General features: G+C 58.4%; 43 protein-coding genes (1 of these 43 cut by a window edge). 13 read left to right on the forward strand and 30 right to left on the reverse strand.

The features are described from left to right. Positions 1 to 261: 261 nt before the first annotated feature. Positions 262 to 1,287, reverse strand: coding sequence for an OmpA family protein (locus B5495_RS04290; RefSeq protein WP_079551610.1), 1,026 nt, complete (start codon positions 1,285 to 1,287; stop codon positions 262 to 264). A 145-nt stretch (positions 1,288 to 1,432) separates the two neighbouring features. On the opposite strand from B5495_RS04290, the gene B5495_RS04295 reads away from it, so the two are divergent. Both B5495_RS04295 and B5495_RS04300 read left to right on the forward strand, forming a co-directional pair. Then, positions 1,433 to 2,167, forward strand: a complete 735-nt coding sequence (locus B5495_RS04295) for a hypothetical protein (RefSeq protein ID WP_231897225.1) — start codon at positions 1,433 to 1,435, stop codon at positions 2,165 to 2,167. Between the two features lie 4 nt (positions 2,168 to 2,171). Then, positions 2,172 to 2,753, forward strand: coding sequence for a FlgO family outer membrane protein (locus B5495_RS04300; RefSeq protein ID WP_172824524.1), 582 nt, complete (start codon positions 2,172 to 2,174; stop codon positions 2,751 to 2,753). Between the two features lie 30 nt (positions 2,754 to 2,783). Here B5495_RS04300 and B5495_RS04305 read toward each other — a convergent pair whose 3' ends face one another. The 3 genes from B5495_RS04305 to B5495_RS04315 form a co-directional block, all read right to left on the reverse strand. After that, the gene (locus tag B5495_RS04305; RefSeq protein ID WP_154045215.1) at positions 2,784 to 3,128 is read right to left on the reverse strand and encodes a hypothetical protein; all 345 of its coding nucleotides are present in this window, start codon (positions 3,126 to 3,128) and stop codon (positions 2,784 to 2,786) included. A gap of 219 nt (positions 3,129 to 3,347) precedes the next feature. Further along, positions 3,348 to 4,766, reverse strand: coding sequence for an IS1380 family transposase (locus B5495_RS04310; RefSeq protein WP_079551614.1), 1,419 nt, complete (start codon positions 4,764 to 4,766; stop codon positions 3,348 to 3,350). A 382-nt stretch (positions 4,767 to 5,148) separates the two neighbouring features. After that, positions 5,149 to 6,504, reverse strand: coding sequence for an IS1182 family transposase (locus tag B5495_RS04315; protein WP_079551616.1), 1,356 nt, complete (start codon positions 6,502 to 6,504; stop codon positions 5,149 to 5,151). Positions 6,505 to 6,638: 134 nt separating this feature from the next. Between B5495_RS04315 and B5495_RS04320 the strand changes: the two genes are divergently transcribed. Next, positions 6,639 to 7,649 carry a hypothetical protein gene (locus B5495_RS04320; RefSeq protein WP_154045216.1) on the forward strand — a complete coding sequence of 337 codons (1,011 nt, stop codon included), beginning with the start codon at positions 6,639 to 6,641 and terminating at the stop codon, positions 7,647 to 7,649. A gap of 142 nt (positions 7,650 to 7,791) precedes the next feature. On the opposite strand, the gene B5495_RS04325 is transcribed toward B5495_RS04320, so the two are convergent. After that, positions 7,792 to 9,210 (reverse strand): IS1380 family transposase, encoded by a 1,419-nt coding sequence (locus B5495_RS04325; RefSeq protein ID WP_079550256.1) that lies wholly within the window; start codon positions 9,208 to 9,210, stop codon positions 7,792 to 7,794. Positions 9,211 to 9,737: 527 nt separating this feature from the next. Between B5495_RS04325 and B5495_RS04330 the strand changes: the two genes are divergently transcribed. From B5495_RS04330 to B5495_RS04370, 9 genes are all read left to right on the forward strand, one after another. Next, a complete protein-coding gene (locus B5495_RS04330) occupies positions 9,738 to 11,156 on the forward strand; it encodes an IS1380 family transposase (protein WP_079550466.1) in 1,419 nt (472 codons plus the stop codon). Positions 11,157 to 11,644: 488 nt separating this feature from the next. Then, on the forward strand, positions 11,645 to 13,657 hold the full coding sequence (locus tag B5495_RS04335) for a capsular polysaccharide biosynthesis protein (protein ID WP_079551620.1): 2,013 nt from the start codon (positions 11,645 to 11,647) through the stop codon (positions 13,655 to 13,657). Position 13,658: 1 nt separating this feature from the next. Beyond that, the gene (locus B5495_RS04340) at positions 13,659 to 14,897 is read left to right on the forward strand and encodes a capsule biosynthesis protein (protein WP_079551622.1); all 1,239 of its coding nucleotides are present in this window, start codon (positions 13,659 to 13,661) and stop codon (positions 14,895 to 14,897) included. Between the two features lie 2 nt (positions 14,898 to 14,899). Beyond that, complete coding sequence (locus tag B5495_RS04345; protein WP_079551624.1) at positions 14,900 to 15,703, forward strand: SDR family NAD(P)-dependent oxidoreductase; 804 nt, start codon at positions 14,900 to 14,902, stop codon at positions 15,701 to 15,703. After that, positions 15,696 to 17,282: an LTA synthase family protein gene (locus B5495_RS04350; protein ID WP_079551626.1), complete on the forward strand. Its 1,587-nt coding sequence runs from the start codon at positions 15,696 to 15,698 to the stop codon at positions 17,280 to 17,282. Before B5495_RS04345 ends, B5495_RS04350 begins: the two co-directional genes overlap by 8 nt. Beyond that, a complete protein-coding gene (locus B5495_RS04355) occupies positions 17,279 to 24,679 on the forward strand; it encodes a type I polyketide synthase (protein WP_079551627.1) in 7,401 nt (2,466 codons plus the stop codon). Before B5495_RS04350 ends, B5495_RS04355 begins: the two co-directional genes overlap by 4 nt. A 54-nt stretch (positions 24,680 to 24,733) precedes the next feature. Continuing rightward, a complete protein-coding gene (locus B5495_RS04360; RefSeq protein WP_422822020.1) occupies positions 24,734 to 26,032 on the forward strand; it encodes an aminotransferase class I/II-fold pyridoxal phosphate-dependent enzyme in 1,299 nt (432 codons plus the stop codon). Continuing rightward, a complete protein-coding gene (rfaH, locus tag B5495_RS04365) occupies positions 26,032 to 26,568 on the forward strand; it encodes a transcription/translation regulatory transformer protein RfaH (RefSeq protein WP_231897226.1) in 537 nt (178 codons plus the stop codon). Before B5495_RS04360 ends, rfaH begins: the two co-directional genes overlap by 1 nt. Positions 26,569 to 26,752: 184 nt before the next feature. Beyond that, on the forward strand, positions 26,753 to 27,727 hold the full coding sequence (locus B5495_RS04370) for an Rpn family recombination-promoting nuclease/putative transposase (RefSeq protein ID WP_079551632.1): 975 nt from the start codon (positions 26,753 to 26,755) through the stop codon (positions 27,725 to 27,727). A gap of 61 nt (positions 27,728 to 27,788) precedes the next feature. On the opposite strand, the gene cysQ is transcribed toward B5495_RS04370, so the two are convergent. From cysQ to B5495_RS04390, 4 genes are all read right to left on the reverse strand, one after another. Then, positions 27,789 to 28,562: a 3'(2'),5'-bisphosphate nucleotidase CysQ gene (cysQ, locus tag B5495_RS04375; RefSeq protein WP_079551634.1), complete on the reverse strand. Its 774-nt coding sequence runs from the start codon at positions 28,560 to 28,562 to the stop codon at positions 27,789 to 27,791. Between the two features lie 106 nt (positions 28,563 to 28,668). Then, on the reverse strand, positions 28,669 to 30,573 hold the full coding sequence (cysN, locus tag B5495_RS04380) for a sulfate adenylyltransferase subunit CysN (RefSeq protein WP_079551636.1): 1,905 nt from the start codon (positions 30,571 to 30,573) through the stop codon (positions 28,669 to 28,671). Beyond that, positions 30,573 to 31,472, reverse strand: a complete 900-nt coding sequence (cysD, locus tag B5495_RS04385) for a sulfate adenylyltransferase subunit CysD (protein WP_079551638.1) — start codon at positions 31,470 to 31,472, stop codon at positions 30,573 to 30,575. Before cysD ends, cysN begins: the two co-directional genes overlap by 1 nt. Positions 31,473 to 31,528: 56 nt before the next feature. Then, a complete protein-coding gene (locus B5495_RS04390) occupies positions 31,529 to 32,296 on the reverse strand; it encodes a helix-turn-helix domain-containing protein (protein WP_079551639.1) in 768 nt (255 codons plus the stop codon). Positions 32,297 to 32,428: 132 nt separating this feature from the next. On the opposite strand from B5495_RS04390, the gene B5495_RS04395 reads away from it, so the two are divergent. Beyond that, positions 32,429 to 34,156 (forward strand): SLC13 family permease, encoded by a 1,728-nt coding sequence (locus B5495_RS04395; protein WP_079551641.1) that lies wholly within the window; start codon positions 32,429 to 32,431, stop codon positions 34,154 to 34,156. A gap of 137 nt (positions 34,157 to 34,293) precedes the next feature. Here B5495_RS04395 and B5495_RS04400 read toward each other — a convergent pair whose 3' ends face one another. The 21 genes from B5495_RS04400 to B5495_RS04500 form a co-directional block, all read right to left on the reverse strand. Further along, entirely contained in the window at positions 34,294 to 34,590 is a 297-nt protein-coding gene (locus tag B5495_RS04400; protein WP_079551643.1) for an addiction module antidote protein, read from the reverse strand. Next, positions 34,587 to 34,886 (reverse strand): type II toxin-antitoxin system RelE/ParE family toxin, encoded by a 300-nt coding sequence (locus B5495_RS04405; RefSeq protein ID WP_079551644.1) that lies wholly within the window; start codon positions 34,884 to 34,886, stop codon positions 34,587 to 34,589. The genes B5495_RS04400 and B5495_RS04405 overlap by 4 nt, the downstream gene beginning before the upstream one ends. 80 nt (positions 34,887 to 34,966) lie before the next feature. After that, the gene (locus B5495_RS04410; protein WP_231897227.1) at positions 34,967 to 35,935 is read right to left on the reverse strand and encodes a glycosyltransferase family protein; all 969 of its coding nucleotides are present in this window, start codon (positions 35,933 to 35,935) and stop codon (positions 34,967 to 34,969) included. Between the two features lie 148 nt (positions 35,936 to 36,083). Further along, the gene (locus tag B5495_RS04415) at positions 36,084 to 38,396 is read right to left on the reverse strand and encodes a glycosyltransferase family 2 protein (RefSeq protein WP_079551648.1); all 2,313 of its coding nucleotides are present in this window, start codon (positions 38,394 to 38,396) and stop codon (positions 36,084 to 36,086) included. Further along, positions 38,393 to 39,787 (reverse strand): hypothetical protein, encoded by a 1,395-nt coding sequence (locus B5495_RS04420; protein WP_079551650.1) that lies wholly within the window; start codon positions 39,785 to 39,787, stop codon positions 38,393 to 38,395. The genes B5495_RS04415 and B5495_RS04420 overlap by 4 nt, the downstream gene beginning before the upstream one ends. An 81-nt stretch (positions 39,788 to 39,868) precedes the next feature. Next, positions 39,869 to 40,858: a UDP-glucose 4-epimerase GalE gene (galE, locus tag B5495_RS04425; RefSeq protein ID WP_079551652.1), complete on the reverse strand. Its 990-nt coding sequence runs from the start codon at positions 40,856 to 40,858 to the stop codon at positions 39,869 to 39,871. Between the two features lie 47 nt (positions 40,859 to 40,905). Beyond that, positions 40,906 to 41,601, reverse strand: a complete 696-nt coding sequence (locus B5495_RS04430) for a hypothetical protein (RefSeq protein ID WP_079551654.1) — start codon at positions 41,599 to 41,601, stop codon at positions 40,906 to 40,908. A 233-nt stretch (positions 41,602 to 41,834) separates the two neighbouring features. Continuing rightward, positions 41,835 to 43,253 carry an IS1380 family transposase gene (locus B5495_RS04435; RefSeq protein WP_079550256.1) on the reverse strand — a complete coding sequence of 473 codons (1,419 nt, stop codon included), beginning with the start codon at positions 43,251 to 43,253 and terminating at the stop codon, positions 41,835 to 41,837. 43 nt (positions 43,254 to 43,296) lie between these two features. Beyond that, positions 43,297 to 43,653 (reverse strand): hypothetical protein, encoded by a 357-nt coding sequence (locus B5495_RS04440; RefSeq protein ID WP_079551656.1) that lies wholly within the window; start codon positions 43,651 to 43,653, stop codon positions 43,297 to 43,299. A 1-nt stretch (position 43,654) separates the two neighbouring features. Beyond that, positions 43,655 to 44,797 carry a polysaccharide pyruvyl transferase family protein gene (locus tag B5495_RS04445; RefSeq protein ID WP_079551658.1) on the reverse strand — a complete coding sequence of 381 codons (1,143 nt, stop codon included), beginning with the start codon at positions 44,795 to 44,797 and terminating at the stop codon, positions 43,655 to 43,657. A gap of 3 nt (positions 44,798 to 44,800) precedes the next feature. Continuing rightward, the gene (locus tag B5495_RS04450; RefSeq protein ID WP_079551659.1) at positions 44,801 to 46,174 is read right to left on the reverse strand and encodes a glycosyltransferase family 4 protein; all 1,374 of its coding nucleotides are present in this window, start codon (positions 46,172 to 46,174) and stop codon (positions 44,801 to 44,803) included. Positions 46,175 to 46,187: 13 nt separating this feature from the next. Then, positions 46,188 to 48,056 (reverse strand): glycosyltransferase family 2 protein, encoded by a 1,869-nt coding sequence (locus tag B5495_RS04455; RefSeq protein ID WP_172824525.1) that lies wholly within the window; start codon positions 48,054 to 48,056, stop codon positions 46,188 to 46,190. A gap of 46 nt (positions 48,057 to 48,102) precedes the next feature. Continuing rightward, entirely contained in the window at positions 48,103 to 48,651 is a 549-nt protein-coding gene (gene rfbC / locus B5495_RS04460) for a dTDP-4-dehydrorhamnose 3,5-epimerase (RefSeq protein WP_079551663.1), read from the reverse strand. Positions 48,652 to 48,772: 121 nt separating this feature from the next. After that, complete coding sequence (gene pgm, locus B5495_RS04465; protein ID WP_079551664.1) at positions 48,773 to 50,356, reverse strand: phosphoglucomutase (alpha-D-glucose-1,6-bisphosphate-dependent); 1,584 nt, start codon at positions 50,354 to 50,356, stop codon at positions 48,773 to 48,775. Positions 50,357 to 50,378: 22 nt separating this feature from the next. Next, positions 50,379 to 51,245, reverse strand: a complete 867-nt coding sequence (locus B5495_RS04470) for a UTP--glucose-1-phosphate uridylyltransferase (protein WP_079551666.1) — start codon at positions 51,243 to 51,245, stop codon at positions 50,379 to 50,381. 25 nt (positions 51,246 to 51,270) lie between these two features. Continuing rightward, on the reverse strand, positions 51,271 to 52,965 hold the full coding sequence (gene pgi, locus B5495_RS04475; RefSeq protein WP_079551668.1) for a glucose-6-phosphate isomerase: 1,695 nt from the start codon (positions 52,963 to 52,965) through the stop codon (positions 51,271 to 51,273). A gap of 116 nt (positions 52,966 to 53,081) precedes the next feature. Next, positions 53,082 to 53,969 (reverse strand): glucose-1-phosphate thymidylyltransferase RfbA, encoded by an 888-nt coding sequence (gene rfbA / locus B5495_RS04480; RefSeq protein WP_079551670.1) that lies wholly within the window; start codon positions 53,967 to 53,969, stop codon positions 53,082 to 53,084. A gap of 72 nt (positions 53,970 to 54,041) precedes the next feature. Next, positions 54,042 to 54,911, reverse strand: a complete 870-nt coding sequence (rfbD, locus tag B5495_RS04485; RefSeq protein WP_079551671.1) for a dTDP-4-dehydrorhamnose reductase — start codon at positions 54,909 to 54,911, stop codon at positions 54,042 to 54,044. Next, positions 54,908 to 56,002: a dTDP-glucose 4,6-dehydratase gene (rfbB, locus tag B5495_RS04490; RefSeq protein ID WP_079551676.1), complete on the reverse strand. Its 1,095-nt coding sequence runs from the start codon at positions 56,000 to 56,002 to the stop codon at positions 54,908 to 54,910. Before rfbB ends, rfbD begins: the two co-directional genes overlap by 4 nt. A gap of 89 nt (positions 56,003 to 56,091) precedes the next feature. Continuing rightward, the gene (locus tag B5495_RS04495) at positions 56,092 to 57,174 is read right to left on the reverse strand and encodes a KpsE/RkpR family capsule polysaccharide export protein (RefSeq protein ID WP_079551678.1); all 1,083 of its coding nucleotides are present in this window, start codon (positions 57,172 to 57,174) and stop codon (positions 56,092 to 56,094) included. A gap of 69 nt (positions 57,175 to 57,243) precedes the next feature. Next, positions 57,244 to 57,671 carry the 3' portion of an ABC transporter ATP-binding protein gene (locus tag B5495_RS04500; protein ID WP_079551680.1) on the reverse strand. It continues 469 nt past the right edge of the window, so 428 of the gene's 897 nt are visible here — the last part of the coding sequence; its start codon lies beyond the right edge, outside the window; its stop codon occupies positions 57,244 to 57,246.

Here is a 57,671-nt window from a genome sequence, read left to right on the forward strand (position 1 = left end):
GCAGCTTGCTGCGCGACCGATGGAGACACATCACCCAGAACGGGCCACGGGCCTGCATCGCCCGGCACTTGTGCCCGAGATGTGGGTAAAGCCGGCCTCCTACGAAAACCTGGCCAGTGTCTCCCGCCTTTGTAGGAGGGCAGCTTGCTGCGCGACCGATGGAGACACATCACCCAGAACGGGCCACGGGCCTGCCTAGCCCTGATGCTTTAAATGAAATCGGGGCCTCCTACGAAAACCTGTGTGGTGCCGGCTTTCGCACTACTCCACGTGGATAACGACTTCGACCCGGCGGTTGCGCGCGCGGCCTTCCAGGGTGTCGTTGTCGGCCAGCGGACGCGTGGCGGCCAGCCCCACGGCGCGCAGACGGCCGGTCGTGACGCCGGCATCTTCCAGCACCTGCACAATGGCGATGGCGCGCGCGCTGGAAAGCGCCCAGTTGGAGGGATATTCCTCGGTATCGATCGAGCGGCTGTCCGAGTGCCCCTCTACCGAGACATCGCCGTCGTAGCGCTCGATGGTCTCCACCAGGCTTGCCACCAACGCCTCGCCGGCGTCGCTCAGCCCCGCCTCGGCGCTTTCAAACAGCAGCTGATTCTGTACGCGCAGGTTGATGCCTTCGCTCACGCGGGAGGCTTCCACCCCGTCCAGATCGGGCAGATACGGCGCGGACTCCTGACGCTCGGGCAGCGTTTCAGCCAGCGTGGGGCCGCCCTGCAGCGCTTCCGGCTCCACCGTTTGCACGTTAACCGGCGGTCTGTCGGTCAGCACGATCATATAGTCTGCAAGCATATAGTCTGCCAGCGGCGCAGTCAGATCAGCACTATCAGCCAGCAACAGCTTGGGTAGCGCCATGGCAGGCAGCTCGGCATCGGGCTCTTGCACCGAGGCTTTGGCACGCGCCAGCAGCGGCGGCGGTACGGGTGCGCGATCGGGCAGGCCGGCTACGCCAAGCGCTGCGCTGATGGCCCAGGCGGCGAGCTCTCCCGGCTCAGTGGCACCAGCCACATATACCGGCCCGGCCTGCTCAGCAAAGGCATCGGGCAGCGGTACGCCAAGCGTTGCCGAGGCATCTTCCACCAGTACGGGCGGCGCCTCAGACATCGCTTCGTGGGTCAGCCAGCCGGGGTTGGCCGCCTCTGCCGCGACGATAATGATCACAAAAAGCGCCACCAACAGCGTCATGATGTCGATGTAGCTCACCAGCCAGGCGCTATCGCTATCGTCTTCCGAACGTACCTGTAACAGCGAGTCGTGTTTCGGGCCGGCGTGGTGGTCTTCAAGCATTAAGGTTATCGCTCATTCAAGTTTTCGTCTGCGTGGCCGATGGGGTGAAGGCATGGCAAAATAGTTTACCCAATGCCCCAATTCAGTTTTTATCGCGAGAAGGAACCCGCCAGTGCCGATCACACTGCCTCCGTCATGTTTTTCCGTGCGCCGCGCTTCAGGCGGTCGGCCACCGCGCTGGCTCGCCCCGCTGGCGCTTGCTGCCCTTGCACTGCCGCTTGGCGGCTGCTTTTATGCCAACACCTCTCAGGCACCGATCGCCACCACCTATCCTTACAGCGAGCAGCAGCGCATGCAGGCCGCTCACCACTGGGACGTGCTTGCCGGCCACGAAGCCAGCGGCCTTCTGGCCCAAAGTCGGCTGCGTCTGCGTGACATTTACATCCGCGGCGATGTCAATATGCCCGAGGGCATGCACGTGGGCGGCGAGTTCAACCGCGGCTTTGAAGACCTGCTAACCAGCCGGCTGGTTTCCCGCGGGGCAAGCGTTACCACCGCCCCGACGGCCAACAGCGTGACGCTGGAGTTTCGCGTGGAAGTGGTCAACCACCGCGACCGCGGCTTTATTCGCCCGCCACAAGGTGCCTTCACGGCGCTGACCAGCGGCATTGCCGTGGCCACCATCCCCTTCAACCAGTGGAGCGAACCGGCGCTGGGCCTGATACCCGCCGCCATTGGCGCAGATATTACCAGCGGCACCTGGACGTATGAAGGCAATGAAGAAACCATCATTACCGTACAGGCCGTGGAAGGCGAGCGCATCCTCTACTCATCGTCCAATATTTACTACACCAACCGCGGCGACCGCCGCCACTACGCGCCCTATCGCGTGCCCCAAGCGCCCGCCACGCCCACCGTTTCTGTTTCTGATACCTGGTAACGCCATGCCCACGCTTTTTTCGCTACGCTTATGTTTACCCTGCCGCCGCCTGCTGCGCGGCGTGCTGATAACCTGCTCGGCGCTGCTGTTTAGCGGCTGCAGCACCTTTGGCCAGTCGTCCCTGCAACCCGAGCCGGTGCCCGACCTTTCCGAGCTGGCGCACGACGCCGCCGCACAAATGGTCGCCAGCAACCCCGATATGACTCGCTATAGCCCGATGATTGCCGCCACCTTTGTGGATATCGACAACCTCACTCAGTCTTCCACCTTCGGACGCATCAGCTCGGAACTGATGGCCTCGGCACTTTCCCGCCAGGGCATCAAGGTGCGCGAAGTCAAAATGCGCGACAGCCTTTTCATCGAGGAACAGGTCGGTGAGCTGATTTTATCGCGTCAGGTGCAACGGCTCAGCAAACGCTACGACGCGCGCTCGATTTTGATGGGCACCTACGCCCAGGGGCAGGACTATGTGTACGTCAGCGCCCGGGTGGTACGCTCCACCGATGCGCTGGTGCTGGGTACCGCAGACTTTCGCCTGCCGCTGAACAACAACACCCGCACTTTGCTGGGCACGGGTGGTTGGTAAAATAGCCGGCGGGTAACAACGCCGCGCCGGCTAGCGGCGCGGCGTTGGCCAGTGAAATTCCTGCGCTAACCGCGCCGGGTCATGAGCACCGGGCGCGGTTTCCGGCACACACCGGCCAAGCGCCTCACGCAGGCGCTCAAGAGCAGCCGCTCCGGTAGCATCGCCAACCTCGCGCTCCCACCACTCTCGGTGTACCGCACGTACCTGCACCGGCACCGTTTCAAGCCCCAGATACTGCGCCATGGCCAACCGGTGCAGCCCACGGTTGATTTTCAGCAGCAGGCCACCCCGGCTGACGGCCACTCCCAGCGCCAGGCACGACGTACCGGATACCGGCCAACGCCGCTGCCTATCATATAAGCCCGCCTTATTCATCAGGACGCCGAACGAGCGTTTTACGTCCCGTGGTGACCGGGACCGACCGGCTTTTATGTCATACGGTCGCTGAGTAGCCGATTAGCACATAGCTTTATCGTATCAATGCCGTGATATTTATAACTGAAGTTCATTGGTTTCGAGTGACGGCGCAGCCGTGGTCGTCGGCCTCCATAGTGGCCGTTTTGTCTGCTGGAAAAGGCTGAGTAATGCGACGTGTCAGGTCAATGCCGTCAGCCGCGGCAACCCCTTCAGTAAGGATGGCCACCATTTGTCGGCGGCATCGCCGAGGTGCACGGTGATACGCCGGGCGTGCACTGTCAGCGTGGCGGCCACCTTGAGCACCTGCTCGCGCATCCGCTTCAGGCTCCAGCCCTGCCGGGTCTGTCGTTCCAACAGGCAACGCAGCCCGTGTAGCACCTGATAAGCGCAGAGAGTCAGCAGCAGGTTTACCTCGTTGCGGGCCATGACGTCCTGGACGGTGGAGACACCGCGATCAGTCGAGGAGAGATGCATATCGAGCGACGACTTCACCTCGCCCATGTGGGCTTCGGCGCTGCCGCGCTTGCGATAAAGCGCCAGGACCTTTTCCGGCGGCCAGTCGAACTTGCCGAGATTGGTGACCAAAAAGAAGGCATGCAGCAGCAGATCATCGGGCCGCTCTTGTACCACCAGCACCACGCGCCGCGGCGCCGGCCAGGTACCGGCTTGGTACGCCAGGTCATGGCACCATTCCCGAGGTTGCTCGGGGGGCCGGCCGCGTGGCCGCTTCAGATGTGGCGCTGCCAGTGTCTGCAGGCCCGTATGACTGCGCAACCGGCCCAGATACTCGATGTCGCGATCTTCCAGCGCCTCAAGCGTGTCGTTGTCGGTGAAACCCGCGTCGATGCGTACCTTGACCTTGGCCCCGGTGCTCTCGTTGAGTCGCCGCACCAGATGTGGGATCCAGGTATCGGCATTCTCGGCTGGGCCGGCGTTACCTTCACGCAGCAGACCGCCCACCATGTCGCCGGTCTCTGCCAGCGAGGCCACCAAAGGCGAGTAGATTCTGGCCCCGTAAAGTCCATGAAACGCCGAACCGCCCTGGTGGCCGTGGACGTCGATCGGCAAGCCGTCGATGTCCAGCGTCAGATGCTCGGGGCGTTCGCCGCCGTCCAGCGAGGTCAGTCGCCAGACCGCCAGCCGCAGCAGGCCCTCATGCACGGTATCGATATTGTCGTCGCGGCCCAGGCACGTCAGCAGCCGCGACAGCGTCGCTTGAGATGGCCGGTCCTGAGCCAACGGCGTTGTCCCGCGGGCATCACTGCAGGCTAGCTGCCAGAGCGGGTCACGGCGGAGCGTGTCGGTATCGCTGAGGTCGATCCAGCCCATCGAACGCTGCAGCACCAGGGTACGCAGCTGGCTGGCTAACGAGTGGCGGACGCGATCCGGGTCGCGATGATCGACCAGATGGTCGTCCAGCGCATCGATCATGCCGCTGTTGTCGAGGGCTTCACGCAACAGCAAAGCACCGCTGTCGCTGGTGGTGCGATGGCCGCTGAGCTCGACGCGGATGGACCCGTTGCATGACGGGGTCCAGGGGGATAAGCTTTCACCCATGGCGAGTGGTCCTCTTGAATTGTGTTCGTTCAGGAACATCTTGATTCTACAAGAGAAACTGCTCGCCATCTTCTTTTCTGTCTCAGCCCGGTGAATTAGGCGGGATACCGCCTGCTTCTTTCTGGCATGTTAATCTGTCATTATGCAATTTCAATCCGCCTTCACTTTTCTTTGGGTATCTGTAAATGCTGAATAAAAAGACGCTTTCTGCTTTGGGTTTCTCCGGCCTTCTAGCCAGCGGTGCTGCTAGTGCAGCTTCATTTGGTCTAGCAGTCTGTCGGACTTGATGTTGATAAAGGCATTGAGACGTAGGTCTTTCAACCATCCCTTATGTTGGTGATGGTATATGACCCTTAACCTGCCCCTCGGCTTCTACTCTGCGAGGTGATTATCCGTCGTTACCGGCTGAGCGCTACGCGCCTCAGCCCGCTGCCAACCGGTGCATCCGTTTAATGTTCCATGCCATGGTGACCAGCCGCCACTCACCGCTGACATTCTCCAGCCCTCGCAGCGAGACCTGCCGGAACCCCATCACGTGTTTAATGATCCCGAAGACCGGTTCCACGGTATGTTTACGCAACGCGTAAAGCGCTCGCCCCGCCTGTGTCTTCAAGTGGTGTGCCATTTGCTCAACAGGCTCCTTGCTCGCTGGAGTAGGCGGGTCAGCGGCAAAGCGCTCAAGGACCGGGGGATGGTGGACATCGCGCTTCATTGCTATCAGAGGCTTGATACGGTGGTCGTGGCAGGCTTGAACATTGGCAGCACTGAAGTAGCCGGTATCGGCCAGTAAGTGGTCTGGTTTTGCTAACGGTGCGGGGAGTCTCGCCAACGCCGTCAGTAGCGGCATGACCTGCTGTTTGTCGTTGGTCGCTTGGGTGACATGGGTATGAGTCACCAGCATGCTGTCAGTATCGACTGCGGCCTGGGCGTTATAGCATTGATCGAAGCCCTTGCCGGTGACCGGCATGATGCGTGACTGCGGATCAGTAAGGTTAACCTGATCTTTGTCACGCGGGCCACCTGTTGGCGGTTCAGGGTCACGTCCGCGAGGTTTCTTTCCCGTCTTCCGCTGCGCATCACGCCGTGCCACCTTTTCCTGGTAGGCCGCTTTTTCAGCGGCCTCACGCTCCTTGGCCCGAGCCTCGATCTTGGTCTTCGCTACGGCGATCGCTTCCAAGCGTGCTTCACGCCGGGCTATCTCGGCAGGAATATCCATGCCGTCGGCCGCGTCATCCTTGTCCGCCGATGCAGCCCGCTGGGTCAGCGCCTTCACCTCAGCCTTGAACTGCGCCTCCAGTTTCTTGGCATGACCATATGACAATGCCTTGTGCTTGCTGGCATTGGCGTTGAGTTTGGTGCCGTCCAAGGCGATGGTGCCGAGCGTGAGTAGCTTCATTTCTCGGGCCAGCAGCAGAACTTGAACGAACAGCTGCTCCAGTTCCGGCAGAAAACGCCGACGAAAGGTAGCCAGGGTGTCGTGATCGGGGTGGGTGTTGGCGGCCAAATAGCGAAACGCCACCGAGTCATAGGTGGCACGCTCAATCTTGCGACTGGAGACCACGCCGGTAGCGTAGCCGTAGACCAACAGGTTCAGCAGTACCGCGGGATGATGGGCCTTGGAGCCCCGGCCCGCGTAACGCCGAGTCAGGGCTGAGAGGTCCAGTTGCTCGACGACATCGACGACGAACCGCGCCAAGTGGCCATCCGGCAACCACTCGTCTACCGAAGGCGGCAGTAAGTAATCGGTCTGACGGTCCACAGGGATAAAGCGGCTCATGGCGATGTTCTCAGTTCGGGGTGACAGCGGTTAGTATCTCACGGTGCGGCGGAAAGTCCGACAGACTGCTAGATGAGTTGATTCAGGTAGGCGCTACGCTGCCTGATATCAGCAGCCAGGTGAATGGCGCTGACTTGAGCCAGTCAAGCGGCACCATCACCCCAAGCGATAGCGCAGGCGAACCCTTGACAATCAGTACGCTCGATGGCGGATCCTTGGGTGACGCTCTGAAACGCCAAAACACGTTATTAAACATCAACGGCAACCAAGTACGTGTCAGCACTAGCGCCAGTAGCCTGGAAAACGCTTACGATGATGCCGGACAAAATCATACCTTCAACATTACTGCCGTAGTCGAGTCCCGCCCGATCTCCATCCAATGGGAAGGCCCCCTCAATGACATTGAAACCCAGAACACCTTCGACGTGACGCTGAACAATCAACCTGTCACTTTTAAGCTGGCGCCGGGCACTACGCTGGAAGATTTTGACGGCAATACGCCGTTTGAGCTATTCGATAAAAACGGCGATCTGCTTTTACAGGGAAAGCTGAACAATATTTCTGCTGGCCAAATTGAAAAAATCGCCGCTGACCTGGGCATTCTCAATGCTGACCTTGCCCTGCGTGCCGCACAAAAGCAGTTTATGGCACAGAGCTTTGGTATTATCAGCACACAAATTGACAATGCCATGCAGCCTACACTTGGCGGCGCCACAGGAAACGGGAAACTATACGAACGTAGGGAAGGCATCAATGCCTGGGTTTCCACAGAAGTCAGGGATCTTTCAGGCAAAACCGCCAATACCAGTTATGATGGCGACTCCAAGACCGCCATGGTGGGCGTTGAGCAAAAAGCAGGAAGCCTGCTTACCGGTGTTGCAGCAGGGCATAATAGCGTCGACATTACCAACAACAGCTTTGGCGAATCTGAAGCCAGGCTGAGCGGCAGCTTTCTTGCTCCCTACGGTGCGGTATCCTTGCTGAATGACAAGCTTGTGCTGGATGGCATTCTGCTATACCAAGACCTTGAAGGTGATTTCAGCAACAGCTTCAACCCGCCTTATTCATCAGGACGCCGAACGAGCGTTTTACGTCCCGTGGTGACCGGGACCGACCGGCTTTTATGTCATACGGTCGCTGAGTAGCCGATTAGCACATAGCTTTATCGTATCAATGCCGTGATATTTATAACTGAAGTTCATTGGTTTCGAGTGACGGCGCAGCCGTGGTCGTCGGCCTCCATAGTGGCCGTTTTGTCTGCTGGAAAAGGCTGAGTAATGCGACGTGTCAGGTCAATGCCGTCAGCCGCGGCAACCCCTTCAGTAAGGATGGCCACCATTTGTCGGCGGCATCGCCGAGGTGCACGGTGATACGCCGGGCGTGCACTGTCAGCGTGGCGGCCACCTTGAGCACCTGCTCGCGCATCCGCTTCAGGCTCCAGCCCTGCCGGGTCTGTCGTTCCAACAGGCAACGCAGCCCGTGTAGCACCTGATAAGCGCAGAGAGTCAGCAGCAGGTTTACCTCGTTGCGGGCCATGACGTCCTGGACGGTGGAGACACCGCGATCAGTCGAGGAGAGATGCATATCGAGCGACGACTTCACCTCGCCCATGTGGGCTTCGGCGCTGCCGCGCTTGCGATAAAGCGCCAGGACCTTTTCCGGCGGCCAGTCGAACTTGCCGAGATTGGTGACCAAAAAGAAGGCATGCAGCAGCAGATCATCGGGCCGCTCTTGTACCACCAGCACCACGCGCCGCGGCGCCGGCCAGGTACCGGCTTGGTACGCCAGGTCATGGCACCATTCCCGAGGTTGCTCGGGGGGCCGGCCGCGTGGCCGCTTCAGATGTGGCGCTGCCAGTGTCTGCAGGCCCGTATGACTGCGCAACCGGCCCAGATACTCGATGTCGCGATCTTCCAGCGCCTCAAGCGTGTCGTTGTCGGTGAAGCCGGCGTCGATGCGCACCTTGACCTTGGCCCCGGTGCTCTCGTTGAGTCGCCGCACCAGATGTGGGATCCAGGTATCGGCATTCTCGGCTGGGCCGGCGTTACCTTCACGCAGCAGGCCGCCCACCATGTCGCCGGTCTCTGCCAGCGAGGCCACCAAAGGCGAGTAGATTCTGGCCCCGTAAAGTCCATGAAACGCCGAACCGCCCTGGTGGCCGTGAACGTCGATCGGCAAGCCGTCGATGTCCAGCGTCAGATGCTCGGGGCGTTCGCCGCCGTTCAGCGAGGTCAGTCGCCAGACCGCCAGCCGCAGCAGGCCCTCATGCACGGTATCGATATTGTCGTCGCGGCCCAGGCACGTCAGCAGCCGCGACAGCGTCGCTTGAGATGGCCGGTCCTGAGCCAACGGCGTTGTCCCGCGGGCATCACTGCAGGCTAGCTGCCAGAGCGGGTCACGGCGAAGCGTATCGGTATCGCTGAGGTCGATCCAGCCCATCGAACGCTGCAGCACCAGGGTACGCAGCTGGCTGGCTAACGAGTGGCGGACGCGATCCGGGTCGCGGTGATCGACCAGATGGTCGTCCAGCGCATCGATCATGCCGCTGTTGTCGAGGGCTTCACGCAACAGCAAAGCACCGCTGTCGCTGGTGGTGCGATGGCCGCTGAGCTCGACGCGGATGGACCCGTTGCATGACGGGGTCCAGGGGGATAAGCTTTCACCCATGGCGAGTGGTCCTCTTGAATTGTGTTCGTTCAGGAACATCTTGATTCTACAAGAGAAACTGCTCGCCATCTTCTTTTCTGTCTCAGCCCGGTGAATTAGGCGGGTTCAACTCTGTGGATCTTGACGGCCACCGCTTCGGGGCACGCGCAGCTGCTACCTATTACTTTCCTCGCTTCAGTAACGAGACCATACTGGCCGGCATTACCGCAGGCGGCGCATACATGAAAGATAGCATGGACGGCAAAGCGCTAGGCACCGAGGAAGATTATGGTATCGAGTTAGGCGAAGCCTTTGGCGGGATTAAACTTATTAAAGAATTTTCTACTGGCCGCATCTATAGTAGCGCCAAATACTATGAAGACGTAACCAGTAATGTCGACAACTCGGCTAAACTGCTTGAGAACGATGATGACAGCCGTACCGAACTATTGATTGGTGCTACACACCGCCTCGGCGACAATATGGATTTTAACATTGCCGCGAGAACTACCGTCGCCTCAACCCGCCTTATTCACCGGGCTGAGACAGAAAAGAAGATGGCGAGCAGTTTCTCTTGTAGAATCAATATGTTCCTAACCGAACTTGACTCAAGAGGACCACTCGCCATGGGTGAAAGCCTATCCCCCTGGACCCCGTCATGCAACGGGTCCATCCGCGTCGAGCTCAGCGGCCATCGCACCACCAGCGACAGCGGTGCTTTGCTGTTGCGTGAAGCCCTCGACAACAGCGGCATGATCGATGCGCTGGACGACCATCTGGTCGATCATCGCGACCCGGATCGCGTCCGCCACTCGTTAGCCAGCCAGCTGCGTACCCTGGTGCTGCAGCGTTCGATGGGCTGGATCGACCTCAGCGATACCGATACGCTTCGCCGTGACCCGCTCTGGCAGCTAGCCTGCAGTGATGCCCGCGGGACAACGCCGTTGGCTCAGGACCGGCCATCTCAAGCGACGCTGTCGCGGCTGCTGACGTGCCTGGGCCGCGACGACAATATCGATACCGTGCATGAGGGCCTGCTGCGGCTGGCGGTCTGGCGACTGACCTCGCTGAACGGCGGCGAACGCCCCGAGCATCTGACGCTGGACATCGACGGCTTGCCGATCGACGTTCACGGCCACCAGGGCGGTTCGGCGTTTCATGGACTTTACGGGGCCAGAATCTACTCGCCTTTGGTGGCCTCGCTGGCAGAGACCGGCGACATGGTGGGCGGCCTGCTGCGTGAAGGTAACGCCGGCCCAGCCGAGAATGCCGATACCTGGATCCCACATCTGGTGCGGCGACTCAACGAGAGCACCGGGGCCAAGGTCAAGGTGCGCATCGACGCCGGCTTCACCGACAACGACACGCTTGAGGCGCTGGAAGATCGCGACATCGAGTATCTGGGCCGGTTGCGCAGTCATACGGGCCTGCAGACACTGGCAGCGCCACATCTGAAGCGGCCACGCGGCCGGCCCCCCGAGCAACCTCGGGAATGGTGCCATGACCTGGCGTACCAAGCCGGTACCTGGCCGGCGCCGCGGCGCGTGGTGCTGGTGGTACAAGAGCGGCCCGATGATCTGCTGCTGCATGCCTTCTTTTTGGTCACCAATCTCGGCAAGTTCGACTGGCCGCCGGAAAAGGTCCTGGCGCTTTATCGCAAGCGCGGCAGCGCCGAAGCCCACATGGGCGAGGTGAAGTCGTCGCTCGATATGCATCTCTCCTCGACTGATCGCGGTGTCTCCACCGTCCAGGACGTCATGGCCCGCAACGAGGTAAACCTGCTGCTGACTCTCTGCGCTTATCAGGTGCTACACGGGCTGCGTTGCCTGTTGGAACGACAGACCCGGCAGGGCTGGAGCCTGAAGCGGATGCGCGAGCAGGTGCTCAAGGTGGCCGCCACGCTGACAGTGCACGCCCGGCGTATCACCGTGCACCTCGGCGATGCCGCCGACAAATGGTGGCCATCCTTACTGAAGGGGTTGCCGCGGCTGACGGCATTGACCTGACACGTCGCATTACTCAGCCTTTTCCAGCAGACAAAACGGCCACTATGGAGGCCGACGACCACGGCTGCGCCGTCACTCGAAACCAATGAACTTCAGTTATAAATATCACGGCATTGATACGATAAAGCTATGTGCTAATCGGCTACTCAGCGACCGTATGACATAAAAGCCGGTCGGTCCCGGTCACCACGGGACGTAAAACGCTCGTTCGGCGTCCTGATGAATAAGGCGGGCTCAAGCGATACGGAATATCAGGCCGTACAGGCAACAATGTCGTACAGCTTCTAGCGCCATGGATATTGGCTGACTGCGGTTAGCTGGCGAACTACCAGCCATGTCATTTAATAATATACTGAGGCTGCCTTGCTGGCAGCCTCAGTGTTTCAGGTTCATTTTTCATCAGCGCTCTCACGGGCAATCCCACTGATAATATTATGCAAAACCCGTGCTAAAAGTAACGTGCTTAAGGCACCTGGAATCCAACATTCATGGTATTACTAACCGCAGGCTACACCTCGCCGGGCATTGGCAAAATCACCGCGCTAAGCGCATTTTTGCCCGAATTTTCCGCGTTCACACGCCTGCGCTTACTGGCGAAAAAGCCTGATGCCATTATCGGCTGGGGACTTAAGCCCACCAGTCGTAAAGCCCGGCAGTATGCGCTGAAGCACGACATCCCCTATGTGGCGCTGGAGGACGGCTTTTTACGCTCATTGGGGCCGGGAAGCAGCGGCTACCAACCCAACAGCCTCATTGTCGACTCACGGAGCATCTACTACGACGCTTCGCGCCCTTCCGACCTGGAAGTATCCCTGAACGAAGTAACGTTCACAGCCGAGGAACTTAACGAGGCCAAGCATAGCATCGCACTGCTGCAACATTATCGACTGTCCAAATACAATCACGCACCGGATGAACTGCCCGCCAACCTGCCTGACACTAACGTGCTGGTCGTTGACCAAACCGCCGGAGATGCCTCCATAACCTGCGGGCAAGCCAATGCCGCGACTTTTGATGAAATGCTGACCGCTGCCCTGACACAGCACCCGGACAGCACTCTTTGGGTCAAGACTCATCCCGATGTCATCAGCGGGAAAAAGCAAGGTCACCTATCCCGAGCGGTCGAGCACCCACGCTGCCACCTGATTGGCGACGACGTGAACCCCTGGGCCCTGTTTGACCAGGTCGATGAGGTTTACACGGTGACCAGCCAGCTGGGCTTTGAAGCGCTAATGGCCGGCAAACAGGTACACTGTTTCGGTCTGCCGTTTTACGCCGGCTGGGGACTCACGCACGATGCCCAGCCTTGCCCGCGCAGGCGGCGGTCTCGCACGCTTACCGAGGTGTTCGCTGCGGCGTACTTGCGCTATTGTCGCTACGCCAACCCTTACACGGGCCAGCCTTCGACGCTACGCGATACCATCGCGCTAATTGCCGACCAACGTCGTCAGCGCGAACGTTGTCGCGGCCACTGGCTGGCCTGCGGCTTTTCCGGCTGGAAGCGCCGCTTTGTCGGCGACTTTACCGGCGACGCCAACTCGCTGATACATTACGCCAGACCGGCGCTAATGCCCGCTTCTCAGGCGCCGTTGCTGGCTTGGTCATCTAACATTGAGGCGGATCTTATCGCGCACACGCGCCACCAAAAAGCTCCTTTGTGGCGCATGGAAGACGGATTTATCCGCTCTGCCGGGCTCGGCGTTGACCTGACGCGCCCTCTATCGCTGGTACTCGACCGACAAGGGATTTACTACGACCCGCGCCAACCCAGCGATCTGGAAACGCTGCTTAATACCACTACCTTCAGTCAGGATTTACTGATCCGCGCCCATGCGCTACGCCAGCGGCTGGTTGCCTTACGATTATCCAAATATAACCTCTCTGGACGAAAAACACGGCATAACAGCTTCCCGCCAAACCGCACATGTATACTTGTGCCAGGACAGGTTGAAAGCGACGCCTCGATAGCCGCCGGCTCACCAGAAATAAGCACCAACAGCGCCCTGCTTAAAGCAGTTCGCCACGCACAACCCCACGCGTACATTTTATATAAAGCGCATCCTGATGTACTCTCCGGCGCTCGGATAGGCGAGCTGGATGACAGTGCCAGGCATTTTTACGACCTTGATGTGAGCCACGAAGAGATCACCGGTCTGCTTGAGTGCGTTGACAGCGTGCATACCATGAGCTCGTTAACCGGATTTGAAGCACTGCTGCGTGGCTGCACCGTGCACACCTACGGCCTGCCCTTTTACGCCGGCTGGGGGTTAACGCACGACGCCATGCACTGCGCCAGGCGCACCCGTCCGCTAAGTCTGGAGGCGCTGATTGCAGGTACCCTGATCCTGTACCCGCACTACGTGGACCCAGCCAGCGGCCAATTGTGTAACGCCGAAACAGTCATCACGCTGCTGGAAAACGCCACCTGCAGGCCCAACCGCCTGACGTGGCGCCAGCAACTCTATCGCCTCTACCGGAACCGGTTCATAGGAAGACATTAACTTGGCACTCGAAAAGCGTACTTTCTTGTTTTTACAGGGCGTTTGCTCGCCTTTTAACACGCGTCTGGCTTCACGTCTGGAAGACGACGGACATCGAGTGATCAAGCTGAACTTCAACGCTGGCGATATTGCCTATTGGGGGCGCCAGGGCCATCATCGACACCTGTTTCGGGGTCGCCCCGAGGCGCTTGGCGACTACGTTAAAACACTCTGGCAGCGCTACGGCGTTACCGACCAGATTGCCTTTGGCGACCGCCGTCCTATTCACCGATCGGCGGTCGAAAACGCCCCGCAGTCCGGCATACGCACCCACGTTTTTGAAGAAGGCTACTTTCGCCCATTCTGGATCACTCTGGAGCGCGAGGGTGTCAACGGCCACTCGCTACTGCCCCGAGACCCACAGTGGTTCTGGGACGTGGGTCGCTCGCTCCCCGAGCCGCCGCCGCCCACGCGTTTCAAGTCACGCTTTAAAGTACGTGCTCTACACGACGTGTGCTACCACGTTGCCGGCCTGACCAACCCGCTGGTCGCCCCGCACTACCGTAACCACTCGTCGATTATCGCCCCGCAGGAATATGCCGGCTATATACGACGCTTTGCGTGGCTACGTTACTGGAAAGCACGAGATCATGCCCGCATCCGCTCGCTGCTGTTGAGCCGACGGCCGTTTTTCATCCTGCCGCTGCAGCTAAATACCGACGCCCAGATTCGCGACCACTCGGTCTACGCCAACATGCAGGAGGTGATTGCCGCCACACTTGCCTCCTTTGCTGCCCATGCGCCGGAAAAGGCTGTGCTGTGTATTAAAAACCACCCGCTTGACCAGGGGCTTAATCACTATGCGCAGCTCGTCCTTCGGCTCGCCAGGGAATACGACATCGAGCAGCGCGTGGTTTACCTGGAATCGGGCGACCTCAACCGGATCACACGCCATGCGGCGGGGACTGTCACCGTCAACAGTACGACGGGGCTGGTGTCGATTGGCCAGAACTGTCCCACGATTGCGCTTGGCGACCCAATTTACCAGCTCGCGGGATTGACCTTTCAAGGCTCACTGAAAGATTTCTGGCAGCATCCGGAGCCCCCTTCCCCCGAGCTGTTTACATACTTTCATCGTACCGTCATGCATACTACGCAGATAAACGGCGGCTTCTATAATCAACCGGGTCTCGACTTGGCCGCCGACGGTGCTGCCCAGCGTTTATCCGCCTCTACATCTCCACTCGAACAGCTGCTCTAGCCATGCCACAGCCTACAGCCACCCCTGCAACGACGATCCTGATTACCGGTGCCACCGGTGCGATTGGCGGCGCGCTTGCCGAGCGCTATGCCGTGCCCGGCGCGCACCTGATACTGCACGGACGCCGGCAGGATACCCTCGATGCTTTGGCACAGCGCTGCCGTGAACACGGCGCCTCAGTAGAGGTCTCACACGCGGATCTCACACAGGCCACCGCGCTGAGCGCATGGCTGGATGCCGTTTGCGCGGCTCAAGTGCCGGATATCGTTATTGCCTGTGCAGGGAAGAACACACACCCGACGGCAGCGTGTGAGCTCGAGCCCCTCGCAGACGTTCAGGCGCTGCTCGAGATTAACCTGCAGACACCTATTGCCATGGCGCAGCACCTCGTGCCCCGCATGCGTGCCCGCGGCCGTGGGCAGTTGGTATTTATCAGTTCGCTGGCGGCCTGGCACGGGCTACCCACCTCTCCCACATACAGCGCCAGCAAAGCCGGCATCAAAGCCTACGCCGAGGGGCTTCGCAGCTGGCTAAAACCCTGCGGCATTGGCGTCACGGTGGTCATGCCAGGCTACGTTACCTCGCCGATGTGTCAGGCCATGCCCGGCCCCAAGCCCTGGAAGTGGGCACCCGAGCGTGCGGCGCGCGTCATTCAGCGCGGTATCAGCGCTAACCGCGCGCGCATCGCTTTTCCTGTCTGGCTCAGTCTGGGCACCCACTGGCTGGCCATTTTGCCCGCCGGCATCTCGCAGTGGCTGCTCAGGCGACTGGGGTTTGACCGCCTGGAAGAAACGCCCGATGACTAGCCCGTTTTACCTCCTGCTGACTGCGGGCCTGGCCGGCACGCTGCTGATTGAGGCACTGCTTGCCCCACGCCCGTGCCCTTTCTGGCAGCGCGGCGGTGCCGCAGCAAGCGTCCATCTGGGCAGCTGGCTGCTCACCTTTGGCGCCTTTTTTGCTGTGCTCCAGCGCCCCGGGCTGGCCGTCGTGACGCTGCTCGCGCTACAGCTGGTCGTGGTCCAATCCAGCAATACCAAGTCGCAAACGCTCAACGAACCTTTTATTTGCCACGATTTCGAGTATTTCTGGGATGCGATACGCCATCCGCGTCTGTACGTGCCGTTTTTCGGCGTTAGGCTGGCCATCGCGGCCAGCACTGCCGGCGTTGTGGCCATTGCCGCCTTCTTTTACTGGGAAGCCTCCGCCGTCAGCCAGTGGGGGGGCTGGGCTTTTTTAGCAACGTGTGGGGGGCTGTGTGTCTCGGGTGCGGTGCTGATCGCGCTGGGACTCAGGCGGCTGGACGCGATTACGCTCCATCCTGCCCACGACCTTGAAACACTAGGCCTGTTTGCCTCGCTCTGGGCCTACGGCGTCGCGCTGCTGCGCTCGTCAGCCCCACCGCCCGACGCATCGCCCTTTTACCACGACACCGTCGCACCGCCGGCCGCGCCAACCACTGTGCTACCGCATACCGTGCTGGTACAAAGCGAATCCTTCAGCGACCCACGTAGCTGGTGCCCCGACGTGGCCGATGATCTGCTGCCACACTGGGACCTTAGCGGTCGTCAGGCGCAGCAGCGGGGCACGCTCAGTGTCCCCGCCTGGGGTGCAAATACCGTGCGCACCGAATGCGCAGTGCTGACCGGCCTGACGCCAGAACAGTGGGGCATTCGCCAGTTCAATCCTTACCGCACCCTGGCCCGCCGGCATTTTCCCAGCCTTGCTGCAACCTTCAAAAAAGCGGGGTACCGCACCGTTTGCGTTCATCCCTACCCCGCCAGCTTTTACTTTCGCCACCGGGTCATGCCACAGCTGGGATTCGATACCTTTATCGACGTCGAGGACTTTTCCCCCGACGACCGCAACGGACAGTATATCGGCGACGCCGCGGTGGCCCGGAAAGTCGCTGCGCTACTCGACGACAGCGCCGATGCGCCGCTGTTTATTTTTGTCATTACCATGGAAAACCACGGCCCGCTCGATCTGGAGCGGCCCCGGCACGACGCACTCGCTGATACCTTGCCACGCGCGCCTTGGCCTTTGCCCGCACACCAGCGTAACCTTGCCGTCTATCTGCACCACCTCCGCCAGGCTGATGCCATGCTGGAAACGCTAACCCGTGCGCTGGGTCAGGGCTCGCGCCCGGGCGTTCTAGGCTGGTACGGCGATCATGTGCCCATTCTGCCCCAAGCCTACGCCTACTATTCAGCGCCTACGGGTGAAACCCCCTATATGCTATGGTCATCACAAAAAAATCAACGTGATAGACACCCCACTACGCCACAACGACTCGCCGCGAACGAGCTGGGCAGCGTGCTGTTGCAACACGTCTGGCAGGCGGCCTCTGGCCGACAAGGACCAAGAAAAGATTCGGAGTACCAATGACTAAACGCGTGGCCATCATTGGCGCCGCCTACCGCTTTCCCGGCACAACGCCCGAGACGTTCTGGCACGACCTGAAAAAAGAAAAGGACTTTGTCACCCAGGTGGCGTCCGACCGCTGGAGCCAAGAGGTTTTTCAGCATCCTGATCGACGGCACCCGGGCACCAGCGTGACCTTTGCCGCTGGAAGCCTTGGCGACATCAGCGGCTTTGATGCCGAGTTTTTTGGTATCTCACCCCGTGAAGCGGCCCATATGGACCCCCAGCAGCGCATCCTGCTGGAGCTTGCCTGGGAAAGCCTGGAAGACGCCGGCATGGTACCGGCCAAACTGCGCGGCACCCAGTGCGGCGTGTATTTGGGCATCGCCAGCCAGGACTACTCCTACCGGTTTGCCGATGACATGTCGGCCATTGACTCATCGTCGGCCACCGGCAACACCGCAAGCGTAGCGGCCAACCGCCTGTCGTACCTGTTTGACCTGCACGGCCCCAGCCTCTCGCTGGACACGGCCTGCTCGTCGTCGCTGGTGGCGTTTCACCAGGCGTGCCAGGCGATTCGCAGCGGCGATATTTCCATGGCGATTACCGGGGGCATCAGCCTGCACCTGCATCCTTACGGTTTCCTGATCTTTTCCAAGGCCGGGATGCTTTCCTCCTCGGGGCGCTGCCGGGTCTTCGACGCTGACGGTGATGGCTACGTGCGCTCGGAGGGCGGCGGGCTTTTCATACTCAAGGAGTATGAGCAGGCGCTCGCTGATAACGACCGCATACTCGCCGTCGTCGCCGGTTCGGCAATGAATACCGACGGCCGTAAAGCCGGACTGACGGTGCCCGACCCGGCGGCGCAAGCGACGCTGATGCGCGATACCTACCGTCAGGCCGGCATTGCCCCGGAAGCGATCGACTACCTTGAAGCACACGGTACCGGCACCGCCGTGGGCGATCCGGTTGAAACTCGCGCGATTGGCGAAGCACTCGGCCAGCAGCGCAAAACACCATTGCCCATTGGCTCGGTCAAGAGCAACGCCGGACACCTGGAGACGGCGTCAGGCGTCATCGGTCTGGCCAAAGCGCTACACAGCCTGCACCACCGCGAAGTGCCTGCGACCATCGGCATTCGTCAGGTCAACCCCGCGATCAAGACCGACGAGTGGAATCTGGACATCGTGACCCGCGCGCGGCCGCTCGCCGCCACAGGCGAGCTGGTCATCGGGGTGAATTCCTTCGGTTTTGGCGGCGCCAACGCCCACGTGATTCTCTCTAGTGCGCCGCCGCGCACCGCCGCACCCGTTGCTGACGCCCCAACCGATACGGCAAAGGCCCCAGCCCAGTCGCTGCCGATACGCATCACGGCACGCAGCGCGGACGCCCTGACCGACAATGCCCGCGCACTGGCAACGCAGCTTCGCCACCGCGAGGCGGCTCTTTACGACACCGCGCACACGCTATTTTATCATCGCACGCACCTCGATCACGGCGCGCTGTGCTTTGCCGACACGGCTGAACAGGCGGCTGCCGCGCTGGAGCGCTTTGCCGATGGCGCCGCCGACGACACGCCCGGCAGCATGATTCGCAGCGAGCGGCTCGCGGCCGCCCAAGGGCCGGTATTTGTCTACTCGGGCAACGGCTGCCAGTGGGCACAAATGGGCCGCGACCTGCTACAAACCGACGCCGGTTTCGGCGACAGCATCGATCGCGTCGATGCCATCTTTCAACGCTACGCCGATTTTTCGCTACGCGCCGAGCTCGACGGCAGCCGCCACGTAGAACAGACCACCGCCGAGCGCCTTGAACGCACCGAAATCGCCCAGCCCACGCTCTTTGCCCTGCAGGTTGCACTAACCCAATGGCTACGGGCGCGCGGCGTTGAGCCGGCCGCCGTGCTGGGTCACAGCGTTGGAGAAGTCGCCGCGGCGTGGGCCGCCGGCGCACTCTCGCTGGAAGACGCCGTCAAGGTCATCTATTGCCGCAGCGACTACCAGGGTAGGACCCGCGGCCTTGGCGCCATGAGCGCAGTTGCCTTGAGCGCCGATGACATCGCCGTCTGGCTTGAGCAACCCGAATTCGGCACGGTCTGCCTGGCCGGCATCAACAGCCCCAACGGCATCACTCTGGCCGGCCCCGACGAGCCGCTCGCGGCACTCGAAAAACGCCTTCATCAGCAAGGCATTATCGCCAAGCGCCTGCCGCTGGACTATGCCTTTCACAGCGCCGCGATGGACGCCACCCGCGACGGACTGATCGACGCGCTGGGCGACATCGCACCCCGCGCCGCAACAGTGCCTTTTATCTCAACCGTCACCGGCAACGTCAGCGACGGCACCGACCTGGATGCCGACTACTGGTGGCGCAACATTCGCCAGCCAGTGCTATTCCATCCTGCCACCGCTGCGCTGGTGGCACAGGGCCATAACGTCTTTGTCGAGGTGGGCGCCCACCCGGTGCTGCGCCGCTACCTGACTGAAACACTACGCGAGCAGTCGCTCGTCGGGCAGGTCATCGGCACGCTCAAGCGCCATCAAGACGGCGTCCATGCCCTTTGCGACACGCTAGGCAAGCTGCTATTGAGCGGCCTGCCGTTGGATTCCCGGGTGTTTTTCCCCGTGCCCGGCGAGCGCGTCAACCTGCCCCGCTATGCCTGGCAGCGCACCCGCTACTGGGTACCATATACGGTAGACGGCCAGGGATTGCTCTCGCGTTACTACCAGCATCCGCTATTAGGCTATCCGCTGGCGCAGCAAGCCAATACCTGGGAAAGCCAGCTGGATGTACAACGCCTACCCTGGCTTGCCGGCCACGTCGTGGGCGACGGCGCGGTATTCCCTGGCGCCGGCTTCGTCGAGCTGGCGCTGGCCGCTGCCCACCAGCAGCGCGATCCCGCGATCATCGACATCGAGGCGCTCGAAATCCACGCGCCGCTGCTGCTCGACGGCGACAATGGCCGCAGCGTACGCGTGCACCTGGATCCCACCAACGGCAGCCTGCACATTGACTCGCGCGAACCGGTCACGGGCAGCGAGTGGCAGCGCCATGCCAGCGCTCGCTGCATGCAGGAAAGTCGCGGCTTTATGCTTCGGCGCCGGGCGCCAGCAATTCCCAAGCGCGCGCCGGACTACACGCAAGCCCAGCACCAAGCGCTTGCCGAGCGCATTGGCCTGCACTACCACGGCGCTTTTCAGGCCGTGCGTCACGGCTGGATAGAAGGCGACAGCGTCATTGGAGACATCGCGCTAGACGCCGACACCACCTCACAGCTGGCCGACTTGCACCTACACCCGGGCCTGCTGGATAGCGCCTTCCAGCTGTTTATTCCGCTGCTCGCCGCTCAGTCCCCCACAGCCGACCCGCTCGCCTTTGTGCCGGTGCGCGTCGGGCGCGTGCAAATGAATCCTAATGCCGGCACGCCAGTACTCGCGCACGCCGTTATGCAAAACCGGGCGCCGCACTCCTTTACCGCCGATTTTGCGCTATACGACGCCGCAGGCAACGCGGTTGCCGTGCTGGGTGAGACACGCTTCAAGGCCGTCCGCCTGACTCGCAGCCACCGCCAGGCACTTGATTATCTGGACGTAACGCTCGTGCCGGGACCGCTTGCGGCCGCGCCTCTGGCGTTTGGCGAAAAAGCGCTGGAGCATATGGCCATGCTCGGCCAGACCTACGCTGAACATACCGGTCAGCGTTACGCCCAAGAGGTCGCCCCGCTGCTGGATAGCCTGAGCGAGGCGTTCATTCAGGGCGGTCTGCCCCTCGACGATGGCGCACAGCCGTTAGCGCCTCAGCGCATTTGGCAGCTGCTGGTACAGGACTACCCCGATTATTTTGCGCCGATCCACCTCGTCGGCCGGCTGGGCATACACCGCGAAGCGTTAGCCAGCGGCAGGCTCAGCGTGGAGACGCTGGGCATCAATCAGCAGCAGCTCAGTGCCCTCAACGCCGCGCTGCCCGGCACCCGTGGCTGGCAAGCGCTAGCCGCCACGACCGCTGAGCTGATCGAAGACGCGCTTCACCACCTGCCCGACGGCCAGCGCTTAACGCTGCTCGAAGCCGGCCCCTGCGCGCCCGCGCTAGGCCAGCGGCTACTCGAACGCTTTGCCCGCACTCACGGCGATCACGCGTATCGCTACCGTCTCGTAACGACCCACGATACCGCTCGCCATCAGGCGCTACAGCTTCAGGAACGCTTCCCGCTGATCGACGTCTACACGCTGGACGAAGCCGGCACCCCACCGGCAACCGCCGACCAGGCGCAATTGGCGCTGATCAGCATAGACATCACCCAGCCGGCCGCCACCCGGCAGCTGATCGAACAGTTGCCCGCACAGCTGGCGCCCGGCGCCCAACTCCTCGTGATCGGCACCCACCCCAGCCTGTGGCTGGATACCGTGCTGGCCACGTCGGGCATCGAGCAAACCGCGGTCGAAGCGGCCACGGTCAGCCAGTGGCTGACGCAAATCGGGCTGACGACATCCCCTCCCGTGGCGCTGGAAGACGGCGACGCGGGCACCTACCTGCTGCACGCACAAGCGCCGGATAAAACCGCAGCCAACGCAGCACAGGAACACGTCCTGATAGCCGCCGACGAGCCAGGTTCAGCCCTTGCCACCCGCTTGGCCGACGCCGTTAACGCCCACGGCGCAAGCGCACAGGTCGTCACCGGTAGCGATTCGCCCGACGTTCTGCTCAAGCGAGCGCTTGATGAAGTGCCCGCCACCGGGGCACCGCTTCACGTGGTTGATATCGCGGGGCACGGCCAGCCCGACGGCGGCACCGTCGCGCAAACGCGTCGCTGTACGCGCGCTCAGCAATGGTCGCTTGCCCTGGAAACACTCCCACAGGCAGACGACGCGACACCGCCCACGCTGTGGATCACCACCCGGGGCGTCGCAGCCCTCTGGCAGCCTGCCAGTCTCGACCCCGTGGAAACGCCCGACGACGCAGCGCTGTGGGGCTTTGGCCGTTCACTGGCCAATGAGGCAACCTCCCAGCGCGTGGTACTGCTCGACCTGCCCGGCGCCGTTACCGATGAGGTGCTGACAGCCTGGGCTGCCAGCCTGGTCCATCGTGATAGCGAAAACGAGCTGGCTATATCAACCCGCGGCCAGCGCTTTGCGACCCGGCTGCGCTCATTGCCATCGCCCCGCGCTGCAATCAGTGAGGCCGGCCCCCAACCACGCCAGGCGATGTCGCTTGGTGTGGCGATCCCCGGCCAACTGCGCCATCTTGAGTGGCAGCCGCGCACGTTGCCCGAGCCGCGGCCCGACGAGGTGGAGGTTCGTGTCAAAGCCACCGGCCTTAACTTCCGCGACGTTATGTATACCTTGGGGCTTTTGTCTGATGAGGCCATCGAAAACGGCTTTGCCGGTGCCACACTGGGACTGGAGTTTTCTGGTGAAGTGGTCAGCGTTGGCGATAACGTGACCGACCTGGCGCCCGGCCAGGGGGTGGTGGGCTTCGGCCCGGCGAGCTTTAGCGATACGCTGATTGCCCAGCGCAGCAGTGTCGCGCCGCTGCCCGAAAATACCGGCTATGCCGCTGCGGCCACGATTCCCACGACGTTTTTCACCGTTTACTACGCGCTTAAGCACCTGGCGCGCCTGGAGCCCGGCGAAAAAGTGCTGATCCACGGCGCAGCGGGCGGTGTGGGCATTGCCGCGCTGCAAATCGCGCGCTGGCTGGGCGCAGAAATTTACGCCACTGTCGGCTCGGAAGAGAAACGCGACTTCCTGCGCCTGATGGAAGTTGACCGGTTATACGACTCACGCTCACTGACCTTCGCCGAAGAAATTCTCGAAGATACCCAAGGCGACGGCGTCGACGTCGTGCTCAACTCGCTGGCCGGCGAGGCCATCCACCAGAACCTGCGTGTACTGCGCCCGTTTGGCCGCTTCCTTGAGCTTGGCAAGCGCGACTTCTACGCCAATACGCCCATCGGCCTGCGGCCTTTCCGCAACAACCTCAGCTACTTCGGCATCGACTCCGACCAGCTGATGAAAGTCCAGCCCGAGCTGACCCAGCGGCTCTTTAACGAGATGATGGCGCTATTCAATGACGGCACCTTGCATCCGCTGCCGTTCACGCTATTTCAGCACGGCCAGATCGTCGATGCTTTCCGTTATATGCAGCAGGCCCGGCAGATCGGAAAGGTCGTGGTTACCTACGAGCAACCGATCACGCCGCCGGCTCCGCCAACGCCGGAAACGGAAAAGCTAGCGCTCGCGCCGCACGCGACCTACCTGGTGACCGGTGGACTTTCCGGCTTCGGCTTGAAAACCGCACAGTGGCTGGTGGAAAAAGGCGCACGCAACCTGGTACTGCTGAGCCGTCGCGGCGCGCAAAGCGAAGAGGCTAAAACGGCCCTTGTTGACTTTGCCGCGCAGGGCATCAACGTCATGGCCGAAGCATGCGATGTGACCCAGCGCGACGCGCTTGACAGCGTGATTGACCGCGCCGAAGCCGAGCTGGGCCCGCTTGCGGGCGTCGTGCACGCCGCCACCGTGATCGATGACGGGTTGATTCGCCATCTCGACGAGGCACGTATCCAGGCCGTGCTGGCACCCAAGATTGACGGCGCCCGCCATCTTGATGAGCTCACTCGCCGCTGCGCGCTCGACTTCTTCATCGTTTACTCATCGGCGACGACGCTGTTCGGCAACCCCGGCCAGGCAAGCTACGTGGCCGCTAACCACTGGCTGGAAGGCCTTGCAGCGGCCCGCCGCCAGCAGGGATTGCCGGCCACCTGCGTGCGCTGGGGTGCGATTGAAGACGTGGGCTTTCTGGCGCGCAATACGCGTACGCGCGAAGCGCTACAGGAACGCCTGGGCGGCTCGGCGCTGCAGTCCGACGATGCGCTGCAGGTACTCGAGCAAATGCTGATAGCCGATACGCCAGCTATCGGCGTGCTAGAGCTTGACTGGAATGCACTCGCCCGCTTTTTGCCGACGGCGCAGGCCGCCCGTTTTGACGAGCTGGCCCGCACCGGCGACGACGGCGCCACGCATGACGACGACGGCGATCTTGGCGCGAAGCTGCTCACGCTGGCGCCGGAAGAACAGCTGGCGGCCATTACCAGCGTGCTGCGCGCCGAACTGGCGGGAATCCTGCTCATGGAAGAGGACAACATCGACGCCGACCGCTCGATTTATGACATGGGCTTCGACTCCCTTATGGGCGTAGAACTGATGACCGCGCTGGAAAGCCGGCTCGGCATTCAAGTGCCGGTCATGGCGCTAAGCGAGGCATCAACGGTGACTCGACTGGCACAGGTCATTCGTCAAAAGGTGCAGCATAAAAATGGGGAAACATCTGGCACAACCGATGAAAGCTCTAACAATATGCCAGAGCATGCACTAAAATCGCTTGCCCATCGCCACGGGGCAGAACCCTTCGACGATGCCACCTGATTTTGTCATTCCCTTTAACAACGGGTCATTGCAGTGAGTCAGCAACGCTCCATATTGAAACAGCAGCTTCTCGCCCAAGCGCGGCGCCGGCCGGCGTCGCGCACTGCGGCCGTGGCGCCTTCGGACACGCCGCGCACGCCCGAACGCAGAACGGACTTTACCGCCCACCCGGGCTACCAGCACCTGGCGTTGATGCGCGAAGCGGCTGACAAGCTCGGGCTGCACGACCCGTTTTTCAAGGTACACGAAGGCACCGCCGGCGCGACCAGCCTGATGCAGGGCCGCGAGTGCATTAATTTTGCCAGCTATAATTATCTCGACTACTCCGGTGACCCGCGCGTTAACCAAGCGGCCGTTGAGGCCGTTGAGCGTTACGGCACCTCGGTATCAGCCAGTCGTGCCGTTTCCGGCGAGCGGCCGATTCATCAGACGCTTGAGCAGGCGCTGGCCGACGCTTACGGCGTCGACGATGCCGTGGTCTTTGTCAGCGGCCACGCGACCAATGTCTCTACGCTTGGCTACCTGCTGGGACCCGGCGACCTGGTACTGCACGACGAGTACATCCATAACAGCTCGCTAGTGGGCGCCCAGCTGTCGGGGGCCAAGCGTATGTCGTTTCGCCACAACGATACGGCCTCGCTCGAGGCGCTGTTGAGCCGCCACCGCAACCAGTTCGAGCGTGTGCTGATCGTTATCGAAGGACTTTACAGCATGGACGGCGACACGCCGGATCTGGCGCAATTCATCGCGTTGAAATATCGCTATGACGCCTGGCTGATGGTTGATGAGGCGCACTCCTTTGGCGTACTGGGGGAGCACGGCCATGGATTGCATGAGCATCTGGGTATTGCCCCACAGGAAGTCGACATCTGGATGGGCACTCTGAGCAAAACGCTCTCAGGCTGCGGCGGCTATATCGCCGGCAGCAAAGCGCTGGTGGAAATGCTGCGCTACTTTTCGCCGGGCTTTTTATATAGCGTCGGCATGCCGGCGCAGGTGGCCGCGCCCGCGCTAAAAGTGCTTCAGCTCATGCCACAGGAAAAGCACCGCGTCGCCAGGCTGCACGCCATTTCAAGCTATTTTCTCGACGGCGCCAAAGCGCGGGGAATGAATACCGGAGAAAGCATCGGCGTTGCCGTGGTGCCGGTGATTGTAGGCAGTTCACCGCTTGCCACCCGGCTATGCCAGATGCTGTTCGAGCAGGGAATCAACGTACAGCCCATCGTTCACCCTGCGGTTCCCGAGAACAGCGCGCGGCTGCGTTTTTTCCTGTCCTGCGAGCACACCCACGCCCAGGTCGATCAAACGCTGGATCTTTTACAGCAACATCTCGCGGCGGCGGCTGTACGATAATGATGGAAGCAGATATACCCGACGACACCGCTCATCCCCCGACGGATACGGCCGCTTGGTACGTGGTTCAGTGTAAAGCCGGCGAGTCGTTTCGCGCGGCGGAGCACCTCGACTACCAGGGCTACCAGGTTTTTCATCCCGTGCTGAACGTCCAGCGCCGCCGGCGTGGCCGGTTAACCAGTGTGTGCGAGCCGCTGTTTCCGTTTTACCTGTTTATCTGTCTGGATCAAGTCAACAGCAACTGGCGCCCCATCCGCTCCACCCGCGGCGTGCTGCGCATTATCTGCTTTGGCAACACGCCAGCACCGGTGCCCGATGCGCTCATTGAGCAGCTACGCCATCAGCCCCACGAAGCCGAGGGCGCCCATACCCATTTTTCCGCGGGCGACAAGGTCACCGTCGCCGACGGTCCTTTCAAGGGCCTCGACGGCGTTTTTCAACGCGCCAAGGGCGAGGAACGGGCCATTATTCTGCTCAACATGCTGCAGCAGCCACGGGCAGTCGAAATGTCCCGGCATGACCTATCTCCTGACTAGCGCCGCCACTTCCGAAGCCTGTCGGGTGTCTAGAATACTGGGGTCGATTCAGTCCTTTGCGCATCTGGCTGTCTATTCTGTTTTTTCTGTCTTTCTTGTTGGGCGGTGACCCGGTGGAATATAGCCTAAAATTCTTGACAAGCGGAAATGTGGTAGAATGCGGTCATTAATGACAGGAGCGCGCATGGCCAGCAATCACCACGATATTGCCTACAAGGAGCTGTTCAGCCACCCGGAGTTTGTGCAGCAGCTCATCGAGGGCTTTGCGCCGGACGATATCGCTGCGCTCATGGATTTCTCGACGCTCAAGCAGCACAACGGCAACTACGTCACTCCGCTGTCTAAAGAAAAAATCGAGGACGTAGTGTGGTCGGTGGACGCCACTTGGTACGGCGTTACCCAGCGGATTTATGTGTATATTCTGCTGGAGTTTCAGTCACGCGTGGATCAGCGCATGCCGCTGAGAATGATGCACTACGTCGCCGGCTTCCATGACCACCTGATAAAAAACGGGGTCACCAAGCCCAATGAAGGCTTACCGCCGGTATTCCCCGTGGTGCTGTACAACGGCGCCAAGCGCTGGTCAGCGGAGCAAGACATTTACGACATGATAAAGCCGCAGCCGCCGGGCTTTTTGGGACCCTATCAACCGCACCTGCGCTACTATTTGATTGATGAAGGGCGGTACAGCGACGAGGAGTTAGCGATACGCAACACTCCGCTGAGCGGCGTGTTTGGCATCGAGAACGCCAATAAGGGTCGCGAAGACTTGCAGGTGGCGGTTGATCGGATCGTGGCGATTATCACAGCAGATCCAAATAAGGAGCGTATCGACCGTATCGTGACGCGCTGGCTCAAGCGCCATTTGGAACGATTAGGGGCGAAGGTCGATCTGAGCGAGCTGAATAGCTTGATGGAGGATAGGAATATGTTGGCTGACAATCTGGAAGTTTGGGCGAAGCGCGAGCGACGGGAAGGCGAGGCCAAAGGCGAGATCAAAGGCGAGGCTAAGCTGCTAAAGAGACTGATTATTTCCAAATATGGGCAGTGTCCTGAATGGGCTCAAGACAAGCTCAATGCTGCTGATTCTGAGCGTCTTGGCGCTTGGGCTGAACACATATTTGATGCTGAAACATTAGAAAAGCTGTTGTCGGAGTGACTGCTCCCCGCCCTATCGGGCGAGGGTTTACGCGGAGTTTGCTAACGGCGTCATCGCCGGATTAACGCCCCCAGACCACAAAGTGCGGGTTGAGCGTGTGTTCGGGCGTGGCATAGTTAAGCGGCGTGCCGTCGAGCTGAGCGACGCTTCCACCGGCCTGCTCGACGACCGCCTGGGCGGCGCCGGTGTCCCACAGGCAGGTGGGCCCCAGCCGCGGGTACACATCAGCCTTGCCTTCTGCCACCAGGCATAACTTGAGCGAGCTGCCCATTGGGTGCATTTCATGCTGGCCCAACTTTCCCAGCCAGGCTTCGAGCGCCTGGCTTGGGTGCGAACGACTGCCCACTACGCGCCAGGCCGTGCCCGGTGCCGGTTTCTTAGCGGCATGGATGCTGTGCCGCGTGCCGTCAAGCTCCACCTTGTGCGCGCCCAGGCCCTGCGCCGCCACGTAGGCGGTATGCAGCGCCGGCGCCACGACCACGCCCAGCACCGCGCGCCCCTGAGAAATCAGCGCGATATTGACGGTAAACTCACCGTTGCGCTTGATAAATTCCTTGGTGCCATCCAACGGATCAACCAGCCAGTAGCGCTTGTGCGCGTCCGGCCCGGTAAAGCTTTCGGCGTCTTCTTCGGAGAGCACCGGAATGCCCTCCGGAAGCTTGGCAAGCTCTGCCAGGATAATCTCGTTGGCTGCCTTGTCGGCTTCGGTCAGCGGGCTCTTGTCGTCTTTTTCTTCAACGCTGAAGTCGCGCGCGTATATGTCCATAATCGCGTCGCCGGCGCGGCGGGCGATCTGCTCTACCGCGTTAAGCAACGCCTGATTTACCAGTGTCATGAGCATCTTCCTGCAATAAAATAAAACAAGCCGCCGGAATCAGGCCCGGCGGCTTGGGTGCCTAAATGGCTGCCATCGCGCAATCAGCCCGTGGCCAACCGGCCGCTTAGCTAATCAAGCCGCGCTCGCGCAGGGCAGCCATCACCACATCAGCCGCTTCCTCGGTGCTCATTTTGGCCGTTTGCAAGTGAATTTCCGGCCCCTCGGGCGTTTCATAGTCGGAGTCGATGCCGGTGAAGTTTTTCAATTCACCGCGGCGCGCTTTCTTGTAAAGCCCTTTGGGGTCACGGGCTTCCACCACGTCGAGCGGCGCATCGACGTGTATCTCGATAAATTCACCGTCGTCCAGCAGGTCCCGCGCCAGCTGACGCTCGCTGCGGAACGGTGAAATAAACGCCGAGAGCACAATCAGCCCGGCATCCACCATCAGCCTGGCGACTTCCGATACGCGGCGAATGTTTTCCACCCGGTCGGCATCGGTAAAGCCCAGGTCGCGATTCAACCCGTGGCGCACGTTATCGCCGTCCAGCAAATAGGTGTGCTGGCCCTGGGCGTAAAGCCGCTTCTCGACGAGGTTGGCAATACTCGACTTGCCCGCCCCCGAGAGTCCGGTAAACCACAGCACCGCCGGCTTCTGGTGCTTGGCACTGGCGCGCACCTGCTTGTCGATATCCACGTGTTGCATGTGGATGTTTTGGCTACGGCGCAGGGCAAAGTGCAGCATGCCGGCGCCCACGGTGTTGTAGGTCATCCGGTCGATGAGGATAAAGCCGCCGGTATCCTGGCTCTGGTCGAAAGCATCAAACGCCACGGCTTTATTCACGCTCAGCGTGCACACGCCAATACCGTTAAGCTCAAGCTGCTTGCTCGCCGTGTGCTCCAGCGTATTGACGTTAATCTGATACTTGATGTCGGTCACGGTCGCGGAAACCAGCTGCGTGCCCAGCTTCATCAGGTACGGTCGGCCCGGCAGCAGCGGCTCGTCGTGCATCCACACAATCGTGGTTTCGAACTGATCGGCGGTTTGTGCCGGCTGCTCAATGCCCGAAATCACGTCCCCGCGGGAAATATCAATCTCGTCTTCCAGCAGCAGCGTCACTGACTGCCCCGCCACCGCTTCGTCAAGGTCACCATCGAAGGTATAAATCCGCGACACCCGGCTGCTGGTGCCCGAAGGCTGCACGCGAATTTCATCGCCTGGTTTGACCACGCCGCTGGTGATCATGCCGCTAAAGCCGCGGAAATCCAGATTCGGGCGGTTGACCCACTGCACCGGCATGCGCAGCGGCGCGCGCTGCAGCGCCTCGTCGTCCACTTCGACCGTTTCCAGGTAGCCCATCAGCGTGGTGCCGTGGTACCAGGGCGTATTGGCGCTGTGCGCGGTAATATTGTCGCCCTTGAGCGCCGACAGCGGAATAAAGGTGATGCTCTCAAGCCCCAGCTGTTCGGCAAAGGCGCGGTACTCGTCGGCGATGGCGTTGAAGCGCTCCTCGGAGTAGTCCACCAGATCCATCTTGTTGACCGCAACCACCACGTGGCGCATGCCCATCAGCGCCATTAAAAAGCTGTGGCGCCGCGTCTGGGTCTGGATGCCATAGCGCGCATCGACCATCAGAATGGCCGCGTCGGCGTTCGAGGCACCGGTCACCATATTGCGGGTGTACTGCTCGTGCCCCGGGGTATCGGCGACGATGAACTTGCGCTTATCGGTGGAGAAAAACCGGTAGGCGACGTCGATGGTAATGCCCTGCTCGCGCTCGGCGGCCAGGCCGTCGACCAGCAGTGCCAGATCGAGCTCGTCGCCCTGGGTACCGAATTTTTTCGACTCGGCTTCGATCGAGGCCAGCTGGTCTTCAAACAACAGCTTTGACTCGAACAGCAACCGCCCGATCAGGGTGCTTTTGCCGTCATCCACGCTGCCACAGGTGATAAAACGCAGCAGCCCCTTGTGCTCGTGGGATTGCAAATACTGGTCAATATCATCGGCAATTAAATCGGAGGCGTGTGCCATTAGAAGTAGCCCTCTTGCTTTTTCTTCTCCATGGAGGCGGCGCTGTCGTTATCGATCACACGACCCTGGCGCTCCGAGGTATGGGTCAGCAACATTTCCTGAATGATGGCCGGCAGCGTATCGGCTTCGGACTCGACGGCGCCGGTCAGCGGGTAGCAGCCCAGGGTGCGAAAGCGCACCTTGCGCATCATCGGCACTTCACCGGGTTCCAGCGGCAGGCGTTCGTCGTCAACCATGATCAGCGCACCGTCGCGCTCGACCACCGGACGTTCGGCGGAGTAATACAGCGGCACAATGGGAATGCCCTGCAGCTGGATGTACTGCCAGATATCCAGCTCCGTCCAGTTGGACAGCGGGAACACGCGGATCGACTCGCCCTGATGCCGGCGCGTGTTATACAGCTTCCACAGTTCGGGGCGCTGGTTTTTCGGGTCCCAACGGTGCTGCGCGGTGCGGAATGAAAACACCCGCTCCTTGGCGCGCGACTTTTCTTCATCACGCCGGGCGCCGCCAAACGCCGCGTCAAATCCGTATTTATCCAGCGCCTGCTTCAGGCCTTCGGTCTTCATCACATCGGTATGAATCGCCGAGCCGTGGGTAAACGGATTGATATCCTTTTCAATGCCTTCCGGATTGGTGTGTACCAGCAGCTCCATGCCGCTTTCCTTGGCCATTATGTCGCGAAACTCGTACATCGCGCGAAACTTGAAGCGGGTATCCACGTGCAATAACGGAAACGGCGGCGGCGCCGGCGCAAACGCCTTGCGCGCCAGGTGCAGCATCACCGCGCTGTCCTTGCCAACGGAATAGAGCATCACCGGATTTTCCGTCTCGGCGACCACCTCCCGCATGATCTGGATGCTCTCCGCTTCCAGCCGTTGTAAATGGGTCAGAGTCATTGGTCTACTCGTTTTGTGTGTCAGTCATTTACTGTTGATAAAACACCGAATCGCCGTCAAACCGTGGCAAGGTTCGGCGGTACAGACAAAAGCCAGAACGCGGGCTGCCGGGCAAGCCACGCCTGAATCTCAGGGCTTGCCGCCATATCAGCGCCGTGAAAAACAAATCCTGCCGGGGCGCGTCCGGCCAACGCCTCAAAAGCCGCAATATAATCACTGGCAAGCGGAGGACGCGTAAAACAACGCATCCATAGCCGCCCCCGCGGGCCATGGAAGTACAGCTGATACACCTTCCGTTGCGAGGAAAAAACGCACCGCACGCCACCCTGCCAGCGCTGCGAAGCGCGCGGCAGTCGGCGCCATACAGGCTGGATGATCTGACGGTACCAACGCCCGCGCGGCGAGCGCTCCCCGGCCCATTCCTCGAGCGGCCAGGGCTGCGTTTTCAGCCCCTGTTCTTGCCACCAGTGCTCAACGCCACGCTGCGTCAGTGCAACGTCTTGCCCGTCACTGGCCTTTTCGGCAAGCACCGCGCTGGTCCAGCCCGGCGCGCCCTCAGTTGGTAGCTGATGAACCAGGTGCCACAGCGCCTGCTGTACCGGCAACGTCACGCTTGTTGCCTGCCCTTTATGGCGCCCCCGTTCGCGCACCGGCACCGCTGCCCAGCCGCCCTCGCGAAATGCCTTCCACGCAGCAGAAACGGTGGGCGCGGACAGCCCGGTTTTGCGGGCTGTCTCAGCGACGGTCACACCATCCAAACGCAGCCTGACGGCGTGAAAACGGCGCTCACTGATAGCTTCAGGCGAAAAATGTTTACTGCTCAATTATCACCCAACCATTTGTTTTTAATTGATAAAAATAAAAACATAAGACTATCTATAGCGATTATTAGACACCATCATAAAAGCTTGCGTAAAATTCGACAAGTCAGCTGTTTAACCTCAATGGATATGTCTATGCCTGCCTGGGCTGTTTTGATTTCACTGTGCGCCTTTCTTGCCCTGCTGGTCAGCGGTCGCACCAAGCCTGCCACCGCCTTTACCGGCCTTGCCGGCCTCTATCTGCTCGCCGGGCTGGTCGATACGCCCACGCTGCTGTTGCAGTACACCAACCCCGCACTTGCCACGCTGCTGTTGCTGCTTTTGGTTTCTATCGCGTTGGAACGCTCGCCGCTGCTCGATTGGCTTTCACATCGCTTGCTTCACGGTAGCCCACGCCTGGCCACTGCTAAACTGATGGGCACCAGCGCGGTACTCTCGGCGTTTCTCAACAATACGGCGGTGGTCTCGGCTTTTTTGGGCGCCATATCGCGGCAACGACGCATTGCTCCCTCACGTCTGCTAATTCCGCTGTCTTATGCCTCGGTGCTTGGCGGTGTTACCACGCTGGTCGGCACATCGACCAACCTGGTGGTCAATTCGTTTTATCTGAATGCCAGCGGTCAGGAATTCGGCATGTTCCAGTTTGCCCTGGTGGGTGCACCTGTCGCGCTGATTACGCTAGCGATGCTGCTCTGGCGGGCCAATGCGCTGCCCCATCATCAAGCCGAAGGCACCCGAGACCGGCTGGCCTATTTTCTTTCCGCGGAGTTGAGCCCCGGCTCGCCTCTGGTCGGCAAAAGCATTGAAGATAACGGCCTGCGCGGGCTGGATGGGCTTTATTTACTTGAAATTGAACGCGGTGGCCGGCTGCTTAGCCCCGTCTCGCCCGATGAACTACTGCAGGCTGGCGATACGCTGGTCTTTACCGGTGAGGTCAATAAAGTACAGGCGCTGCAGCGCTTTCCCGGGCTAACGCTCTTTGGCCTCAAGGCCGATAACGTGCTGGCCACCAACCTGGTCGAAGTGGTGATCTCACATCAGTCAGAATTGCCGGGACAAACGCTGCAAGGGGTAGATTTTCGTAGCATGTTCAGCGCCGGCGTAGTGGGCATTCGTCGTGGAGAAAAACGCCTTGAGGGGCAACTGGGTCAAATCCCGCTGCGCGTGGGCGACTGCCTGCTCCTTGCCGTGAGCGCCGACTTTCGCCAGCACCGTAACCTGGATCGCAACTTTCACCTGCTCAGCGGCAGCTTTACCCGCCCCCAGCTAAGTCAACGGCAAAGTTTTCTAACGCTAGGCGGTTTCATGAGCGTGATTGGGCTTGCCAGCATCGGCGTTATGCCACTTTTCCACGGGCTTGTTATCCTCATGGGAGGGCTGCTGCTGGGCAATATTGTCACCGTGGCCGAGCTGCGCCGGCGCTTTCCGTTTGAACTATGGCTGATTATCGGCTCCGCGCTGGCCATTGCTCAAGCGCTGGAAAACTCAGGCACGGCGGCACTGCTTGCACAGGGAATGCAGCACCTGTTCAGCGGCTACGGCGTATATGCCGCTTTCGTCGGCTGCTATTTTCTGACGCTACTGCTGACCGAAACCGTCACTAACAACGCTGCCGCCGCGTTGGCCTTCCCCATCGCCTGGAGCACGGCGCAGGCGTTTGGCGCCGACCCGCTGCCGTTCGTGATGGCCGTTGCCTACGGTGCCAGCGCCTGCTTTTTAATCCCGTTTGGCTACCAGACGCACCTGATGGTGTACTCACCCGGTCGCTACCGCATTACCGACTTTCTCAAAATCGGCCTACCCGTAAGCGCCACCTACTCCACCAGCGTACTGGTGCTCACACCGCTGGTGTTTCCGTTTTGAAGGGAGCGAATCGTCAGCAGGGTATCTTTTCCGGCTATTCACAAGCGCTTAGCGCGCTCACAACTCACCCCTGAATGTTTCCCGAGCGTGGGCCAGCTCGCCACCACTCACTATCGATGGTGCCAAAATGCGGCGTTTTATGCCGCTGGCTTATGCGGACGAGCCGTCAAGTCCATGCCTAACGCACGCATCACTGCAAGCAGGGTTTTCAGGGTGGGGTTACCTTGCTCACTGAATGAGCGGTATAGCTGCTCGCGGGAAAGCCCTGTGTCACGGGCAAGATCAGCCATGCCCTTGGCGCGTGCGACCACGCCCATCGCCTTGGCAATATAAGCGGAATCACCCGTTTCCAGCGCATCGGCAAGGAATACAGCCATCGCTTCGTCACTTTCTAGCGCCGCTGCCGGGTCGTAATCATAGATTTTGTCGCTCATAACTCCTCCCTCTCTGCCGCCAGACGGTACGCGGTGGCGATATCGCGTTGCTGCGAGTCTTTATCACCGCCGCACAGCAGAATGATTATCTCATTGCCATGCTGCTTGAAGTAAATACGATAGCCAGGGCCGTGGTGAATACGCATCTCGCTAACGCCCTGCCCCACGGACTTAACATCCCCCAGCAACCCATTGGCAAAGCGGAAGATACGCGCGGCAATCAGTGCCTTGGCGCGCTGATCACGAAGCTTACGCTCCCACTTTCGATAGGTATCCGTCTGTTTAATAGCAAGCATGACTTAACTGTAGTTTTTAGACGACAAAAATACAAGGCAACGGGCAGCGTTACGCTGCGCCCTATATGTGCAGGCTTTCGCTATGACCCAATAGGCAGTGCCGTAATAATTTCCTGAGCGCGGGTCGGGTCGCCAATATGGCTGGCATCGCTGGCGGCCTGCGCGGCCATGCGGCGCGCCTGGCCGGGGTGTTCCAACAGCCATTCAATACAGCGCTGCCACTCGCCGGGGTCATCATCCGCCAGCAGGCCATTAACGCCATGCTGGACCACCTCGGTATATGGGTACCGATTGGCATACACCCCCACGCCGCCCATCGCAGCGATATCCAGAAACTTGATAAACGATTTGCCGCGGTTAAACGGCGTCTCACGCAATGGCGCCAAGCCAATATGCAGCCGCTGGCGCGCCTGATACGCGCGAAATTTCTTCCACGCCAGCGGTGCCGGGCAACGCGTACGCGGCAGGTCGGAAAGCGTTGCCGGCGCATGCTCGCCCAACATCAGCTCAAGCTCGGTATCATTACGCCGGTGCTGCACGGCCTCAAGCGCCGGGGCGATTTTCTCAAGATCTGCCAGGTGCGCCCGGGTGCCATAAAACCCGATGCACCAAGGGCTTGCCGGTGAAGGCCCCCGATCAAAGTGTGTCAGCGCCGGCAACGGCGCAATCAGCGGCGGCGTCATAACGCTTACGTTGGCATGCCGCTTACGCAACGCTTCAGCCAGCTGCTCGCTACATGCCACGACTTCATCGGCAAGCGCCAGCAGGTGCGATTGCTGTGCCGCCGCCTTGGCCATACGCTCGCGATAGGCGGCCGGCAGTGTGACATCCTCGGCTGCCGCAGCCAGATCATCGTCGATTAGATACACGATATGCCCAAAAGTATCGCGCTCTCGTTCCAGCCAGCGAAGGGCCGGCATGGGCAGCGTACGGCACAACACAAGGTTGGCCCCCGGCTGACGCGCCAGCACTTGGCGCGCTAGCCGCCAGCGCCAGCCGCGTACGCCTAGCCGCCCTGCCAACTGCCCCCGAGAACGCAAAAGGGGCACGACCGACTCAAGAAAATAGATATCCTCAGTTGGCCGTGCCCCGTCGCTCAACAATAACCAGCGCTCATGACTCACGCTTCACCATTAGCTTCTCCACTTATACACATACCGCGCGGCATAGCCGCCCTCCTACGAATTAACGCGCTCGCTAGCGCAACGAAAAATCTTCATGCACCAACGTGAGGTTGGGATTGTAGGCCGGATCGCAATCCAACTGTTTGCTCCATGTGTCCCGCATATACCGCGCTTCAGCATTAGCTCGCGCTCGCTTAACAGCATTATCATCCGCGCCACGCGACACCGACTCATGATGATACAGCTCGGCGTAGGGGGTCCACAGGTTACGGTAGCCTGCCCCACGCACCTTCAGGCAGAGGTCCACATCGTTAAAGGCGATCGCCAGGTGTTCTTCGTTCAGGCCACCGACATCTTGAAACACCGCTTTACGCAATAACAAACAGGCACCGGTAACGGCCGACAAATTTTGCGCCAGGTTCAGCCGAGTGAAATAGCCCGGCGAGTTGCGATTAAAGTACTTGTGCGCGTGCCCAGCCACGCCGCCGATGCCCAGGATAACCCCGGCATGCTGAAGGGTATCGTTGGGATAATAAAGCTTGGCGCCTACGCAGCCGATTTCCGGCCGACACGCCTGGCGGACCAGCTCACACAGCCAGTCCGGGTTGATCGGTTCGATATCATTATTGACCAGCCCCAAGATATCGCCACGGGCATACAGTGCCCCAAAGTTATTAATCGCCGAATAGTTGAACGGCTCATTCCAGCGCAACACCCGCACCCGCGCATCGCGAGTCGACACGTCGCGCATGTAGTCCAGCGTAGCCGTACAGGTACTTTGATTATCGAGGATTAATAATTCCAGCTCAGGGTAATCAGTGCGCTCGAGAATGGCATCCACGCACGGCTTGAGAATATCCACACCGTCACGGGTTGGCACCAGCAAACTGACCAGCGGCAGGCGTTCCGGTAGCGGCCAGCGCACTCGGTAGGTATTAGGATAGTGCCCCGCTTCTACCTGTGCGGCGGGAACACGACGCGTTACCTGCTCACGCACTGCCATCAGGCCCGCCTCGGTCGTATAATTTTTCTCGCCACTCTCCAACGCGGTAGAACCTTCACCCGCCCGCCAGTGGTAAAGCACGTGAGGAATATGCACGATCTGATCGGGCGCTAGCCGGTCGCTTACGCGCAGCGCCAAATCGTGATCCTGGCTGCCTTCGAAGCCTTCACGGCAGCCGCCCACCTCGCGCACCAATCCAGTGCGGTATACGCCCAAGTGCGAGATATAGTTCTGCGCCAGCAGCAGATCCGGGTTCCACTGCGGCTTGAAGTGCGGGTCAAAGCGCTCGCCGCGCTCGCCCAGCTTGTCTTCATCGCTGTATAAAAGCCCGGCATCCGGATGACGGTGCAGCGCTTCAGCCACATGAAACAACGCATAGGGCGAAAGCCGGTCGTCATGGTCAAGCAGTGCAACAAAGTTCCCCTCCGCCAGTTCAAGGGCCGAGTTGCTGGCCGCGCAAATATGGCCATTTTGCTGGCGGTACACGACCTGGATGCGCGCATCGCGCTCGGCGTATTCGGCCAGCACCTGGCGCACCTCAGAATCACTGGAGGCATCGTCGGCAATGCACAGCTGCCAATGCGGGTAGTGCTGTTCCAGCACTGAGTCCAAGCATTCGCGCAGCCACTCCAGTCGCGGGTTATACACCGGCAGCACAATCGAAATCAGCGGCCGCTGACGCAGTTTGGCAATGACCCGCTGCACGTGTTGCGGCGAGAGGCGCCGCCGCTTACTCAGCCATTCGGTATAGCTGTAACGGGTAGAACGCCGCTCAAAGGTGGCGTCGTAATCCGCAAGCGCCAGCGTATGCCAGTCGCGTTGCTCCTCACGTGCGCGGCGCTTCAACGCCGGCAGCACTTCGCCTTTGGCCACATCACGGTATTCGTGATGCATATTGGCCAGCCGCTGGGCCAGGCGATCATGGGCAAACCACGGACTCAGCCAAGCCATACGCAGGTGATGCAGGGTAAAGTGCCCCTCTTGGCCCATGGGGTCAAAGCGCAGCGCCTTGAGCGGCCGGGGCACATAAAACAGCCGCTTGCTCACCCGGCCCGCCTTCATTGGCAGGTAAACGCTTTGCGCTTCGTTAAAGCCCCAGCCGGTATCCAGGTAGAGCTTAACGGCCGCGCTTGGTTGATCGTGGGTCATAGCCACTTCAAGCATGTGCCAGCCCGGCAACGGCAATTCACGAGTCAGCCTGAACTGCGGGTCATCACCTACCGCTTGCCATTCAAAGCCGGTACCCGCTGCATTTTCTTCACAGCGCAGATGGCGATGTGGCTTCAAGCGGCTTAGCGGCCGGCGCACCAGCGGTGTTTGGTTGAGTGCCCGCGCCAACCAGCGCAAGCCTTTATCAAGGCGTTTACGAGTACGTGCGTTCATGATTGACCTGCTTCAGGGCGCTTATCCTCACACGCTGCCTGGCTGGCTTGCTGTATTTGCTGCCTTTGTTCCATACGAGCCTTGATGCGTTGTATTCCCTTACCTTCAGGGCGCTTTTCCAAGGCACGTCCAATGGCAAATAGCGCATCCGCCAACAGCCCCTGGCGCTCCAGCAAAACTGCCATCTCACGCAGGCAATCAGCTTCGCGAGCGTGTGGCTTACTTAAGGTATTACGTTGATGTACGGTCAAACCGGGGGTTGGCTCTACACCGCCAGGCTCATTGAATTCGATACCAAGCACATCCAACAGCTTGCAGAAGGTGTAATCCTGCCGCCCCTGTTCACGCTGCTTCACCGCGCGCTGGCGTATGTCGGTTGTTACCTGTGGCGCATCGGCTGCCAATGCGGCCAGCGGAGCTGCCAGATTTAGCCAGTGGTTTGACTCCAGGCTCACCTCAACCGGCACTTCAGCAACCGCCTTGAGTTCAGGAAAATGCTTGACGACGGGGGCCATTTGCTTAAGCAAGTGCTCTTCAAGGCGCTCGCGTATCTCCATGGTAAGGTCAGCCATGGTGTAGCCTGACTCACCACGTGCTCGATCCGAATAGCCTTGCAGGCTCCAATCTACCTGGTGCGCATCATGGGCAGGTAGGTCACCTAGAACGGTATTCAGCAGCCGTTTCAGCTCAAGCGCCGACTTCACATAGCTGCGATTGGTTTGCCCGCCAAGCTGCTGCAACTGAGGAGACATCTGTGTTTCGATACCAAGCGCCTGCAAAAAACGTCCTTCTACTGGCGCGCCACCGGCGCTAGGTGACTGATACGCCATAAAATGACAACTGTCATCCCCGAATGCCTCGGCCCAGTGGATCAGAGGCAAGCCCACCAAGTGCCCTGTGGATTTGCCCAACAATTCAGGCAGTAGCTCACCAAGACGCCTCGTACTCATATGGCGTTTGATGCCCTGGTTATGATTAGCCAGCAAATACTCAATGGGGTGGCGCAGAAAACCGATGACTTTAACATTCAGCCCTTTGCAAAACTCGGACATGGCGGCATGTTGGCCATATAACGCCTCAGCGGAAATCAACAGACAGGCCTGCTGCTTCTTTGCCTCATTCAGCCAACGCTGAAATGTCACGCGTGCCTGTTCTCGTTTGTCGTTAATCAACGCCCCTGCCACTTGGGTATGGCCACCTGAAACGCCATTCACATCCAGCGAGTGCTCCGGATAAAAATACCCCAACTTCAGTAGTGCATCACGGTGGGTAACACAAAAACGTTGTATGGCAGAAGAGCCGCACTTGGGCGCGCCAATATGGAGCACAACCTCAGCGGGTTTATGGGAGCTTGCAGAAGAACGCAAACTCCGAATGACGTGTTTGATCATATAAAAACTCAAATTGATAGAATAGCTCCTGACGATTAGTCGGAGCCCTGCCCCACCATGATGCAGCTGTGCTACTGCTCGCTAGCGAAGCATCCTTCTCTCCCACGCCCAGGCGTGGCGAATGATGATATCCAACTCAGCGTACTGGGGTTGCCAGCCCAGCTCACGCCGCGCCAGAGTCGCATCGGCCACCAGCACTGCCGGGTCACCGGCACGGCGGTCGCCCTCTTTCACTTCAAGCGTGAAGTCATCTTCGGCCACCACCTGCTGCACTGCCTCGACCACCTGCTGTACCGAATAGCCCTGGCCATTGCCCAAGTTGTAGGCCAGCGCGCCCTGCTTCTCGCCGCTTACTAGTGCCTCCAGAGCCAAGGCATGAGCGCTACACAAATCCTCAATATGGATATAGTCACGCACACAGGTGCCATCCTCAGTGGCATAATCACGCCCGAACACGGTGATATTCTCTCGCCGCCCGGAGGCCGCCTGCAGAATCAGCGGAATCAGGTGGGTTTCCGGGTCGTGACACTCGCCCAACTCGCCTTCAGGATCTGCCCCGCAGGCATTGAAGTAGCGCAGGCATACCGAACTGAGGCCGTGGGCAGCATGGAAATCCTGCAACATGCGCTCCACCATCAGCTTGCTAGCCCCATAGGGGTTGATAGGCCGCTGAGGGTGCGCCTCGTCGATCGGCACGCTCTCCGGCTCGCCGAAGGTGGCCGCGGTGGAGGAAAAGATAAAGTGCTTCACCTCGTGGCGCACCATCACCTCAAGCAGGTTGAGGGTATCGGCCACATTGTTGCGGTAATACTTGCCCGGGTCCTGCATGGACTCGCCCACCAGGCTGGCCGCCGCGAAGTGCATCACCCCGTCAAAGCGGTGCTCGCGGAACAGCCGCTCCAACAGTGCAGTATCAGCCAGATCGCCCACTACCAGCTCACTATAACGAGCCAGTTCGCGAAAGCCGGTGGAGAGATTATCCAGCACTACCACGGAATGGTCGGCGCGGAAGAGTTGCTTGACCATATGGGAACCAATGTATCCAGCTCCACCTGCAACCAAAATTTTCAAATTATCCCTCGCCTATCGCTGTATTATAAGAAAACACTGTGCAGGAGTTAACAAAAGGCATCAACCGCTCTAACAACATCTATAACCTTCACATTTCCCTTGTTATTTTCAGCCAAATGCCTAATAAAATCAGGATATACAGACTTACAATAACAAACCAAATCTTCTGCGGAGTTCACGATCACCGTGTTTTTTTTCGCTACAAACTTCTCATCCATAGTGCACCCAACATGCTTCTTCAACCATTTTAAATCATGGCATCTTTCATGTTCCACAAACGAATAGTACTTCTCACCAAACAGCAACTTATTCTCACCGAACCCTTTAAGCAAGGCCACCAGCTTCTTACTCCTTTTATAGGCCTCCCTATCCATAACATTAGGCGCCGAAAACCTAAGATAAACAAAGAGCACTGCGGCGGCCTCTGCCGAAAGCCCCTCGTTAGCCCGCTTCACTTTGATATTATTTTTATCTTCATTTATCCTACTCGCAACATCTGCAACTACATCACCATCAATAAGCGATTCCTTAGAGAACTGAACAAAGGTACTGTGCTCTACCCCAAAAACTTTGACAAATTTCTCAACAAGATTACGGTAGCTTGAATACAACCTTTCAGGCTTTAATTCAGCAACACCTCCTTTTAGACGCTGCTGAAAAAGAGATTGCATAAATGCCACAGGCGACCTTAGATAGCAAATAATTTTTATAGACAAAAAATATTTCTGAAGAAAATCCCTCATCCCGCCTTATTCATCAGGACGCCGAACGAGCGTTTTACGTCCCGTGGTGACCGGGACCGACCGGCTTTTATGTCATACGGTCGCTGAGTAGCCGATTAGCACATAGCTTTATCGTATCAATGCCGTGATATTTATAACTGAAGTTCATTGGTTTCGAGTGACGGCGCAGCCGTGGTCGTCGGCCTCCATAGTGGCCGTTTTGTCTGCTGGAAAAGGCTGAGTAATGCGACGTGTCAGGTCAATGCCGTCAGCCGCGGCAACCCCTTCAGTAAGGATGGCCACCATTTGTCGGCGGCATCGCCGAGGTGCACGGTGATACGCCGGGCGTGCACTGTCAGCGTGGCGGCCACCTTGAGCACCTGCTCGCGCATCCGCTTCAGGCTCCAGCCCTGCCGGGTCTGTCGTTCCAACAGGCAACGCAGCCCGTGTAGCACCTGATAAGCGCAGAGAGTCAGCAGCAGGTTTACCTCGTTGCGGGCCATGACGTCCTGGACGGTGGAGACACCGCGATCAGTCGAGGAGAGATGCATATCGAGCGACGACTTCACCTCGCCCATGTGGGCTTCGGCGCTGCCGCGCTTGCGATAAAGCGCCAGGACCTTTTCCGGCGGCCAGTCGAACTTGCCGAGATTGGTGACCAAAAAGAAGGCATGCAGCAGCAGATCATCGGGCCGCTCTTGTACCACCAGCACCACGCGCCGCGGCGCCGGCCAGGTACCGGCTTGGTACGCCAGGTCATGGCACCATTCCCGAGGTTGCTCGGGGGGCCGGCCGCGTGGCCGCTTCAGATGTGGCGCTGCCAGTGTCTGCAGGCCCGTATGACTGCGCAACCGGCCCAGATACTCGATGTCGCGATCTTCCAGCGCCTCAAGCGTGTCGTTGTCGGTGAAGCCGGCGTCGATGCGCACCTTGACCTTGGCCCCGGTGCTCTCGTTGAGTCGCCGCACCAGATGTGGGATCCAGGTATCGGCATTCTCGGCTGGGCCGGCGTTACCTTCACGCAGCAGGCCGCCCACCATGTCGCCGGTCTCTGCCAGCGAGGCCACCAAAGGCGAGTATATTCTGGCCCCGTAAAGTCCATGAAACGCCGAACCGCCCTGGTGGCCGTGAACGTCGATCGGCAAGCCGTCGATGTCCAGCGTCAGATGCTCGGGGCGTTCGCCGCCGTTCAGCGAGGTCAGTCGCCAGACCGCCAGCCGCAGCAGGCCCTCATGCACGGTATCGATATTGTCGTCGCGGCCCAGGCACGTCAGCAGCCGCGACAGCGTCGCTTGAGATGGCCGGTCCTGAGCCAACGGCGTTGTCCCGCGGGCATCACTGCAGGCTAGCTGCCAGAGCGGGTCACGGCGAAGCGTATCGGTATCGCTGAGGTCGATCCAGCCCATCGAACGCTGCAGCACCAGGGTACGCAGCTGGCTGGCTAACGAGTGGCGGACGCGATCCGGGTCGCGGTGATCGACCAGATGGTCGTCCAGCGCATCGATCATGCCGCTGTTGTCGAGGGCTTCACGCAACAGCAAAGCACCGCTGTCGCTGGTGGTGCGATGGCCGCTGAGCTCGACGCGGATGGACCCGTTGCATGACGGGGTCCAGGGGGATAAGCTTTCACCCATGGCGAGTGGTCCTCTTGAATTGTGTTCGTTCAGGAACATCTTGATTCTACAAGAGAAACTGCTCGCCATCTTCTTTTCTGTCTCAGCCCGGTGAATTAGGCGGGCTCATTCTTACAAGCTCTGGCTCCGTAAAGGTACAAACATCTTCAGCGGAGATAAAAAAAACTTCTTTCTCGGAAGAAAAAATCTGCCTGTCAATAACGGAAAACCACTCACTTACATAAGCATCAACATATTTCTTAGTTTTTCCAAGCTTCCTATGAAAGTGATAATTATAAGGGTTATTTAAAAAAAGACTCGCCATTACATGTGAATGGTTAGGCTCTCCAAAATCAAAATACTCTACACCCCCCTCCCCCATAGACCCATAAAAACTCTCCTGAATAGAGCTACTTCCAGTTTTATGAGTCCCAATGTGTATAATCACCTCTTTTTTCATCTCACTCTCCCTCAAGAAAAACACTCAACCTTTTGAGCTCGGTCAGGGAGTTATTTTGGAAAAATTGTCGGAATTTTTCTGCCAGTTCAAGACGTTGAAAATCATATTTTTCTGCATCAAAATTATAATAGCTTTGCAAATTGTAAATATTAAGTCCGTGCTTACTCACTTCATCCATATGAACGTATGGAACACACATCGTCTCACACAGTTCGACAATTCTAGAGTCGTGAGCAATACACATGGCCGGCACACCAGCTTGTAATGCAAGCATAACACCATGAATACGATTACCAACCACGAAATCAAATTTTCTCAAATGCTCCATCCAAGATGGCACATGAGTAAACATTTCAACATGTTGTCGGCACCACTGCATAAATTCCGGGAGCACCATGTTAGGGCGTAGAAAATTCTTATATTTAAGCAAAACCTCTTTATCCATGTGAGAAAAATCGGCCCGTGCTAACTGAATCATTTCTAGCGTCATCTGAGTAATATAGCTACCACCTGTCTGAGTCACCATATCGGCGAGAGTACGCTCTAACATTCTATGCTTAGGAACCCATGGGCTCCCAGCCGCAACAGCTACTCGCTTAGGTGGAAAAACTTCACGATCCTTGATGCGTTTCCCTAAGTCGCGAAAGGGGCTGATTAGATTGGAAGGACAGCCAAGCACCACTGCCGACTTTTCTCGACCGATGCTTTTTAAGTATTGATAGGTATGCTCTCCTCTAAGCGCAATGTTTGGCTTATCGGATAAGGCCTTTGAAGCCATTGCATCGTACCAGTCTATGGTTCCCTGAGGCACTTCAGGCATTTCACTGACGCTTCCCGCCTGAGCGCCTAGCCCCAATGCGATGACTGGCATATCCATTTTTTCGATCTTTTTTGCCTGTTCACCCATATCACAATGAGCACCTAACTGATTAGCACATGACACCACTAGTAGCTCGTTGTCATTTTTTTGATGACTTCCCGACCAGTTAAATCCCGTGACATTTTCGCCCAATAGCCGGCGCGTAGCATAAGTAAAAGCGAGATTTCCCGTATTCCTCCCAGTGTCTGAAAAAATCTTATCTGTCTCTAAGAAGGGCGCCTCATCAACGGTATCATTCAAAGCATAAAAAACAGGAGTATACATTTATCAACCCTCAAAGATTTGTGCATATTTTTCTGCACTTTTCTGATAACTTAGCGGTGCTTTAATCCCTTCATGTAGCGTCGTCCAATCAGCATCCGTCATGGCAGCGGCACGCTTGAGCGTTTCTGCCAAGCTTAGTGGATTTCGTGCTTCAAAATGCAAGCCATCAACTTCATGCGTAATTTTCTCTTTCATGCCACCAATATCAGAAGCAATAACCGGACGGCCATTAACGAAAGCCTCCTGAATCACCATGGGCGAGTTCTCCCACCATATTGACGGAATAATTACCCAATCGACGTTGCGCATCCGCTCGCGCACCTGAAAGGGTTCATAAGGGCCGACCCAACGCAATGAACCTTCTTCCATTAGCGTATTGGCCATACTCATCACTGAATTTTTGAAATCATCCGCTTGATGCTCAAAATTTGCACCATGAACTTCTACCACAAACTTATCACGATCCTCCCTGGTCATGGAAAGCATGGCGTGCATCAAAACATCAATGCCTTTGAAGGGATTAATTTGGCCAAAGAAGGCCAAGCGGTTACGTGTTGGCTTGCGGAGCTTTCGGCGGACTTTTGAGGTGTCGCACTCTAGCGAACTTCCACTTCTCACATCGTCTTTCTCGTACCGTTCTCCTGTATCATCCTTTTCTTCCGACACGGCGGGAAGCGGACGCGGTGACAGTTTTGGCTCGGGTGACTGTCCATTCTCGATCACACTGATTTTCTCTTCAGCGATTCCCCACTCCACATAACGCTGCTTAAGAAAATGTGAGGGGGAAATAAAATGATCAACATAATCAAAATGATGTCCGATAAAGCTTCGCCGTAACCAAAACTGTTCCTTGGTGAACTCAGGAAAGCAGCGATGACAGTCTTCCAATGATGAACTAAAGCATAGCTTATTGGACCCGCGCTTAACCATCTGCCCCTGCTGATGACAAATTGCCATATACTCATGCAAAGTCAGCACGACGCGAATATCTGGATCTTCTTCCTTGATAACTCTTAACAACTCGATACCTAGATGAAAATAATGGTGCAAATTCACCACTGTTGGTTTCATCACTCGAATCAGCTGACGGAAGTCATTCCATATTGCATGGCTATTGGCTGCTTTTAACAAAAAAGAATTGCCCAGTGACTGTTGCCACAAATACTCATTTTCACGCCGCAACGTCAGCGCACCGGTAGGGCCATTACCGCTATCGTGGCGGGCGACAAACCAAGCTTGGTCTATAGTGTCATCATCACGCAGCGATTTAAATAAATTATATGCGGCCAGCTCACCACCACCCAAGGCAAAATCAGGATGCCCATGGGCCATCACCAACACGCGTGATATTTTTCTGTCTTTTAATGCCGAATCCATCTTTTTTCACCCTTTAACTGAATTTCTTCATCACCGACTGAATTTGTGTACCCCAACGCTGCGTATGACGCCAAGCATTGAAGCGCACAATCAGCGTGCGGAATGATGTATCCCCCAACGAAGAAAATGACTGCCGCTCTAAGTGCACCAACTCAACACCCGGTGCATAACCCACTTTGCTATTTTCGTGGATGACCTTCAGGCAAAGGTCTGAATCTTCGAAATCACCAATCAGATAACCTTCATCCAGCCCGCCAACCTGATCATACAGTTCCCGTGTCATAATGACGCAAGCTCCTGTAACAGCAGGCTTCTCGATCACTTTCATGCCTTCAGGCACCACATCAAACTGTGGGTCTAGGCCAGCCATCGGATGTTTATTAAGCCATACTTGCCAAGAGCTCGAATGAAAGAACACCATGCCTGCATGCTGCATTCCTCCTTCGGGATTCAATAAGCGCGCCCCTAGCATGCCGAATTCAGGATGAGTATCTAGAAGGTGGCTGAGTTGATTGGCCCAACCCGGGATCGTCGGGAAAGCATCACTATTCAACAGTAGTACCTGACGGCCACAACTCACGCTGACGCCAAGATTATTCGCACCGGAAAAACCGCGGTTACGGTGCCCCCAAACCAGTTTAAAGGGTACATTATAAAGCCGGTGAAGGTTTTCCACTTCGTTGGAGATCGCCGTAAGAATACGAGGATCATCCACGACGTAGATAATCTCGGTGCTCTCAAGCAGTGCCGGGTCGCGCGAGAAAGCCAGCAGCTGATGCTCGACAAAATCCCAGCGGCTGTATAATGGAATGATAATGCTAAGAGTGGGGACCTTGGGAGGCATTCCCAATACCTGCACGTCAGGCTCTGTGCTCTGAGCATCAAAGTAGGCTTGGCGTTCTGCCAGCAATTCTTCGATCAATGCACCTTCCCAACGGTTCAATCGCTCATTGAACTTCTCTGCCGGGGTGGGTACGGTAAACGCCCATCGGGCATAGCCTTCAGGATCGCTAGAGACTTCTTCCGGCGTACTGCGAAAAACTTCAAACGCCTGCATTGACTCAGTATGATAAGCGATTAAGCGCATGACCGCACCGGGCATCAAGGCATACGGCCAAGGCATGACAAACCCTGCATCTCCCGTATGCTGACCAAATTGCTCGCGAAACAACTCAACGACATCTTCGCGCTGATAGCGTAATGCGTTATCCAACGACTCAACATTACCTTCACTGTCACACAGCCAGAGCTCCCATCCTGGCTGAGCAACTACCCATCCGGCCAACAACCCACTACGCTGCGGCATGATGCCAAAACGGTCAAGATGTGCGTTAACTTTTAAAGTATCAAGTTGCTGCCAGTTTGCCTGACTCAAAAACTCTGAGTCCCAAGCTGTTGTTGACGGCTGAGTATCAGCATTATCCTGCACAGTAATATCCTCAGGCATATCGACTCCAACTGCTTGATCCATTGTCGGCACTTTAATATGAAAAAGCCGTGGGCTATCCTCTTCTGCAGTCTTCCAAGCCAATTGAATTGCTTGGTATGGCACCTTTATCAGATGCATTTTTATCTGGAAGCCGCGACATTTTAATGATGGGTTAACTCCACGCATGCTGGCTTCAACATCTGTGCGAGGCATATCCGAACATACAGATTTTTGTTGTATACCATCTACCCAGAAGTTCAACGCGGTATGAGCCGTACTAGCTTCCCACCCCTCAACAAGTAATTCATCTTGGGCCAAGCGTACGCTGTCGACCTTCAGTACTGAATCAGACTTGCCATCAGCCATAATCACATAAGGCAACGCTTCAATATCGTGAGCAGCGGTGTTTGGCAATACCTTACCAGCCGCACCTGCTTTATCTGTTTTGCACACGCTTATATCCTTTATGTTATATTTGCGCACCATTCACAAACAATCTTTAGTCAAATTTCGTCGCATCTACAAAGGAATTACCCTGCCCATCCTTCTCTGAGACTCTTGGCGCTTTACCATTAAGCAGCGGCCAATCGATAGCCAGCGTAGGGTCGTCCCAACGGATACAGTATTCATCACCGGGGTTGTAGTAGTCAGTACATTTGTACTGAAATTCCGCCTCGTCACTTACCACATAGAAGGCATGGGCAAAGCCTGGCGGCACCCACAGCATCTGCTTGTTGTCAGCGCTAAGGGTAGCCCCTACCCACTGGCCAAACGTCGGGCTATTTTTACGCACATCCACGGCCACATCAAACACTTCGCCACGCGTCACGCGCACCAGCTTGCCCTGGGGCTTTTCCAGCTGGTAGTGCAGGCCGCGCAGAATGCCGTGCGCTGACATGCTGTGGTTATCTTGTACAAAACGGTAATCGCCGCAGTGCTGTTCGAATTCCGATTGACGGAAGGTTTCCATGAAGAAACCACGCTCGTCGCCGAACACCTTGGGGGTAAGGAGAACGACGTCGGGAATGGCCAGTTTTTCGTAAATCATAAGAGTCTCTTTTTGGGCTACGGACACTCGCGAGACACACGCACAAAACCAAAAATCATTAACATTTGAAATTTTGTCCGTGGAAGTCCGTGTCGTCCGTGGACTGATATTGAAAGCGAGGCTACAGGATGCTGTCGAGGAGCTGTCTGGCTTCAGTCAAAACCTCGTTGAGGTGGGCATCTCCGTGGAAGCTTTCCGCGTAGAGTTTGTAAATCGCCTCGGTACCGCTGGGTCGAGCGGCAAACCAGCCGTTAGCGGTTGTCACCTTGATACCACCAATAGGCGCATCGTTGCCGGGGGCATGGGTCATCACCTGCGTTATCGGGTCGCCGGCCAGGGTTGAAGCCGTTACGCGCTGTGCATCCAGCTGTTTGAAAGCGGCCTTTTGCCCGGCGCTGCAGGGGGTATCAATACGCCGGTAATGCGGCTCACCGTAACGCTGCGTCAGCGCAGCATAGCGTTCGCCGGGAGATTGACCGGTGACGGCCATGATCTCAGCCGCCAGCAAGCACAACGCAATACCATCTTTATCGGTAGACCATGGCTGGCCGTTTTGGGTCAGCAGGCTGGCACCGGCGCTTTCTTCGCCACCAAACGCCAGCCAACCCTGATCCAGCCCGTCTACAAACCACTTAAAACCGACCGGCACCTCATACAGCGGGCGATTATGCCCCGCTACTACGCGGTCGATCATGGAGGAAGATACCAGCGTCTTGCCGATTTTACGCGTTGACGCCCAGCACGGCCGATGGCTCAACAGGTAATCAATGGCCACCGCCAGGTAGTGGTTGGGGTTCATCAGCCCGCCGGCATCAACAATGCCGTGGCGGTCGGCGTCCGGGTCGTTGCCAAAGGCCAGGTCAAAGCGCTGACGAATATTGAGCAAGTTAGCCATGGCGGCAGGGCTTGAGCAGTCCATGCGGATCTTACCGTCGTGGTCCGGCGGCATAAAGGCAAAGGTGGGATCTACCCGGGTGTTCACCACCTCCAGCGCCAGCCCATAGTGCTCGGCTACCCGCTGCCATATCGGCAATGCGGTACCGCCCATAGGGTCGACGCCAAGGCGCAGGCCGCTTGCCTGAATGGCAGCCATATCGACGGTCTCGCCCAGGGTTTCCACATAGTGACCAATCAGATCCTGCTCACGCGCCTGCCGACGCGCCTCGGGCAATGCTAACCTGGCAATACCGGATGTTTCCGCCTCAAGATACTCGTTCGCCTGACGTTCAAGCCAGCGTGTAATACCGGCTTCGGCCGGGCCGCCGTGGGGCGGATTGTACTTGATCCCGCCATCTTCCGGTGGGTTGTGAGATGGCGTGATGATCAGGCCATCAGCCGGCTGAGCCCCTGCACGCTGAAAATCTGCCCCATTGTGACGCAAAATGGCATGGCTGATCACCGGCGTGGCCAGCACTTCATCGTCGGTCGCGATGACGATATCAACGCCGTTGCCGGCCAGCACCTTCAGCGCCGTTTCCCAGGCGGGCAGTGAAAGCGCGTGGGTATCGCGCCCCAGAAACAGCGGGCCGGTAATAGCCGCGTCACGGCGGTAGTCCACCACGGACTGGACAATGGCGGCAATGTGCCAATCGCTGAAACTGCCTGCCAGTGAGCTGCCACGATGACCCGACGTACCGAAATTGACACGCTGCTCAGGATCACTGGCATCCGGGCGAACAAAATAGGCCGCTAACAAGTTTTTCATCGAGTTGTTATCGGTTACTGCCTTACACCTCATAACCGGCCTCACGCGCCAGTTGGGTATTGGCCTGCAGCCAGCCGGCAATATTCCCGCAGTCAAAGGTGCGGCCATGCATGCGAAACGCTTCGACTTGCTGCCCTTCTTGCAGCAAGCGGTCAATAGCATCAGTCAGCTGAACTTCATTGCCTGCCCCGGGGGGCTGAGTACTCAATAACTCCATGATGCGATAAGGTAACAAATAGCGGCCAATAACCGCCAGACGTGACGGTGCCTCAGCAGGGTCGGGTTTTTCCACAACGCCATGCATGGCAACACTCTGGCCGGCACCCGGTTGTCGGCCGCCGCAGTCAATAATACCGTAGCGCTGCACATGGGCTTCGGGTACCGCTTCTACCATGATTTGCGCCCTCTCATTTTGCTGCCAGCAAGCCATCATCCGGCGCAGATCGCCTTCTTGGTCGGCGCCTGCGGGCTGTGGTTTCACCAGCACATCCGGCAACATAACGGCAAAGGGTTCATTGCTGGCCAACAAGTGCGCGGCACACAACACCGCATGCCCTAGCCCGCGTGCTTCGGGCTGGCGCACGCTGGTAATTGTCAACTCTGGTGGGGCAATGTCGGCAAGCGTGTCCAATAAGGCTTGCTTGCCCTTTTCTGCCAGCGATTGCTCCAGCTCCACATGGGTATCAAAGTGATCTTCGATGGCTGCCTTGCCGGTGCGTGTCACCAGGATTATCTCGTTGATCCCAGCGGCTAACGCTTCTTCTACCACATGTTGAATCAGCGGCCGATCTACTACCGGCACCATTTCTTTGGGAATTGCCTTGCTGATCGGCAGCAAGCGCGTGCCAAAGCCCGCCACGGGAATTATCGCTTTGCGCAGGGTGTGCATTGTTACATCCTGTTTACAAGAGAGTTCAAGAGGTGCCGGCATTACGCCATTGAAGAATCTGTTCAAGCAGCTGCCCGGTGGCCGGGTCGCAAACCTGGGCGGTGTCATCCACGCCCTGTTCCTGCGGGCCGTCGACAAACTTTTGGTGAAGGCCGGTCGCCAGCTTTTTGCCCAGTTCTACCCCCGGCTGGTCAAAGGGGTTTAACCCCCACAGCACGGCTTGTACAAATACCTTGTGCTCGTACATGGCCATTAGTGCTCCCAGGCTCCAGGCATCCAGGGTTTCCAGCACAATCGTAGTGCTTGGATGGTTGCCCCGATAACCCGGTGGTATTTTCCCGCGCAGGCCTGCAGGAATAGCCGCATCGCCAAGCGCCATCAGCTGTGACTGTGCCAGGCAATTGGCCAGGGTAAGTGCCTGCTGCTCGCGCAGCGCATCAGTCACGCCCGCTGATGCTGTAACATCGTGGCGTGCGACGGCAATGAAATCCGCACTGACCGTATGACACCCCTGATGCAACAGCTGATAAAACGCATGTTGGGCGTTGGGGCCAAGGTCTCCCCATACAATCGGGCTGGTCGCATGCTGCACGCTTTGCCCGGCCGCGCTTACACTCTTGCCGTTGGACTCCATTTCGACTTGCTGCACATATGGCGTGAAGCTTTTCAGCCGGCCATCGTAAGGCAGCACGACATGACTGGAAATATCCAGAAACTGTGTATTCCAGGCACCTATGCTGCCCAGCAGCGCAGGCAGATTATCCGTAAACGGCGCATCCATAAAATGGCGGTCCATGGCATGGGCGCCGGCCTGTAACCGCTCAAAAACGGGCATTCCCAACGCCATGGCCACGCTGATGCCAATGGCAGACCATACCGAAAAACGTCCGCCTATCGTGTTCAAAAACGTCAGCTGGTGCGCCTCGGGAATACCGAACTCACGCATTTTGTCCGGCTTGGCCGAAATGCCGATCAGCTGGCTGCGGTAAAGGGCACTTTTCTCAACTTCCAGCGCCTCACTTAGCCAGGCCAGCGCCGTTTGTACGTTAAAGCGGGTATCTGCCGTGGTAAAAGACTTGGATGCCAACACTACCAGGGTGGCAGCCGGATTCAGCTCTTCCATCAGCGGTATAAGCTGCGCGCCATCCATGGTGGAGACGTAATGCACCCGTATGCGGCGATAAGCCGGCACGTCTCCCAGTGCCTCGTTAATCAACTTTGGGCCAAGGTCTGAACCGCCTACGCCAATATGCAATACATCTGCAATCGGCTGGCCGGTTGCCCCGCACCAGCGCCCTGCATGCAGTTTGTCGACCAAACCTGCCAACTTACGCTGCTGCGCCTGACACTCTGCCACCGCCGTTGCCATACCGGCAGGTGCCTGTGTTTCTAGCGGCCAGCGAGCCGCCATGTGCAATGCCGCCCGGCCCTCGGAGGCGTTCATCGGCTTACCGCTAAACAGTGCCTGGCGCTTTTCTTCCCAATGGCAGCTTGTTGCCCATTGGCTCAACAGTTCCAGCGTCCGTGGCGTCAGCCGTTGCTTGCTGGCATCCACATGCATGGAGCCAAACGTCCACTGCAGCGCACGGGCGCGCCCATGGCCATGCTCGCTACGCAACAAATCGCCCAGTGGCTGGCACTGCATGGCCTCGGCATGCTGCTGCAGCGCATTAACCGGGGTAAACGCGGGTGTAGGGCTAACGGCTGAAAATTGATTCATGGCATCATCTGGCCTCGTTTCCTTGAGCGTAAAACGCGTGGTACCCGCCAGCGCGGAAGCGCCCGATACCACGCTCCATCACAGCGCACGCACCACCGGCGCTCGAGAAATATGTATTAGCGTCCTGCGCTGCCGCTTGCCAGCATGCGCTGCAAATACTGGCCATATTGAGTCTTGGCCAGGGGCGTGGCCAGATTCGCCAGCGTCTCGTCGCTTATCCAGCCGTTGTGCCAGGCAATTTCTTCCAGGCAAGCGATTTTCAGCCCCTGGCGGTGTTCAATGGTTTGCACGTACTGGCTGGCTTCTAAAAGACTGTCGTGGGTGCCGGTATCCAGCCAGGCAAAGCCACGGCCCAGACGCTCAACGCGCAGGTCACCGCGCTCCAAATAAGCATTGTTGATACTGGTTATTTCCAGCTCGCCACGCTCCGATGGCGTGACGCCTTTGGCAATTTCCACCACGTCGTTATCATAGAAATACAGGCCGGTGACGGCATAGCGAGACTTTGGCTTGGCAGGCTTTTCCTCAATGGAAACCGCCCTGCCCGTCTCATCAAACTCCACCACGCCGAAGCGCTCCGGATCTTTTACCAGATAACCGAATACCGTTGCGCCGCCGGGTTGGGTATCTGCGCGCTTGAGCTGTTCACTGAAATGCTGGCCGTGGAAGATGTTGTCGCCCAGCACCAGGCACACCGGATCGTCGCCGATAAACTCTTCACCGATGATAAATGCCTGGGCCAGCCCATCCGGGCTTGGTTGCATGGCGTATTCAAAGCGAACGCCAAAGTCCTCGCCGTTGCCCAGCAGGCTCTGGTACTGAGGTAAGTCTTCAGGCGTCGAGATAATCAGGATATCGCGAATACCCGCCAGCATCAGCACGGATACAGGATGATAGATCATCGGCTTGTCATAAACGGGCAATAGCTGCTTGGAAACCCCGCGGGTGATGGGATGAAGCCGTGTGCCCGAGCCACCGGCCAGAATAATGCCTTTACGGGCCATATCAGATTCCTTATGTCGTATAAATATTCTGCATCGCAGCTTGGGCGCGCAGGACACACTGAAGCCTGAGCCTTAGCCCAGATGCTCTTTGAGCGTAAGCACCAGCTGGCTTTGCCAATGCGGCAGGGTAATATCGAGTGCATTCTCAAGCTTGTTGAGCTCAAGGCGAGAGTTTAGCGGGCGCGCAGCGGGCGTGGGGTATTGTGCTGTGGGAATGGCCGCTACGCCTTCCGGGTTAATGGCCAGCGTTTCACCGGCGTGTTTTGCCTGCGTAAAAATTTCACAGGCGAAGCCGTGCCAGCTGGCCTCGCCGCGCGGCGCCAAGTGGTAGAGGCCTGCCGCCAGCTTGCGCTCCAATGCCAGACCGGTAACCAGCGCGATTAACCGCGCCGGCGTGGGCGCGCCAACCTGATCCGCCACGATGCCAAGCGCATCGCGCTCGCGGCCCAGCCGCAGCATGGTCTTCATGAAATTGTTGCCGCGTGCGCTGTAAACCCAGCTGGTACGAAACACCAGGGCATCACAGCCGCTCGCGCTTACGGCCTGATCGCCCGCCAGTTTGCTCGCGCCGTAAACGGAAAGCGGCTTTACAGGGCTGTCTTCGGTTCGGGCCTGCTCGCCGTCACCGGGATACACGTAGTCGCTGGAATAGTGAACCAATCGCACGCCCTGCTCAGCGGCGTAGGCAGCCAGCTGAGTGGGCAGCTCGGCATTCAGCCGTTGAGCCATCTGCGGCTCGTCTTCGGCCTTGTCCACGGCAGTGTATGCAGCGGCATTGATAATCAGCGTTGGCCGGTAGTGCTCAAGCCAGGCCTGCACCGCTTGTGCATCGGCTAAATCAAGCTCGGCGCGGCTAGGGGCGTAAACCTCGCCCAACAGGCACAATTGGCGCTGTAGCTCAAAACCGACCTGGCCATTGCCACCCATAATAAGAATATTCATGCGCCGACTCCCAGCCGCTGACCCTGATAGCTGCCATCTTGTACGCGTTGCCACCAGGTTTCATTCTCCAGATACCACTGTACGGTTTTGCGCATGCCGCTTTCGAAGGTTTCCTGCGGCACCCAGCCAAGCTCTCGCTCGATTTTGCTGGCATCAATGGCATAGCGCAGGTCATGACCGGGCCGATCAGACACGTAGGTGATGAGATCGGCATAGCGGGCAATGCCCGACGGCTTCTCCGGCACCAGCTCTTCCAGCAACGCGCACAATGTGTTTACTACTTCGATGTTCTGCTTCTCGTTGTGGCCACCGATGTTGTAGGTCTCGCCTATTTCGCCTTCGCTAGCTACCTGAATCAGCGCCCGTGCGTGGTCTTCCACATATAGCCAGTCGCGCACCTGCTTGCCGTCACCGTAGATAGGCAACGACTTACCGGCCAGCGCGTTAAGAATCATCAGCGGGATCAGCTTCTCGGGGAAGTGATATGGGCCGTAGTTGTTGGAGCAGTTGGTCACCAGTGTGGGCAAACCGAAGGTACGCTGCCAGGCACGCACTAAATGGTCTGAGCCGGCCTTGCTGGCGGAATACGGCGAGCTGGGTGCATAAGAGGTGGTCTCGGTAAACAGCTCATCAGGCCCGTCCAGGTCACCGTAAACCTCGTCGGTACTGATGTGATGAAAGCGAAAGTCAGCGGCCTTGGCAGCGTCGCTCTGCTGCAACGCCGCCCAGTAACCGCGCGCGGCTTCCAGTAGCACCGCAGTACCGACCATATTGGTTTGAATAAACTCGGCGGGGCCGTCAATGGAGCGGTCAACGTGGCTTTCGGCGGCCAGGTGCATCACCACGTCGGGCTGATGCTGTTCAAATAATCGCTGCATCGCCTGAGCATCACAAATATCCGCCTGCTCAAAGGCATAACGTTCGTGATCTGCGACGTCTGCCAATGACTCAAGATTACCCGCGTAGGTAAGCTTATCAACGTTCACCACGCGGTGGCTGGAGCGTGCGATCAGCTCACGCACCACGGCAGAGCCAATAAAGCCGGCGCCGCCGGTGATCAGGAAAGTCTTGGTGTGGGCTGAACCATTCATTATGTATTCCTTTTTACTGACTCTGTTACTGATCAATTTTTTTGAATTATGTTTGTTATGCACTTCTCGCTATGTGCCGCCGGCTGTCATCAATCTCTGTGGTCACGAATAATCATGGCCATCATGCTGGCGATAAAGCCCAGAAAGATGACGATGAGCGCAAACAACGTTGTGTTGTAGAGCCGGTCTGGCTTGGTGGGGTACTCCGGCTGGAGCGGGCTTTGCAGTACGCTGACCTGCTTGAGTTTGCGCGCGGCTTCCAGGCGGGTGCTTTCCAGTGCGCTCAGCGCGCTGGAGTAGGTCTCCTGGGCGAACTGGGCTTTGAGGTCCAGCGTTTCATACTGCGAGGAAATACGGTTGAGCGACTCTCCGGTGGCTTTGGCCAAGCGGTCGCTCTGCAGCTGAATCTGTTCGTGCAGCGCATCAATCTCTGCCTGAACCCGCTGCATCTCAGAGGATTGTACGCTTTGATAGGTGGAAAGCGCCTGGCGCTGAGCGCGCAGGCGGGCAAGCTCGCCCTCTAGCGTGGCGACAACTTGGTTAAGGCTTTCTACCGTACTGGTGGGCGATACCAGCCCTTCTTTGTTCTGGAACGCCAGCAGCTTGGCGCGGACGCTATCCAGCCGCTCTTCCAGGCGTTTTAACTGCTCTTCAAGAAACAGCACTTGCTCTTGTGCCAGCCGCTGGCCCATCTCATTCATGTGCGCTTCGCCGGCCTTTAGCAGCAGGGCTACCATCGCGTGGGCAAATTCGGGCGAATAGGCCTGCACCTTAATGTTGAGCACACCGGCGTATTCGTCCATTTCTACCTCGACCCGGCGCTGGTAATACTTATGCAGCTTTTCAATCGGCGCGTCGGCGTCCCACAGGCGTGCAAAGACGTCGCCGTTTTCGCTGTAGTGCTGGCGAAAATCGAGCTCGCTTTGTACTCGCTTGAGCATATCCACCGAGAGCAGATACTCGCGCAACAGTAGCAAGTCCTTATCACCGCCTGACCCGGTTAAAATGGACGAAAAACTGATATCCGGCTGGGCGATTTGCGGGCTTTCCAACACAACGGTTGCCCGCGAGACATATCTGTCTTCGGCCCATAACAGCCAATAAACGCTAACAAGAAAAATGGCGGCAAGCGCCACGGCCCAGTGGGGCTGGTTTTTGATGAACTGTTTCATTAGAAGCTTAGCCGTTAAGGATAAGGAAAAAAGTCAGGCGCTATAATAGGCCACGATGACTGCGCCCTTTCACGAAGATGATTCATCGTGTTGCGGCGGTTGCAAGGCCTGAACGTGCTGACGTGCAGTGTGCAGACGCTCGCGGGCAGCACGGAATTTGTCCCCGTATGCTTTACGCTCACGCGGGATAAGTTCATCCTCTTTGGCTTTTTCAAATGCCTTTTGGGCCTTGTCGAACTCGGCCTTGCGGCGGCGCAGCTGCTCCTGTGCCTGTTCCAGCGTTTGGGGTTCAGGCTCGACCTTGATACCGTCGGTTTCTTGATGGTAGGCAGCAATGGCATCGTTCACGTCGTCGTACCAGATCGCCTGGCCGTTTTTCAGATAGAGCCCCGCCTGGCAAAGCTCTTTCAAAATGCCTTCGCTGTGCGACACCATAATCAGGCTGGCCTGGCCTACCTTGTCTTTAAAGGCTTTGGTAGCTTTGGCCTTGAAGGCCC

Source organism: Vreelandella subglaciescola, assembly GCF_900142895.1.
In the GTDB taxonomy this organism is placed as follows: domain Bacteria; phylum Pseudomonadota; class Gammaproteobacteria; order Pseudomonadales; family Halomonadaceae; genus Vreelandella; species Vreelandella subglaciescola.

What these genes read in the sequence shown, in the direction of transcription:
- B5495_RS04290 (WP_079551610.1), bottom strand. Translation starts at nt 1,287, where the DNA reads ATGCTTGAAGACCACCACGCCGGCCCGAAACACGACTCGCTGTTACAG.
- B5495_RS04300 (WP_172824524.1), top strand. Translation starts at nt 2,172, where the DNA reads ATGCCCACGCTTTTTTCGCTACGCTTATGTTTACCCTGCCGCCGCCTG.
- B5495_RS04305 (WP_154045215.1), bottom strand. Translation starts at nt 3,128, where the DNA reads ATGAATAAGGCGGGCTTATATGATAGGCAGCGGCGTTGGCCGGTATCC.
- B5495_RS04310 (WP_079551614.1), bottom strand. Translation starts at nt 4,766, where the DNA reads ATGTTCCTGAACGAACACAATTCAAGAGGACCACTCGCCATGGGTGAA.
- B5495_RS04315 (WP_079551616.1), bottom strand. Translation starts at nt 6,504, where the DNA reads ATGAGCCGCTTTATCCCTGTGGACCGTCAGACCGATTACTTACTGCCG.
- B5495_RS04325 (WP_079550256.1), bottom strand. Translation starts at nt 9,210, where the DNA reads ATGTTCCTGAACGAACACAATTCAAGAGGACCACTCGCCATGGGTGAA.
- B5495_RS04330 (WP_079550466.1), top strand. Translation starts at nt 9,738, where the DNA reads ATGTTCCTAACCGAACTTGACTCAAGAGGACCACTCGCCATGGGTGAA.
- B5495_RS04335 (WP_079551620.1), top strand. Translation starts at nt 11,645, where the DNA reads ATGGTATTACTAACCGCAGGCTACACCTCGCCGGGCATTGGCAAAATC.
- B5495_RS04345 (WP_079551624.1), top strand. Translation starts at nt 14,900, where the DNA reads ATGCCACAGCCTACAGCCACCCCTGCAACGACGATCCTGATTACCGGT.
- B5495_RS04350 (WP_079551626.1), top strand. Translation starts at nt 15,696, where the DNA reads ATGACTAGCCCGTTTTACCTCCTGCTGACTGCGGGCCTGGCCGGCACG.
- B5495_RS04355 (WP_079551627.1), top strand. Translation starts at nt 17,279, where the DNA reads ATGACTAAACGCGTGGCCATCATTGGCGCCGCCTACCGCTTTCCCGGC.
- rfaH (WP_231897226.1), top strand. Translation starts at nt 26,032, where the DNA reads ATGATGGAAGCAGATATACCCGACGACACCGCTCATCCCCCGACGGAT.
- B5495_RS04370 (WP_079551632.1), top strand. Translation starts at nt 26,753, where the DNA reads ATGGCCAGCAATCACCACGATATTGCCTACAAGGAGCTGTTCAGCCAC.
- cysQ (WP_079551634.1), bottom strand. Translation starts at nt 28,562, where the DNA reads ATGACACTGGTAAATCAGGCGTTGCTTAACGCGGTAGAGCAGATCGCC.
- cysN (WP_079551636.1), bottom strand. Translation starts at nt 30,573, where the DNA reads ATGGCACACGCCTCCGATTTAATTGCCGATGATATTGACCAGTATTTG.
- cysD (WP_079551638.1), bottom strand. Translation starts at nt 31,472, where the DNA reads ATGACTCTGACCCATTTACAACGGCTGGAAGCGGAGAGCATCCAGATC.
- B5495_RS04395 (WP_079551641.1), top strand. Translation starts at nt 32,429, where the DNA reads ATGCCTGCCTGGGCTGTTTTGATTTCACTGTGCGCCTTTCTTGCCCTG.
- B5495_RS04400 (WP_079551643.1), bottom strand. Translation starts at nt 34,590, where the DNA reads ATGAGCGACAAAATCTATGATTACGACCCGGCAGCGGCGCTAGAAAGT.
- B5495_RS04405 (WP_079551644.1), bottom strand. Translation starts at nt 34,886, where the DNA reads ATGCTTGCTATTAAACAGACGGATACCTATCGAAAGTGGGAGCGTAAG.
- B5495_RS04415 (WP_079551648.1), bottom strand. Translation starts at nt 38,396, where the DNA reads ATGAACGCACGTACTCGTAAACGCCTTGATAAAGGCTTGCGCTGGTTG.
- B5495_RS04420 (WP_079551650.1), bottom strand. Translation starts at nt 39,787, where the DNA reads ATGATCAAACACGTCATTCGGAGTTTGCGTTCTTCTGCAAGCTCCCAT.
- B5495_RS04430 (WP_079551654.1), bottom strand. Translation starts at nt 41,601, where the DNA reads ATGAGGGATTTTCTTCAGAAATATTTTTTGTCTATAAAAATTATTTGC.
- B5495_RS04435 (WP_079550256.1), bottom strand. Translation starts at nt 43,253, where the DNA reads ATGTTCCTGAACGAACACAATTCAAGAGGACCACTCGCCATGGGTGAA.
- B5495_RS04440 (WP_079551656.1), bottom strand. Translation starts at nt 43,653, where the DNA reads ATGAAAAAAGAGGTGATTATACACATTGGGACTCATAAAACTGGAAGT.
- B5495_RS04445 (WP_079551658.1), bottom strand. Translation starts at nt 44,797, where the DNA reads ATGTATACTCCTGTTTTTTATGCTTTGAATGATACCGTTGATGAGGCG.
- B5495_RS04450 (WP_079551659.1), bottom strand. Translation starts at nt 46,174, where the DNA reads ATGGATTCGGCATTAAAAGACAGAAAAATATCACGCGTGTTGGTGATG.
- rfbC (WP_079551663.1), bottom strand. Translation starts at nt 48,651, where the DNA reads ATGATTTACGAAAAACTGGCCATTCCCGACGTCGTTCTCCTTACCCCC.
- pgm (WP_079551664.1), bottom strand. Translation starts at nt 50,356, where the DNA reads ATGAAAAACTTGTTAGCGGCCTATTTTGTTCGCCCGGATGCCAGTGAT.
- B5495_RS04470 (WP_079551666.1), bottom strand. Translation starts at nt 51,245, where the DNA reads ATGCACACCCTGCGCAAAGCGATAATTCCCGTGGCGGGCTTTGGCACG.
- pgi (WP_079551668.1), bottom strand. Translation starts at nt 52,965, where the DNA reads ATGAATCAATTTTCAGCCGTTAGCCCTACACCCGCGTTTACCCCGGTT.
- rfbA (WP_079551670.1), bottom strand. Translation starts at nt 53,969, where the DNA reads ATGGCCCGTAAAGGCATTATTCTGGCCGGTGGCTCGGGCACACGGCTT.
- rfbD (WP_079551671.1), bottom strand. Translation starts at nt 54,911, where the DNA reads ATGAATATTCTTATTATGGGTGGCAATGGCCAGGTCGGTTTTGAGCTA.
- rfbB (WP_079551676.1), bottom strand. Translation starts at nt 56,002, where the DNA reads ATGAATGGTTCAGCCCACACCAAGACTTTCCTGATCACCGGCGGCGCC.
- B5495_RS04495 (WP_079551678.1), bottom strand. Translation starts at nt 57,174, where the DNA reads ATGAAACAGTTCATCAAAAACCAGCCCCACTGGGCCGTGGCGCTTGCC.